This window comes from Sorangium sp. So ce834 (genome assembly GCF_051521425.1).
Taxonomy (GTDB): Bacteria; Myxococcota_A; Polyangia; order Polyangiales; family Polyangiaceae; genus Sorangium; species Sorangium cellulosum_D.
This window is the reverse complement of record NZ_CP150351.1, coordinates 10070271-10127091: the sequence shown is the minus strand read 5'-3', so window position 1 is coordinate 10127091 and position 56821 is coordinate 10070271. Positions and strand designations below refer to the sequence as shown.

At 73.4% G+C, this 56821-nt stretch carries 49 protein-coding genes (2 of these 49 only partly in view); 28 read left to right on the top strand and 21 right to left on the bottom strand.

Annotated features, from left to right (window positions below):
• Nucleotides 1-342, top strand: partial view of a type I restriction endonuclease gene (locus WMF20_RS37285; protein ID WP_437606536.1) — the end only. The gene continues 891 nt to the left of window position 1, outside the view; the window shows 342 of its 1233 coding nt (coding positions 892-1233); the start codon falls outside the window, past its left edge; the stop codon is at nt 340-342.
• 110 nt (nt 343-452) lie between these two features.
• Here WMF20_RS37285 and WMF20_RS37280 read toward each other — a convergent pair whose 3' ends face one another.
• Nucleotides 453-3410 (bottom strand): Hsp70 family protein, encoded by a 2958-nt coding sequence (locus tag WMF20_RS37280; RefSeq protein ID WP_437606535.1) that lies wholly within the window; start codon nt 3408-3410, stop codon nt 453-455.
• A 210-nt stretch (nt 3411-3620) separates the two neighbouring features.
• On the opposite strand from WMF20_RS37280, the gene WMF20_RS37275 reads away from it, so the two are divergent.
• From WMF20_RS37275 to WMF20_RS37265, 3 genes are all read left to right on the top strand, one after another.
• Entirely contained in the window at nt 3621-4133 is a 513-nt protein-coding gene (locus WMF20_RS37275) for an OmpA family protein (RefSeq protein ID WP_020739526.1), read from the top strand.
• Nucleotides 4134-4641: 508 nt separating this feature from the next.
• Nucleotides 4642-5373 (top strand): hypothetical protein, encoded by a 732-nt coding sequence (locus tag WMF20_RS37270; protein WP_437606533.1) that lies wholly within the window; start codon nt 4642-4644, stop codon nt 5371-5373.
• A gap of 376 nt (nt 5374-5749) precedes the next feature.
• Nucleotides 5750-8191 carry a GH36-type glycosyl hydrolase domain-containing protein gene (locus WMF20_RS37265; RefSeq protein ID WP_437606531.1) on the top strand — a complete coding sequence of 814 codons (2442 nt, stop codon included), beginning with the start codon at nt 5750-5752 and terminating at the stop codon, nt 8189-8191.
• Nucleotides 8192-8233: 42 nt separating this feature from the next.
• Here WMF20_RS37265 and WMF20_RS37260 read toward each other — a convergent pair whose 3' ends face one another.
• Nucleotides 8234-9565, bottom strand: a complete 1332-nt coding sequence (locus tag WMF20_RS37260) for an amidohydrolase family protein (RefSeq protein WP_437606529.1) — start codon at nt 9563-9565, stop codon at nt 8234-8236.
• 795 nt (nt 9566-10360) lie between these two features.
• Between WMF20_RS37260 and WMF20_RS37255 the strand changes: the two genes are divergently transcribed.
• Nucleotides 10361-10801, top strand: a complete 441-nt coding sequence (locus WMF20_RS37255) for a hypothetical protein (protein ID WP_437606528.1) — start codon at nt 10361-10363, stop codon at nt 10799-10801.
• Nucleotides 10802-10861: 60 nt separating this feature from the next.
• Here the strand turns inward: WMF20_RS37255 and WMF20_RS37250 are convergent, their stop codons facing one another.
• The 3 genes from WMF20_RS37250 to WMF20_RS37240 all read right to left on the bottom strand — a co-directional run bounded on the left by WMF20_RS37250 (nt 10862) and on the right by WMF20_RS37240 (nt 14153).
• Nucleotides 10862-12739, bottom strand: a complete 1878-nt coding sequence (locus WMF20_RS37250; protein WP_437606527.1) for an Hsp70 family protein — start codon at nt 12737-12739, stop codon at nt 10862-10864.
• Nucleotides 12736-13371, bottom strand: coding sequence for a DUF2760 domain-containing protein (locus WMF20_RS37245; RefSeq protein ID WP_437606526.1), 636 nt, complete (start codon nt 13369-13371; stop codon nt 12736-12738). The genes WMF20_RS37250 and WMF20_RS37245 overlap by 4 nt, the downstream gene beginning before the upstream one ends.
• Before the next feature lie 137 nt (nt 13372-13508).
• Nucleotides 13509-14153, bottom strand: a complete 645-nt coding sequence (locus WMF20_RS37240; protein WP_437606525.1) for a hypothetical protein — start codon at nt 14151-14153, stop codon at nt 13509-13511.
• Nucleotides 14154-14499: 346 nt separating this feature from the next.
• On the opposite strand from WMF20_RS37240, the gene WMF20_RS37235 reads away from it, so the two are divergent.
• From WMF20_RS37235 to WMF20_RS37225, 3 genes are all read left to right on the top strand, one after another.
• Nucleotides 14500-14712, top strand: coding sequence for a twin-arginine translocase TatA/TatE family subunit (locus WMF20_RS37235; RefSeq protein WP_129578729.1), 213 nt, complete (start codon nt 14500-14502; stop codon nt 14710-14712).
• A gap of 86 nt (nt 14713-14798) precedes the next feature.
• Nucleotides 14799-17948 (top strand): MXAN_5808 family serine peptidase, encoded by a 3150-nt coding sequence (locus WMF20_RS37230; RefSeq protein WP_437606523.1) that lies wholly within the window; start codon nt 14799-14801, stop codon nt 17946-17948.
• Between the two features lie 82 nt (nt 17949-18030).
• On the top strand, nt 18031-18573 hold the full coding sequence (locus WMF20_RS37225) for a TerB family tellurite resistance protein (protein WP_437606522.1): 543 nt from the start codon (nt 18031-18033) through the stop codon (nt 18571-18573).
• Between the two features lie 46 nt (nt 18574-18619).
• Here the strand turns inward: WMF20_RS37225 and WMF20_RS37220 are convergent, their stop codons facing one another.
• A complete protein-coding gene (locus WMF20_RS37220) occupies nt 18620-18913 on the bottom strand; it encodes a hypothetical protein (protein ID WP_129578726.1) in 294 nt (97 codons plus the stop codon).
• Nucleotides 18914-18995: 82 nt separating this feature from the next.
• Here WMF20_RS37220 and WMF20_RS37215 point away from each other — a divergent pair, with 82 nt between their 5' ends.
• Nucleotides 18996-19958 (top strand): uroporphyrinogen-III synthase, encoded by a 963-nt coding sequence (locus tag WMF20_RS37215; protein WP_437606520.1) that lies wholly within the window; start codon nt 18996-18998, stop codon nt 19956-19958.
• Here the strand turns inward: WMF20_RS37215 and WMF20_RS37210 are convergent.
• Nucleotides 19946-20764, bottom strand: coding sequence for a hypothetical protein (locus WMF20_RS37210; RefSeq protein ID WP_237244420.1), 819 nt, complete (start codon nt 20762-20764; stop codon nt 19946-19948). The two genes, WMF20_RS37215 and WMF20_RS37210, sit on opposite strands and share 13 nt — an antisense overlap.
• A 111-nt stretch (nt 20765-20875) precedes the next feature.
• Nucleotides 20876-23626, bottom strand: a complete 2751-nt coding sequence (locus WMF20_RS37205; RefSeq protein WP_129578723.1) for a tetratricopeptide repeat protein — start codon at nt 23624-23626, stop codon at nt 20876-20878.
• A gap of 564 nt (nt 23627-24190) precedes the next feature.
• Here WMF20_RS37205 and WMF20_RS37200 point away from each other — a divergent pair.
• The 3 genes from WMF20_RS37200 to pdxA all read left to right on the top strand — a co-directional run bounded on the left by WMF20_RS37200 (nt 24191) and on the right by pdxA (nt 27795).
• A complete protein-coding gene (locus tag WMF20_RS37200) occupies nt 24191-25636 on the top strand; it encodes a TldD/PmbA family protein (RefSeq protein WP_129578722.1) in 1446 nt (481 codons plus the stop codon).
• A gap of 111 nt (nt 25637-25747) precedes the next feature.
• Nucleotides 25748-26692, top strand: a complete 945-nt coding sequence (locus WMF20_RS37195; RefSeq protein WP_437606519.1) for a winged helix-turn-helix domain-containing protein — start codon at nt 25748-25750, stop codon at nt 26690-26692.
• A complete protein-coding gene (gene pdxA, locus WMF20_RS37190) occupies nt 26689-27795 on the top strand; it encodes a 4-hydroxythreonine-4-phosphate dehydrogenase PdxA (RefSeq protein ID WP_129578721.1) in 1107 nt (368 codons plus the stop codon). Before WMF20_RS37195 ends, pdxA begins: the two co-directional genes overlap by 4 nt.
• A 110-nt stretch (nt 27796-27905) precedes the next feature.
• Here the strand turns inward: pdxA and WMF20_RS37185 are convergent, their stop codons facing one another.
• From WMF20_RS37185 to WMF20_RS37170, 4 genes are all read right to left on the bottom strand, one after another.
• Nucleotides 27906-28892: a ketopantoate reductase family protein gene (locus tag WMF20_RS37185; RefSeq protein ID WP_437606518.1), complete on the bottom strand. Its 987-nt coding sequence runs from the start codon at nt 28890-28892 to the stop codon at nt 27906-27908.
• Nucleotides 28893-28964: 72 nt separating this feature from the next.
• Nucleotides 28965-29414: a D-aminoacyl-tRNA deacylase gene (gene dtd, locus WMF20_RS37180; RefSeq protein ID WP_437606517.1), complete on the bottom strand. Its 450-nt coding sequence runs from the start codon at nt 29412-29414 to the stop codon at nt 28965-28967.
• A 2-nt stretch (nt 29415-29416) separates the two neighbouring features.
• On the bottom strand, nt 29417-29887 hold the full coding sequence (locus tag WMF20_RS37175) for a hypothetical protein (RefSeq protein WP_129578719.1): 471 nt from the start codon (nt 29885-29887) through the stop codon (nt 29417-29419).
• A complete protein-coding gene (locus WMF20_RS37170) occupies nt 29884-30633 on the bottom strand; it encodes a hypothetical protein (RefSeq protein WP_437606516.1) in 750 nt (249 codons plus the stop codon). The genes WMF20_RS37175 and WMF20_RS37170 overlap by 4 nt, the downstream gene beginning before the upstream one ends.
• A 781-nt stretch (nt 30634-31414) precedes the next feature.
• On the opposite strand from WMF20_RS37170, the gene WMF20_RS37165 reads away from it, so the two are divergent.
• Nucleotides 31415-32944: a YcbK family protein gene (locus WMF20_RS37165; protein WP_437606515.1), complete on the top strand. Its 1530-nt coding sequence runs from the start codon at nt 31415-31417 to the stop codon at nt 32942-32944.
• Nucleotides 32945-32956: 12 nt separating this feature from the next.
• The gene (locus WMF20_RS37160) at nt 32957-33505 is read left to right on the top strand and encodes an NUDIX hydrolase (RefSeq protein ID WP_437606514.1); all 549 of its coding nucleotides are present in this window, start codon (nt 32957-32959) and stop codon (nt 33503-33505) included.
• 397 nt (nt 33506-33902) lie between these two features.
• On the opposite strand, the gene WMF20_RS37155 is transcribed toward WMF20_RS37160, so the two are convergent.
• Both WMF20_RS37155 and WMF20_RS37150 read right to left on the bottom strand, forming a co-directional pair.
• Nucleotides 33903-34091, bottom strand: coding sequence for a hypothetical protein (locus WMF20_RS37155; protein ID WP_437606512.1), 189 nt, complete (start codon nt 34089-34091; stop codon nt 33903-33905).
• A gap of 23 nt (nt 34092-34114) precedes the next feature.
• Complete coding sequence (locus tag WMF20_RS37150; RefSeq protein ID WP_437606511.1) at nt 34115-34285, bottom strand: hypothetical protein; 171 nt, start codon at nt 34283-34285, stop codon at nt 34115-34117.
• A gap of 327 nt (nt 34286-34612) precedes the next feature.
• Between WMF20_RS37150 and WMF20_RS37145 the strand changes: the two genes are divergently transcribed.
• From WMF20_RS37145 to WMF20_RS37125, 5 genes are all read left to right on the top strand, one after another.
• Nucleotides 34613-35245, top strand: coding sequence for a pentapeptide repeat-containing protein (locus tag WMF20_RS37145; protein ID WP_437606509.1), 633 nt, complete (start codon nt 34613-34615; stop codon nt 35243-35245).
• A gap of 371 nt (nt 35246-35616) precedes the next feature.
• The gene (locus tag WMF20_RS37140) at nt 35617-36024 is read left to right on the top strand and encodes a hypothetical protein (RefSeq protein ID WP_437606508.1); all 408 of its coding nucleotides are present in this window, start codon (nt 35617-35619) and stop codon (nt 36022-36024) included.
• 108 nt (nt 36025-36132) lie between these two features.
• Nucleotides 36133-36510, top strand: coding sequence for a hypothetical protein (locus tag WMF20_RS37135; protein ID WP_437606507.1), 378 nt, complete (start codon nt 36133-36135; stop codon nt 36508-36510).
• Complete coding sequence (locus tag WMF20_RS37130; RefSeq protein ID WP_437606506.1) at nt 36422-37291, top strand: Smr/MutS family protein; 870 nt, start codon at nt 36422-36424, stop codon at nt 37289-37291. Before WMF20_RS37135 ends, WMF20_RS37130 begins: the two co-directional genes overlap by 89 nt.
• Nucleotides 37288-38130 (top strand): hypothetical protein, encoded by an 843-nt coding sequence (locus WMF20_RS37125; RefSeq protein ID WP_437606504.1) that lies wholly within the window; start codon nt 37288-37290, stop codon nt 38128-38130. The genes WMF20_RS37130 and WMF20_RS37125 overlap by 4 nt, the downstream gene beginning before the upstream one ends.
• Nucleotides 38131-38158: 28 nt before the next feature.
• Here the strand turns inward: WMF20_RS37125 and WMF20_RS37120 are convergent, their stop codons facing one another.
• Nucleotides 38159-38989, bottom strand: a complete 831-nt coding sequence (locus WMF20_RS37120; protein WP_437606503.1) for a hypothetical protein — start codon at nt 38987-38989, stop codon at nt 38159-38161.
• A gap of 25 nt (nt 38990-39014) precedes the next feature.
• Nucleotides 39015-40031 (bottom strand): isocitrate/isopropylmalate dehydrogenase family protein, encoded by a 1017-nt coding sequence (locus WMF20_RS37115; protein ID WP_129578710.1) that lies wholly within the window; start codon nt 40029-40031, stop codon nt 39015-39017.
• Nucleotides 40032-40311: 280 nt separating this feature from the next.
• On the opposite strand from WMF20_RS37115, the gene WMF20_RS37110 reads away from it, so the two are divergent.
• Nucleotides 40312-41193 (top strand): OmpA/MotB family protein, encoded by an 882-nt coding sequence (locus WMF20_RS37110; RefSeq protein WP_129578709.1) that lies wholly within the window; start codon nt 40312-40314, stop codon nt 41191-41193.
• Nucleotides 41194-41278: 85 nt separating this feature from the next.
• Here the strand turns inward: WMF20_RS37110 and WMF20_RS37105 are convergent, their stop codons facing one another.
• Nucleotides 41279-42118, bottom strand: a complete 840-nt coding sequence (locus WMF20_RS37105; protein ID WP_129581825.1) for an AraC family transcriptional regulator — start codon at nt 42116-42118, stop codon at nt 41279-41281.
• Nucleotides 42119-42209: 91 nt separating this feature from the next.
• Between WMF20_RS37105 and WMF20_RS37100 the strand changes: the two genes are divergently transcribed.
• Nucleotides 42210-42992 (top strand): class I SAM-dependent methyltransferase, encoded by a 783-nt coding sequence (locus tag WMF20_RS37100; protein ID WP_129578708.1) that lies wholly within the window; start codon nt 42210-42212, stop codon nt 42990-42992.
• A 59-nt stretch (nt 42993-43051) separates the two neighbouring features.
• On the opposite strand, the gene WMF20_RS37095 is transcribed toward WMF20_RS37100, so the two are convergent.
• The gene (locus WMF20_RS37095) at nt 43052-44887 is read right to left on the bottom strand and encodes a hypothetical protein (protein ID WP_437606502.1); all 1836 of its coding nucleotides are present in this window, start codon (nt 44885-44887) and stop codon (nt 43052-43054) included.
• A 324-nt stretch (nt 44888-45211) separates the two neighbouring features.
• The gene (locus WMF20_RS37090) at nt 45212-47770 is read right to left on the bottom strand and encodes an alpha/beta fold hydrolase (protein ID WP_437606501.1); all 2559 of its coding nucleotides are present in this window, start codon (nt 47768-47770) and stop codon (nt 45212-45214) included.
• 284 nt (nt 47771-48054) lie between these two features.
• On the opposite strand from WMF20_RS37090, the gene WMF20_RS37085 reads away from it, so the two are divergent.
• A complete protein-coding gene (locus WMF20_RS37085; protein WP_129578705.1) occupies nt 48055-48387 on the top strand; it encodes a transcriptional regulator in 333 nt (110 codons plus the stop codon).
• Between the two features lie 16 nt (nt 48388-48403).
• On the opposite strand, the gene WMF20_RS37080 is transcribed toward WMF20_RS37085, so the two are convergent.
• Complete coding sequence (locus WMF20_RS37080; RefSeq protein ID WP_437606500.1) at nt 48404-49234, bottom strand: tetratricopeptide repeat protein; 831 nt, start codon at nt 49232-49234, stop codon at nt 48404-48406.
• Between the two features lie 324 nt (nt 49235-49558).
• On the opposite strand from WMF20_RS37080, the gene WMF20_RS37075 reads away from it, so the two are divergent.
• The 6 genes from WMF20_RS37075 to WMF20_RS37050 all read left to right on the top strand — a co-directional run bounded on the left by WMF20_RS37075 (nt 49559) and on the right by WMF20_RS37050 (nt 56379).
• Nucleotides 49559-50170, top strand: a complete 612-nt coding sequence (locus WMF20_RS37075) for a hypothetical protein (RefSeq protein WP_437606498.1) — start codon at nt 49559-49561, stop codon at nt 50168-50170.
• Nucleotides 50171-50520: 350 nt separating this feature from the next.
• Complete coding sequence (thrS, locus tag WMF20_RS37070; protein ID WP_437606497.1) at nt 50521-51720, top strand: threonine--tRNA ligase; 1200 nt, start codon at nt 50521-50523, stop codon at nt 51718-51720.
• A 120-nt stretch (nt 51721-51840) separates the two neighbouring features.
• Complete coding sequence (locus tag WMF20_RS37065; protein ID WP_437606496.1) at nt 51841-53247, top strand: cytochrome P450; 1407 nt, start codon at nt 51841-51843, stop codon at nt 53245-53247.
• Between the two features lie 18 nt (nt 53248-53265).
• The gene (locus WMF20_RS37060) at nt 53266-53739 is read left to right on the top strand and encodes a MarR family winged helix-turn-helix transcriptional regulator (protein ID WP_129578701.1); all 474 of its coding nucleotides are present in this window, start codon (nt 53266-53268) and stop codon (nt 53737-53739) included.
• Between the two features lie 356 nt (nt 53740-54095).
• Nucleotides 54096-55427 carry an aminotransferase family protein gene (locus tag WMF20_RS37055; RefSeq protein ID WP_129578700.1) on the top strand — a complete coding sequence of 444 codons (1332 nt, stop codon included), beginning with the start codon at nt 54096-54098 and terminating at the stop codon, nt 55425-55427.
• A gap of 124 nt (nt 55428-55551) precedes the next feature.
• The gene (locus tag WMF20_RS37050; RefSeq protein WP_437606495.1) at nt 55552-56379 is read left to right on the top strand and encodes a Uma2 family endonuclease; all 828 of its coding nucleotides are present in this window, start codon (nt 55552-55554) and stop codon (nt 56377-56379) included.
• A gap of 12 nt (nt 56380-56391) precedes the next feature.
• On the opposite strand, the gene WMF20_RS37045 is transcribed toward WMF20_RS37050, so the two are convergent.
• On the bottom strand, nt 56392-56821 hold the end of the coding sequence (locus tag WMF20_RS37045; RefSeq protein WP_437606494.1) for an RNA polymerase sigma factor. Its footprint extends 866 nt past the window's final position; 430 of the gene's 1296 nt are visible here — the last part of the coding sequence; the start codon falls outside the window, past its right edge; the stop codon is at nt 56392-56394.

Here is a 56821-nt window from a genome sequence, read left to right as displayed (position 1 = left end):
GACAAACCTCAGGTCCAGTACCTCGACTCAGTGAACTACTTCGGCCTGAACATCGGTAACCGAAAGAAGTGGTTCATGCGCCTCTTCTTCGACGGGCGTCGCAAGGCGGTGGTGACGCGCCTCGCCGTCGAGCGCGCCTCGCCGCTCGTCCCCGGCTTCGAGATCGAGCCTGCCCCCGAGAACGTCGGCAAGAGCCGTGTGTACATCTCGGGCCTGAAGGACCTCGAGCGCCTCCGGCCGCTCGTGCTCCTCGCCTACGAGGAAGAGATCAGACGCGCCGAGGCGAGCGGCGGCGATGACGATGACGCGCCGGCGCCCGCGGCCGAGGCGCTCCGGCACTGAGCCCGTACCTTCGCAGGTCGCGTTAATGCCTCTCCGCGCAGTCGCGGGCTCCCGCCGGAGCCGCGCCGCTGCGCAGGCCCGCCGCGCGACGGCACTGCTCCGGGGAAAACCTACTCCCCCACGAGCCGCAGCCCCACCGGCAGCCCCTCTCCGAAGAACGCCGCGCGCTCGGCCTCCTCGACGGCCACCACTTCGCGCACGGCCCTCACCCACGCCTCGGGCGCGCCCGCCTTCACGAGCCGCCGCTCCACCTCGCCGCGGATCCGGTCCGACACGTCGCGCGCCCGGTCGCCGGTCCGGCGCGCGAGCTGCACCGCGGCCGGCGCGGCCGACGGCAGCTCCTGCCACTTCTCGCGCAGCAGGTGATCGAGCCACCGCTCGGCCGCCGCCGGCGACACCACGTGGTGCACGCTCGCGTAGGCCGGCACCCGCGCCCCGATGCGGCCGATCGCCGCCCAGAGCCGCGCGTCGCGATCGGTCCAGGTGCGCTCCAGGATCCAGGCGCCGAACTCGCTCCGCCGGCCGGCCGGCACGCGCTCGAGCGACGCGCAGAGCTCGAGCAGATCGTCGAGCGCCTCCGGCTTCACCCCCTTCGGCTTCTTCAGCCGCTGCTCGGCCGGCGCCAGGAACGGATCCGCGAGATCCCGGATCGCGACCTGCACCGGCTCGTCGAGGCCGCCCGAGATGCGGCGCCACGCGATCCAGAACTGCTGCCACGAGCGCGCCTCCTGCGGGAACGCGAGCCGCTCGGCGAAGAGCGGCGCGATCGCGGCGACCCGCGCCGGATCGCCCGCGTCGCCGAAGCCGGGGCGCAGGCAGTAGCCGGCGAGCGACCAGAACAGGCGCTCGTGATCGGCCGAGCGCCGCCGCGAGCGCGCGCTCGGGGCGAGCGTGTCGAACAGCGCCCGCGCCGTCTCCGTCGTCCAGGTGGCGCGCTCCCCGAGCACGCGCTCGAGCTCGCGGACGAGGTTCTTCACCTCCCGCGGCGCGACGTCGGGCCGCCCCTTGCCGAACACCCGCTCGATCGCCTCCCGCGCCTCGTCGAGGCGCCTCCCGCCCGGCGCCGCCCCCGCGGGAGCCCTCGCCTGCGCCCGCTCCGGCAGGCCGCCGTGCGCCCCCTCCGGCGGGCCGCCCGGCGCGCCCCCCTCCGCCGCCGCGGCGCGCGCGCCGCGGCCGTCCTCGCGCAGCTGGAACGCCAGCCGGAAGCGGCGCGGCGCCGGGACCCCCACCTCGACGCAGGCGAGGTCCAGGGTGCCGATCGCGGTGAGCTCCCCCTCGATCTGGACGCGCACCTCCGCCTGCTTGCCAGCCGCGGCGCGCGCCGCGTCCCCGGCGTCGAACGCCACGGCGACCGGCGGCAGGGCCTCGAACCGGTCGTCCTCGAGCGGGACGAGGTCGCCGGCGCGATCGGCGCGCGCGTCGTCCGACGCGAACAGGTCGAACCGGACCGGGCGGCCCACGACGAGCGCGAACGTCCGCCCGGCCGCCGCGTGCACGCTGCCCTCCTTCGCGCCGCGCGGCACCACGCACACCGCGGGCCGCGGCCCGCCGCCGGCGGGCGGCTCCAGGCCGACGTAGTAGCCGCGCGCCGCGCCGCCCTCGATGCGCACGCCGCGGCCGGCGAGCGCGAGGCCGTAGGCGACCGCGCCCCGCGCCACCGCGAGATCGGGATCGGCGTGCGGGAGCACGTCGAGCCGCGGCCCCCCCCACGGCCCCCCCCAGCGCTCGATGACCTGCGCGAGGCGCTCCGCGACGCGGCGCGCGCGGAAGACGCCGCCGTTCAGGAGCAGCGCGGTCGGCCCTCGCGCCTCGGGGGCGTGGCGCGCGAAGAACCAGGCCACGTGCCGGGTGATCGCCACGTCGCGCTCGTAGGGCAGGCCGAACGCGACGAGCCCGCTCCGGCCGCGCTGCGGCCGGGCGTCGCGCGGCGCCTCCGGGAAGAAGCCGTCGAGCACGATCGCCTCGACCTCCTCGCGGCGGAGGCGCGTCGTCAGCGCGCCGCCCACGAGCCGCGCGCCGTGCGAGAGCACGGTGACCGGCGCCTCGTCCGGCGGGGCGGGCGCGATGCCGCCGGCCGGAACGTTGCCACCGGCCGAGGCGCCTCCGCCGGTCGAGGCGCCGCCGCCGGCCGATGCGCCGCCGCCGAGCAGGCGCTCCTTGGCGGTGCGGCAGGCGAGCACGAGCTGCCCGAACCGCGCCGGGTCGAGCTTCTCGCCCGTGCCGCCGACGAGGCGCGGCTCGCAGAGGTGGGCGAGCGCGAGGTCCATGTTGTCGCCGCCGAGCAGGAGGTGGTGGCCGACGGCGACGCGCGAGACCTCGACCGGGCGGCCCTCCGCGGCGCCGGCGCCGCGGGCGACCCGGATGAGCGACAGATCGGTGGTGCCGCCGCCGACGTCGCAGACGAGGACCGTCGCGTCGCCGCCCGAGCGGGCGAGCAGCGCGTCGAGGCCCTCCGCGCCGGCGAGCCGCATGAAGTCGTAGAACGCGGCCTGCGGCTCCTCGAGGAGCCGCGCCGAGAGGCCGGCGCGGCGGGCCGCCTCGACGGTGAGCTCGCGCGCGACCTGATCGAACGAGGCCGGCACCGTGAGCACGACCTCCTGCGCCGCGAGCGGGCGATCCGGGAAGGCGTCGTCCCAGGTGCGGCGCACGTGGGCGAGGATGCGGGCGCTCGCGTCGAGCGGCGAGGCGCGCGGCAGGGAGGCCGCGTCCTCGGCCGCGCCCCAGGGCAGGACGGGCGCCGTCCGGTCGACGGCGGGGTGGCAGAGCCAGCTCTTCGCCGAGGCGATGAGCCGGCCGGGGACCTCGCCGCCGCGCCGGCGGGCGTGCTCGCCGATGGCGAAGGGCGCGTCGCCGAACGGGTCGGCCGGCGCCTCGCCGGGGAGGGGCGCGTAGAGCAGGGAGGGCAGCAGCGGGCGCGCCTCGACCTCGGTGGCGGTCACGAGCTGCGGGATGGGGAAGACGCGGATCGCGCCGGGCCCGGCGTCGCGCTCGGCCCAGGCCACGACGGTGTGGGTGGTGCCGAGGTCGATTCCGACGATCAGGCTCGGGGTCTTCGCGGGGGCGGACATGCGTGCGCGCAGCAACGATACTGGATCGCCGCGGCGCCTTCCGCAGCTCCGGCGCGCGTCCCCGCTGACGCGCGCCCGGGGGCAGGCGCGCGCCCGGGGCGCGGCCGCCCGCCGGCGGGCGGCGCCGGCGCTTGTTCCGGGCGAGGCCGGCGCTTGTTCTGGCCGTCGCCGGCGCTTCTTCCGGGCGATGCCCCGTGCTAGAGGCGCGAAATGCGAGCGAACCGAGCGATCTGGCTGGTGGTCATGGGTGTCCTTGCGGCGGGGTGCGGGTCGGCGAACGCCGAGATGTCGCTGGCGGCGAGCGCGACGCCGCCCCCACCTCCGCCTCCGCCGGCGCCGGTCCAGCCGGCGGCGCCTGCCGAGGCGGTCATCGAGGGGGATCGCATCAAGATCGCCCGGCCCATCTTCTACGACCTCGACAAGGACGAGATCCGGCCCGAGTCGTTCTCGGTCCTCGACGCGGTGGCGAACATCCTGAGGACGCACCCGGAGATCACCGCGCTGACGGTCGAGGGGCACACGGACAACCAGGGGACGGTGGAGCACAACATCAAGCTGTCCGAGCGCCGCGCGAACGCCGTGGTCCGCTACCTGGTCCAGCGCGGCGTCGCGACGCCGATGACGGCGCCGGGGTACGGCGCCGCCGCGCCGGTCTGCTTCACGAACGACGAGGGCTGCCGCGCCATGAACCGGCGCGTGGAGTTCCGTATCAAGACGAAGTGACCTCCGATCCACACCGTCGCTCACGCCTCCTGGCCGAGGCCCCCGTGCGCCTCGACAACAGGCCAGGTTAACCCGGGTCCTCCCTCGAAATCGACTGCTTTCCGCCGCCTCGCGCCGGGATTGCGAGGCTCGCCACGTTCGCCACGTCTGCCACGTTCGCCATGTTCGCCGCGCGTGCCGCCTGGTCGCGCCGGCCATGTAGGTTGCGTCGGTCGCTGCGGTCGCGTCGGTTGCGTCGGTTGCGTCGGTCGCCTTGGCCCCTCGGCCGAGCGGCGCGATGCGATGTCCTGTCGCCCCGTGAGGCGCACGGCGCGCGAGGGCGCCTGTCTCTCTGTGCGCCTGTGGGACAAGCGACTCCCAAAATCACTCGTGCTGCAAGTTTTTATTGAACGATGTGTCGCGATCGTGGTTAATACATCACGGGAATACGCGCGCTGAGTGCGACGCGCCGGTCCGAACAACTCATTGCATTGCGTGGTGGGTCATGGCGAGCATTCGTCGTCGTCCTGTGGGGATCGCTTGTCTCGTCCTTTCGTGTCTCGCGTGGCTCTCGCCGCGCGCTGCGGCTGCGCACCGCGTCGATCATCTCGATTGGGCGGAGCGCCTCGTCGACAACATCGATCCTGAGGACAACGAGTACAGCTCGACTCCTAGCTTCATCACCTGGGCAGGCGTCGCCGGCGCGCGGCGCTATACGAACCGGACCCAGTGCGCCACCTTCCTGACGCAGCTGCTGAAGCGGAGCTACGGCTGGACCGAGTCGTCGTTCGACGGCTGGCTGGGCAGCCGGAGCCCGAGCGCGGCCACCTATCACGACGCCATCGTCGAAGAGAACGGGTTCGACAGGATCCGCGACCTCCGGGACGCGCGCGCCGGCGACGTCATGGCCATCCGCTATCCCGAGAGCGAATCGGCGACGGGGCACGTCGCGATCCTCCGCCGGGCGCCGAGGGTGAGGCTCCCGGCGAGCCCGCTCGTCGCGGGCACGTTCCAGTACGAGGTGAGCGTGGTCGACTCGACGAACTTCCAACACGGCTCGTCCGACTCCAGGTACTCCTCGGGCGGCCGCTGGGCCTCCGGCGCAGGCTACGGCGTGATGCGCCTCTACACGAACGTGGCTGGCACCGTCGTCGGGCACACCTGGAGCACGGCCGCCGTCACGGCCTACTATCCGGCGGCGGTGCGCCAGGTGGCCATTGGCAGGCTGGTGCTCCCCGACGGGGGCCCGGCCGGACGATGACTGATTGTCCGGGCCAGCAGGCGCCTGGCGCCCGCCTCCTGATCCCCTCGAGAAGCGCTATGTAAAATTCTCTTCACGCTGTAATCTGGGGTTGTCTGCCGCACACGCGCGGTGCGCCGGAGCGCGCCGGAGCGCCGCGTTCCCGCCGGAAAACTGCCCCCGGACGCTCCCGCAGGCCCCGTTGACAACCGGAGCCGCTGGGGTCTAGAGTGGCGGCCCTCTGAGCTTGCTCGGAGGCCCCAAGCCCAACAATCATCGGCTTAACCAACCCGGGGGCAGCTCTGCCGCCGGGTTTTTTTCTGTCGCTGATGGGGAAGAAGCCCTCCGCTTTCGACCCAGCTTTCGACTCCACCGAATCCACGGAGACCGCGCGTCCATGAGCAATCAGTACGGCCACTTCGACGACGAGAGCCGCGAGTACGTCATCACCCGGCCCGACACGCCGCTGCCCTGGCTCAACTACCTGGGCTCGGACGAGATGTTCGGCCTCTGCACCAACACCGCGGGCGGCTACACGTTCTGGAAGGACGCCAAGCTGCGCCGGCTCACCCGGTATCGTTACAACAACGTACCCATGGATATCGGCGGGCGCTACCTCTACGTGAACGACGGCGGGGTGGTGTGGAACCCGATGTGGAAGCCGCTCAAGACGGCCCTCGATCGCTACGAGTGCCGCCACGGCCTGGGGTACACGAAGATCACGGGCGAGAAGAACGGCGTCGAGGTGGAGGTCCTCTTCTTCATCGTCCCCGGCGAGAACGTCGAGATCTGGCGCACCCGGGTCACCAACAAGAGCGGCTCGAAGAAGGACATCCAGCTCTTCTCCTTCCAGGAGTTCTGCTTCTTCGAGGCGCTCAACGACATGACGAACTACCAGCGCACCTACTCCATCGGCGAGGTGGAGATCGAGGGGAGCGCCATTTACCACAAGACCGAGTACCGCGAGCGCCGCTCGCATTACTCGCTCTTCGCCTGCACGCGGGCCATCGACGGGTTCGACACGAGCCGCGACGCGTTCTGCGGCAGCGTCCACAACGGCCTGCACGAGGCCCAGGTCCCGCTCCGGGGCAAGGCCACGAACTCGAAGGCGTTCGGCTGGAACCCGATCGGCAGCCACCAGGTGAGCCTCTCGCTCGCCCCCGGCGCGAGCGAGACCCTGAGCTTCGTGCTCTCGTACGTGGACCAGGGGGATCTGCCCAAGTTCAAGGCGCCCTTCGTCATCAACAAGCAGAAGGGCAAGGAGATCCTGGCCAAGTACTCGGCGCCCGGCGTCGTGGACGGGGCGTTCGCTCAGCTGAAGGAGGACTGGGCGGGGCTGCTCTCGAACTTCCAGGCCGACTGCCCGGACGAGCACGCGCGACGCATGCTCAACACCTGGAACCAGTACCAGTGCATGGCGACCTTCAACCTCTCGCGGTCGGCCAGCATGTACGAGACGGGCATCGGCCGGGGCATGGGCTTCCGCGACTCGAACCAGGATCTCCTGGGCTTCGTGCACCTCATCCCCGAGCGCGCCCGCCAGCGCATCCTCGACATCGCCGCCACGCAGCTGAGCGACGGCACCTGCTACCACCAGTACCAGCCGCTGACGAAGAAGGGGAACGCCGACATCGGCGGCGACTTCTACGACGATCACCTGTGGCTCATCCTCTCCACGTGCGCGTACATCAAGGAGACCGGCGACAGGGGCATCCTCAAGGCGGCGGTGGGCTACGCCGACAAGCCGGGCTCCAAGGAGGACCTCCTGCACCACCTGGAGACGTCCATCGCGTACACGATGAAGAAGCGCGGCCCGCACGGCCTGCCGCTGATCGGCCACGCGGACTGGAACGACTGCCTCAACCTGAACTGCTTCAGCACCGAGCCCAACGAGAGCTTCCAGACCGCGGGCGACGTGAAGGACTCGAAGGCCGAGTCGGTGATGATCGCCGGCCTCTTCCTCTACGCCAGCCGCGAGATGGCCGCCCTGTACGACTGGATGGGCCAGAAGTCCGACGCGGAGCGCATGCGCGGGCACTACGCGGAGATGCTGGCCGTGGTCGAGAAGGAGGCCTGGGACGGCGAGTGGTATCGCCGCGCCTACGACGCGGAGAGCCGGCCGGTCGGGAGCAAGGAGAACGAGGAGGGCAAGATCTTCATCGAGAGCCAGGGCTGGTGCGTGCTGGGCGGCGCCGGCGCGGACAACGGCCGCGCCAGGCAGGCGATGGAGAGCGTGCACAAGCACCTCTACACGAAGAACGGCATCGTGCTGCAGCAGCCCGCGTACTCGACCTACCACCTCGAGCTCGGGGAGGTCACCTCGTACCCGCCGGGCGTGAAGGAGAACGCCGGCATCTTCTGCCACAACAACACCTGGATCCACCTGGGCTGGTGTCTCCTGGGCGAGGGGGAGCGCGCGCTGGAGTACTATCTCTCCATCTGTCCTTCGGCCAAGGAGAGCCAGATCGAGACCTACCGGGCCGAGCCCTACGTCTATGCGCAGATGATCGCGGGCAAGGACGCCCCGGTCTTCGGTGAAGCGAAGAACGCCTGGCTCACCGGCACCGCGGCCTGGACCTTCGTGTCCGTCAGCCAGGGGATCCTCGGCGTGCAGCCCCAGTACGACGGGCTGAAGCTGGATCCCTGCGTGCCCAAGGCCTGGAAGAGCTTCTCCATCTCCCGCCGCTTCCGCGGCGCCACCTACGAGATCAGCGTCAAGAACTCGGGGGTGTGCAAGGGCGTGAAGAAGCTGACCGTCGACGGCAAGACGGTCGCGGGCAACGTCATCCCGCTGGCCCAGGCCGGGGCGACGGTGCGCGTCGAGGTCGAGATGGGCTGACGTTTACCGTCGGCGTACAACCGGAGACGAGCTTGGGGGGGGTCAATCGCCCTGAGGTGAAGCGACCCACCTCCCGTTCAACATGACCCGATTCACGCGGCGCATCGCCCGGATGTCCGCGAGCGGGTCGCCCTCGATCAGGACGAGGTCGGCGAGCTTGCCCGGCTCGACGCTGCCGAGCCGATCGTCGATGCGGAGATATCTGGCGCCCTCCAGCGTGGCGGCGACGAGGACCTCCATGGGCGATAGGCCGCTCTCGACGAGCAGCTCCATCTCGCGCTGATAAGCCCACCCGCGCGCGGCGCCCGGCACCGCGCCGTGGGAGCCGACGGCCACCCGCACGCCGGCGCGGCGCGCGGCGGCGGTGAGCCTCATCATGTTCTCGAAGCCGCGCACCTCGGCCTCGGTCACGCCCTCGCAGCCAGCGCGGCGCTCGAAGATGGCGAGCGTGGGGGTGACGAAGGTGCCGCGCGCCGCGAGCAGCCGGAGCAGCTGGGCGGTCCGGGGCGCCTTGAGCGAGATGCCGCGGAAGATCTCGTAACGACCGGGGAAGCGCGCCTCGTTGTCGGCGATCACCGATTGCCGGTAACGCTCCGCCTCGCGCGGCGGCACGAGCGCCGTCCCCAGCGAGGTGATGTGCTCGATGCCGTCCAGCCCCGCGCGGGCCGCCGCCGCCGCGTCCACCGTCTCCAGGTGCGCGACGGCGACCACGCCGCGGGCGTGCGCGGCCTGCGCGATGGCCTCGACGAGCCCGAGCGGCAACCGGAAATAGACCTTGATCCCCGACGCGCCGCGCTCGACCAGCTGCTCGACCGCCCAGCGCGCCTCCGCCGCGTCGCGCACCAGCATCGCGCTCTGCGGGTAGGCGGGGTACGGCGCGTCGAGCATCGGGCCCGTCAAGAAGAGCCGCGGCGCCGGGCCGCGCCGGCGCGCGGCGTCGTACGCCTCGATCCAGTTCCCCGGCTCGCGCAGCGAGGTGACGCCGCGCTGGAGGACGAGGCCGGGCAGCCCGTCGTCGCCGCCGAGGTGGAAATGCACGTCGATGAGGCCAGGCAGGACCCAGAGCCCCGCGCCGCGGACGAGCTCCGCGCCGGCCGGGACGTCCGTGGCGGCGCGCGCGCCCGCGGCCACGATGCGGTCGCCGCGGATCACGACGACGGCGTCCCGCACGGGCGGCCCCCCGCGACCGTCCACGAGCGTGGCCCCGACGATCGCGACGGAATGCGCGGCGTCCGGCCGCGCGGGGGGGTTGAGCTCCCGCGCGGGCGGGAGCTTCGGCGGACCTTCCGGCGAGGGCCACTGCACGGGCGCGCTCGCGCAGGCGCACAGGCCCGCGAGCGTCGCCAACAGACACACGCGCAACCGAAAGCTCATCGTGCCCTCCCCCGTGTCCCCCGATCGCGACGGGCCGCGCGCGTCGCCGGAGCCCCGCGACGCGCGTGGAGCCGTATCGCTCTCGCCCAGCGCGCGCGCCCGCGGGCGAGGCCGGATGCTGCGATCGTGCGCGATCGCGCACGCCGCACCGCTGATCATAGCATCTCCGGCCCGCGGGGCCGCGATCACGAGCGCTTTCCAACTTCCACCTTCAACTCGAAGGCGCGCTCCCGTCGACGTCCGCCTCCATCTCCAGATTCGCTCGTTGCATCGAGTCGCGGCCACGCCGCGGGCGCCGCCGGCGCGTGCGCCTGTCCGGGCTCCGGCGCGCCGCGTTTCGTGGAGCACAGGGAGGCTCCGAACTCGCGACTTGCTGGATTCGGCGCGGCGCCCGAACCCTTTGCAGGTGCGCAGCGCGCGTGAGCGCAGGCGCCGGGGTCGCGGTAATGGGCGCTCGCCGAAGGTTGGCGACTTCGGTGTTGCGATGGCACGGCGCCGACGTCAGGCGATTCCCGAGCCGTGCAGGCGCCGCCGGGCTCGTCCGAGGGGCTCATGCCATGGTGTTTGGGTCGCGCCGGAGCGGCCGAAGCGCGGGCAGTCGATTCGGCGGGCCGCATCGAGATAGTTGAGCGTCTCAGCCGGGGTGGAGTAGTGTGCCACCGCTGGCGCGCGGGATAGGCCGCGACCGGCGGGTCCCGTTGGGACCGGCTGACGAAGCGACTCTTGACGACAGGCGCTCATTCAAGCGCGCTGGAGGACATCATGCGTAATATCAATCTTATCAGCGTTGGCTCGATGGCTCTCATCCTTGGCGCGGCCGCGTTCTCCGCGGGGTGCGGGGACGACTCCGAAGGGGGCGGCGGGACCACCGCGAGCAGCACGAGCGCCACGTCCGGCACGACCGGCACGGGCGGCGCGGGCGGCGAGGGCGGCAGCAACGAGGGCGGCAGCAACGAGGGCGGGGCCGGCACCGAGTGCGTGACCTGCTCGGCGCCCCTGCTCACCGAGGCCAACCCGGACGACCTGTGCGAGGCCTCGGTGGAGAAGTACGACGCCATCACGACGTGCATCTGTACGGCGTGCGGCGCGGCCGAGGGGGATCCCTGCTACGACTCCTGTACCGGCGAGGCGGTGCCGAGCGAGGAGTGCACGACCTGCGGCAGCGCGGCGGCCCTCACCCCGGACGGCGCCTGCAAGGCCGAGGGCGACGCGTGCGTCGCCGACACGGGCGAGTGAGCCTCGCGCCTTGAGGTCCGCGGAGCCGGTCCGAGCCCCGGCTCGGCTCCGCGCCGGCCGTCACGCCTCGGCGCGCACCGACAGCTCGATCCGCCAGCGCTCGTTCGGCTTCTGCGCCTCGCGCGGGATCGCCTCGAGGAGCAGCGTCCCCACCTCCGTGACCGAGGCGCGCAGCTGCACCGGCACCATGTCGCCCTCGCGGCGGCCCTCGGCGGGCAGGGTGACCTCGATCGGGGAGAGCTCCTCGAGCTCGCCGGGCTTCCAGTGCTCGAGCTCGGTCCCCGCCTGGTCGTCCCGGCGCACCGACGAGCTGAAGAAGCGGAAGCGCACCGGCTCGCCGACCACCACGCCGAACTCCTGCGGCGGCAGCGTCGCCTCGGTGCCCTCCTCCATGCCGAACGGCGCCAGGCAGAGCGCCGTGATCGGCGGCTCCAGGCCGGGCACCGCGGGCACCGCGCCCTCGATGCCCACGTAGTAGGCCCGCGCCGTCCCGCCGCGGATCCTGAGCCCCCGGCCGCGCCGCGCGAGCCCGTAGGCGGTGGCGCCGCGCGCGACCGCGAGATCCAGGTCCTCGGTCGGGAGCACCCGCGGCGGGGGCGCGCCGTCCCCCTCGAGCCAGGCGCCGAGCGTCGCGAGCAGCCGCTCGCGCAGCGCCGCGCTCTTCATGACGCCCCCGTTGAACAGCACCGCCGTCGGGTGCAGGAGCAGCGGCGCGCGGCCGGCCTCGGCGGCCTCCGCGCCCTTCGGGACGAAGCCCTCGAGCTTGGCCGTCGCGCCGGCCTGCCGCCCCAGGAACGCGGCGAGGTGGCGGGTGATCGCCGGGTCCTGCGCGTACGGCAGGCCGAGCTGCGTCAGGCCGGCGCGCGCGCGCGTCGCCGGGCGGGCGGAGGACGGGACCTCCGGGAAGAACCCGTCCACGAGCGTCCGCGTGATCTCGTCGCGCGTGAGCGCCGTCCGGATCGACGCCCCGAGCAGCTTCGAGCCGCGGCCGGCGATCACGATCGGCGCCTCGGTCATCGTCGGATCGCCGAGCAGCCGCTCTTTCGCGACGCGCGCCGCGTGGGTGAGCGACGTCATCTGCCAGCGGTCGAGCTCCTTGCCCTCGTCCGCCAGCTTGGCCTTCACGACGTGCGCGAGCGCGAGGTCCATGTTGTCGCCGCCGAGCAGGATGTGGTCGCCGACCGCCACGCGGACGAGCTCGAGCGAGCCGTCGCGCGGGACCGCGGCGATCGCGGAGAAGTCGGTGGTGCCGCCGCCGACGTCGACCACGAGCAGCACGTCGCCCGGCTGGAGGTGCTTGCGCCACGCCTCGCCGGCCGCGTCGATCCAGGCGTACACGGCCGCCTGCGGCTCCTCGAGCAGCGTGAGGTCCTCGAACCCCGCGGCGCTCGCCGCCTCGACGGTGAGGTCGCGCGCGGCGGCGTCGAACGACGCGGGCACGGTGATCACGATCTCCTGCTTCGCCAGGGCGAGCTCGGGGTCGTCCTTCGCGAACAGGTGGTCCCACGCCTCGGTGAGGTGCTCGAGGTACCGCCACGACGCCTCGACCGGCGAGATCTTCTCGATGTCCTCGGGCGCGCCGATCGGCAGCGTCGGCCCGCGCCGGTCGATGCCCGGGTGGCACAGCCAGCTCTTCGCGCTGGAGATGAGGCGCGCCGGCGCGTCGGCCCCGCGGGCGCGGGCGTGCTCGCCGACCGCGAAGCGCCGCTCGGCGTCCCACGGCAGCAGCTGGACGCCCTCGCTCTCGTGGGGGATGTACATGAAGGAGGGCAGGAGCGGCCGCGCCTCGAGCGTGCCCTGCGCGACGAGCTGCGGGACGGCCAGCACCTCGGGCGACGGCGTGAGCCGCGGGTCGGCGCCGTCCTCGGGGAGGCGCGCGTAGGCGAGCGCGCAGTGGGTGGTGCCCAGATCGATGCCGATGATGTAACGCGCGCTCACAGCTCGACCTCCGCGGGGGCGATGACGCTGGCGTCGTGGCCGGCGACCGGCGTGGGCAGCGAGAGCTCGTCGGCGCGCCAGCCCCGGTGGCGCAGCACCCCTCGGTACGGCGCGCTCCCGGACACGTTGCCGATGAGCTTGACCTCGGACGGGTTGTAGCCGGCCTCCAGCGTCACCTTCGCCCCCTCCTCCTCGCGCCGCACGGGCGCGAGCTTCGCGTGGCTGCGCAGCGCCTTGCGGCAGCCCTCATGGACCATCCTCGCCGCCACGCCGACGTCCGCGTCGCCGAAGGAGGCGATGTCCTGCTCGAGGAAGTCGACCAGCCGGCCTTCGCGCTGCAGCAGCGAGAGCAGCTGGAGCGCCGAGCTCACGCCGGGCGCGGCAGCGGGCGCAGGGGCCGCCGCGGGCGCAGGCGCCCTCTCCGCGGCTTCGGCGGCGGGCGGCGCTCCGTCGGCTCGAGCTCGCTCCAGCTCGTGCGGCTCGGCGCGCTCGGCCGGCGGCAGGGCGGCGGCCGAGCGCGCCTGCCAGGCCCGCGCGGCGAACTGTGGATCGAACAGCACGCGGAAGAAGCATGCGAAGGCGAACCAGAGCCGCGTGGACCAGGGGAGCGGGGGATCGTGGAGATCGGCCACGGCGAGAGCCTAACGCCGAGCGTCGCGTTGGGTACAGAGACCGGCGCGCCGGGCAGGGGGGCGAAGGGCCGGGATCGCCGTCCGGCCCGGCGCTGCCCCGGTCAGAAGGACCGCCGTCCGGCCCGGCGCCGCCCCGGTCAGAAGGACGCCCGGAGGACGGGAACGCGGAGCTCGTGCCCCTGGGCCACGCCGAACTTGAACATCTCGTCCTGCGAGTACAGCGGCCTGAGCGAGAGCGCCGGCATGCCAAGCGCGACCCGGCGCGGCGTGACGTCGACGAGGCCGAGCCGGGGCTCTTCCCAGCGGGTGCCCCGGAGGAGCGGCGCCGCGTCCGTCGTGATCTGGACGTTGACGCCCGGCTGGGGAGGCTCGGCGGCCGGCTCGTTGCGGATCGGCTCGCTCTGGTCGCCCGCCGGGGGCTTGTACGCGGTGGCGTTGAGCGTGACGACGAGGGTCGGGATGACGAGCGCCATGCCGCCGGCGAGCATGTAGAGCGGCACCTCCGCGGGCGGCTCCGAGGCCTCGATGAAGTAGCCGGCGACGCCGCCCCCCACCGCGCCGAGCCCGCCGAAGACGAGGTACGGCCAGGCGCGCTCGACCCCGACGGCCCCCATGGTCAGCATCACGACCTCGCCGCCGAGCAGCGCGCCGCCGACGATCCCCTTGCCGTCGACGCTCACCCGGTCGCTCGTCTCCTGGGCGCTCGCGCGCTCGGGAGCGCCGGCGAGCACCGCCGCCGCCACCGACGCTCCTGCCAGACACTGCGCTGCCTTTCGATTCATGCGGTTGATCGGCATCGTGTTTTCCCCGTCTCGATGGTCGCGGGGCCCGCGAGGGCGCCCGCGCTGGACCGCCGCCGGCCGCGCGTCGCGCTCGCGTCCGCTCCGGCCGGCTGGCCGGCGGCCCCGCTGGGCCGTCGCGCCGTTCTCGATTTGTGAACCGCTGGCGGAGCGAGTGCGCGCGCGTCCTGTCTCCGCCAGCGAAGCCGGTTGGGCGAGCCTAGCACGGGTTTCGAGGCACCGAACCGCTGCATTGCCCGTGCGGAGGATGGGTGGTATGGGTCCACCCGTGTCGGGCGGTGGCCCGCCACCTGTCGCCGCGCGCGGCAGCCTTCGAGGGAAGATCGCTATGGGCCGCATCGGACCGCTGGAAATCGCCCTTCTCATCGGGCTCGCCCTGCTCCTCTTCGGTGCCGGGAGGATCGCTGACATCGGCAAGGGGATCGGCGAGGGCATCCGGAACTTCAAGAAGGGCATCCGCGACGACGAGGAGGAGGACGCCGCCAAGCAGCTCCCCGCGAAGCCCGACGTGAAGGAAGAGGACACCCACAAGCCCGTGTAGCGCCCGCGCCGGATCGCGGCGCTCGAGGCCTGCACGGTACGAGGTCGGTCGACGCTCGCTGGCGCGCGTCTATACTCGATCGCCGTATGCCCCACCGACTCCTGGAGCGCATCGTCAAGGCGCTCGTTGTCTCCGCCGCGTTCCCGCTGGCAGCGTACTTCGTTCTTCAGTTCGGCCCCGGGGGGCTCTGGCGTGGGTTCGAGCCGGCGCTCGCGGTCACCGGGCAGGTGGCCAAGGCGCCGTACGACCTCACCCGCCTCGAGGCCGTGAACGAGACGCTCAAGATGATCCGGGACAAGTACGTCGAGCCGGATCGCGTCAAGCCGAAGGAGATGCTGCTGTCGGCGCTGAACGCCGTGCAGCGCGACGTCGCGCAGGTGATCGTCCTCAACGAGGATCCCAACGAGGTCACCGTCCGCGTCGAGACCAGCGAGAAGAAGTTCCGGATCGACAACATCCAGGGCCCCTGGGACGTCTCCGCGCGCCTCCGTGAGGTCTTCGCCTTCCTGCAGAAGAACCTCCGCGGCACGGAGGTCGATCTGCGCGACGTCGAGTACGCCGCGTGCAACGGCATGCTGCACACGCTCGACCCGCACTCGTCGTTCCTGAGCCCCGAGGCGTACAAGGAGATGAACCTCTCCACGTCGGGCGCGTTCGGCGGGCTCGGCGTCGTGATCTCGATCCGCGACCAGATGCTCACCGTCCTGAACCCGATGCCCGACACGCCCGCGGGCCGGGCGGGCCTCAAGCGGCTCGATCGGATCGTGAAGATCAACAACGAGTCGACGCTCAACATGCCGCTCGACGACGCCGTGCGGCGGCTCCGCGGCGATCCCGGCACCGCGGTCACCGTGTGGGTGACCCGCGACGGCGAGGGCGGGTGGCAGGGCCCGAAGGCGTTCGAGCTGACCCGCGAGGTGATCAAGGTCCGGTCCGTCGAGTCGCGCGCGCTGGACGGCGGCATCGCCTACGTCCGGCTCAAGACGTTCCAGGCGACGTCGACCGCTGAGCTCGACGCGGCGCTCGACGGGCTGCGCGCCAAGGGCCAGCTGAAGGGGCTCGTGCTCGACCTGCGCGGCAACCCGGGCGGCCTGCTCGATCAGGCCGCGCGCATCGCCGACAAGTTCCTCGCCGACGGCGTCATCGTCTCGACGGTCGGCGCCTCCGAGGGGCGCGAGGAGAAGCGCGCCAAGGGCCCCGGCACCGAGCCGCCGTACCCGATCGTGGTGCTCGTGAGCGGCAACAGCGCGAGCGCGAGCGAGATCGTGGCGGGCGCGCTGAAGAACAACGATCGCGCCGTCATCGTGGGCTCGCAGACGTTCGGCAAGGGCAGCGTGCAGCTCGTCTTCCCCGACGTCACGGCGGAGAAGGCGGCCCTCAAGCTGACGATCGCGCAGTACCTGACGCCGGGCGACATCTCGATCCAGGGCGTCGGCGTCACGCCGGACATCGAGCTCGATCCGATGACGGTCGACGAGCTCGAGATGGATCTCACCGTGCAGAAGGACGGGATCCGGGAGCGCGACCTCTCGGCGCACCTCTCGAACGCGCGGGCGGCGGCGGCGGGCAAGCCGGTCGAGGTGGTCCGCTACCAGCTCACGAGCGCCGAGCGCGAGGCGATGCGCGATCGCGGGGGCGACATCGACGAGGACTTCGCCCTCGACTTCCCCATCCGCTTCGCGCGGGAGCTCGCCGTGCGCATGCCGCCGAGCACCCCGCGGCTCCAGCAGCTCCGCGCCGTGCACGACCACATCGAGCAGGTCGGCAAGGAGGAGCTCGGCAAGGTCGCGGCCGAGCTGGCGAAGCTCGGCGTCGACTGGTCCGACGCGCCCGAGAGCGCGAACGCGGCGGCGGCCAAGTCCGAGCTCGACGTGAAGGTCGAGACCGATCGCCCGAACGCCGAGGTGGTCGCTGGCCAGCCGATGGAGCTCCGGGTCACGGTCAAGAACAACGGCAAGCAGCCGGTCTACCGCCTCCGCGGGACGACGGAGAGCGACAACCTGTACTTCGACAGCAAGGAGCTCATCTTCGGCAAGATCGGCCCCGGCCAGACGAAGACGGCGAAGGCGCCGCTCGGCTGGTGCGAGGTCGAGGGGCGGAAGGTCGGCTCGACGAAGCCGCGGAAGGCGAACGAGAAGCGCATCTGCAAGATCCCGATGGACGCCCTCTCGCGGAGCGACGGGCTCAAGGTGAAGTTCGAGGTCGCCGGCGCGCCGGAGCCGCCCGCCGTCGAGATCCGGCCCACGGTGCGCGCGCTCGACCGGCCGCTCTTCCAGTACGCCTACCAGATCGTCGACGACCGCGAGGGCAACGGCGACGGGCTCATCCAGAAGGGCGAGCGGGTCAGCATGTACCTGACCGTCAAGAACGTCGGCAAGGGGCCGTCGTACGAGACGCAGGCGAACATCGCGAACCTCTCCGGCGAAGGGCTCATGCTGCACGCGGGGCGCTTCGACGTCTCGAACATCAAGCCGGGCGACGTGCGCAAGGTGGTCTTCAGCTTCGACGTCGAGCCGCAGCTGTCCGAGCCCGAGGCGACCCTCTCGCTCTCGGTGGGCGATCGCGATCTCCGCGAGTTTGCCAGCGAGAAGGTGAAGATCCCGATCTCGCCGCGCGTGCAGCTCACGGGCGGCGGCTCCACCGTGAAGGCCGGCGCGCAGGGGGCGACGCTGCTCCCGTCGCCGGAGGCGAGCGCGCGCGGCTTCGGTCGGCTCCCGGCGGGCGCCGTGATCAAGGTGCTCGGCGAGGCGCCCGGCGGGTTCCTCAAGGTCGATCTCGGCGCGGGCCGCTTCGCGTTCGTCGCGGCGCGGGAGGTGGGTCCCGGCGGCGGACCGGCGCCCGCGGCGGTCGCGTTCGAGGACGTCTACTCGCACGCGCCGCCGACGCTCGACATCGCCGCGGCGGCGCTGGCGACGACCACCGACACCGTGAAGATCACCGGGACGGCCGCGGACAGCGAGCGGCTCCTCGACACCTTCATCTTCGTCGGGTCGCGGAAGCTCTACTACAAGTCGAACCGCGACGGCGCCGACCCGAAGAAGGCCGACTTCTCGTTCGAGGCGCCGCTCCGGCCGGGGGTGAACGTCATCACCGTGGTCGCGCGCGAGACGCCCGACACCACCACGCGGCGCACGCTCGTGGTGCGCAAGGACGGGCCCGACGGCTCGATCTTGAAGACCCCGAAGTCCGACAACCCGGTGGACGACTGGATTGCGGACCGCGGGGGTGAGGACTAAGGCGCCTGGCATGGATGACGGTCGTCGACGGCGGTGCGCCGCCGGGCTGCCCTGCCCGGCGAGGATCTGGTAGCCTCATCCCGTGGGACTCCTCGCCTGGCTGGGCCTGAAGCAGGGGGGCTCGTTCCCGAACCTCGACGCCCTCCTGAAGGAGCTCCGCGCGGCGCTCCCGGACGACGAGGCGGTGGTCCTCCGCTACATCGCGACCGTCATCGTCCTGCTCGGCAAGGTCGCCTGCGTCGACGGCCGGTTCTCCGACAAGGAAGACGAGCTGCTCCGCGAGCTGCTCACGCACGTCGACGGCCTCGCGCCGAGCGGGGTCGACGCGGTGTTCAACGCCCTTCAGGGCAAGCTGCCCGCGCTCCAGGAGGGCGAGGTCGACCGCTGCTACCGCGAGCTCAAGGCGCTCTGCAACGCGAGCGAGCGGGTGGAGGTCGTGCGCCTCCTGATCCGGCTCGCGGCGGCGGACGGCGCCCCCACGCCGGCCGAGCGGGCCGAGATCGAGAGCATCGCCGAGGAGCTCGGCGTCTCGCTCACCGACATCGAGCCGGACCTCTCCGTGCAGGCCGGCGCCCCGGCCCCGCCGGACGATCGCGGCGAGCCCGGCGGCGGCATCTCAGCGTGAGCGACGGCGCCGCCCGCCTGAGCAGCGGCGCCGCCGGGCGGAGCGGTCAGTCGCGCGCGTCTCGCTGCTCGGCGCTCGCGTCAGGGCTCGACGCGCGGCTCGCGCGGCGCTGCTTCAGCGCCGTCAGCGTCACGAAGAGGACGAACAGGACGGCCCCGAGCACCGCCACGAGCGTGCCGAAGTTGAAGAGGTAGTGCGCGCCCTGCGCGCCGCCCACCCCCATCAGAAAGATGCCGAGCAGCGCGATGCCCGCGCCGATGACGGGATCGGGGCCGACGTCGTTCTCCGAAGTCGCACGCGAGAGCCCGCTCCCCTGGACCCCGCCAGCCTCGTTGCTCATCGGATGGCTCACAGGAGGGAGCTTAGCAAACTGGTCAACCGCCCGAAACCCGCCTGCGCTGGACCCGGGCTATGCTGCGCGGGTGAGCACGCCCACGCACCCCCTGAACGACCGTCCCTCCCGTCCCGCGTCGCCTGACTTCGCTGGGCGCCGCGTCATCACCTTCGAGAGCCGCCGCGCCCCCGAGATGGCCTCGTTGATCCAGCGGTACGGCGGTGTACCCGTCACGGCGCCGACGCTCCGCGAGGTGCCCATCGAGCGGAACGAGCGCGCGCTCGACTTCGCGCGGCGCCTCGCGGGCGCCGAGCTCGACCTCGTGATCCTGATGACCGGCGTCGGGGCCCGCGCGCTCGTGGCCGAGGCGGCGCCCGCGCTCGAGCCGGGCCACGGCGGCGACGGCGCGCCCGGCGACGCAGGCGCCCAGGGCATATCCCTCCTGGCCGCGGCGCTCTCGTCGGTGCAGCTCGTCGTGCGCGGCCCCAAGCCGGCCGCGGCGCTGCGAGAGATCGGCGTGACCCGCTTCGTCACCGTCCCGGAGCCGAACACCTGGCGAGAGATCATCGAGGTCGTCCGCGGGCTCGGCGACCTGAGCGGAAAGCGCATCGCCGTGCAGGAGCACGGCGCGCCGAGCCACGAGCTCTACGCCGGGCTCGAGGCGGCCGGCGCCCGCGTCACCCCGGTGCCGGTGTACCGCTGGGCGCTCCCGGAGGACACCTCGGCGCTCCGGCAGGCGCTCCGCCTCCTGGCCGACGGCGGCGCGGCGATCACGCTCTTCACGAGCCGCGCGCAGGTCGAGCACGCGCTCCTCGTGGCGGCCGAGGAGGGGCTCGTCGACCGGCTGCGCGCCGGGCTCGCGCGGGGCATGGTGGCGTCGATCGGGCCGGTCTGCACGGAGGCGCTGCGCGCCGAGGGGATCGAGCCCGACGTCGAGCCCGAGCACCCGAAGATGGGCCACCTGGTCCGCGCGGCGGCCGTGCGCTCGGGCGAGGTCCTCGCCCGCAAGGAGAGCCAGGGCGACGCGCCCCCGCCGGCTCAGTCTTCGTAGTCGTCGCCCTCGCCGTCGTCCTCGGACCGCGCCACCGTCGCCGGCCGCGGCGCGAGGCCGGGCGCCGCGCCGGCGGCCGCCACGGGCGCGCTCGGGCGCGCGTCCGCGTGGCCCCGGTCGATCAGCTCGGCGCGGTAGAGCACGCGCCCGTCCTCGGCGGTGATCTCGCCGCCCACGTCGCCCCAGGCGAAGTCGTCGCTCTGGAGCGTGCGCATCGTCGCCTTCGTCCTGCCGATGCGCACGCGGAAGCTCGTCTTCTGGCACGCGATGGCGCCGCCGCCGACCTCGACGTTCACCGCCTCGGTGCCGAGCACCTCCTCGTTCTCGTCGGCGGCGAGCGCGGTCTTGGCCATCATCGCGTCGTACGCCGCGAGGGTCGCGGGCCGCTCGGCGCCGCCGTCGATCCACGCCGCGCCGAGGATCTCGCCGCGCCGGCTCGGCGCGTCGCTCATCCGGACGCGCAGCGCCTCGGTCTCCTTGCCGTCTTCGAGGGTCACGTCGACCACGAGGACGTCCCCCTCGCGCGCGACCACCCGCTGCGTGAGGAGCAGCGGCGCCTTCCTGAAGCTGCCCGAGAACCGGTAGGCCACGTAGTCGCCGGGCGCGCGCGCGGGCGGCGCCTCCTCCGCGGCCGGGGCGCTCGCGTCGGCCTCGCCCTTCGCGCGCTCCGGGGCCTCGCGCTCTGCCTGGGCCGCTGCCTTGGCGGCGTCCTGGGGGCGGCCAGCTCGAGCGTTCGTTCCGATCCCGGCGCCGCAGCCGGCGGCCAGGAGCGAGGTGAGGGCGGCGAAGAGCAGCGGTCGGTTCATGCACCTCCGGTACATGAGGGCGCCGGCCAGGGCCCAATTTCTGGCGTTCCGTGGGCGCGCCGGGCCCCGCGGCGCCTTGCGCACGAAGCTCAGGCCGCGCTCAGGCCGCGCTCAGGGCAGCTTGCCGCTCGGGAGCATGTCGTCGAAGGCGGCGTCGAACTCGTCCGCGATCATCTCGGCGCCGACCGCGCGCGCGGCCGGCTTCGGGACGTCGATGCGGCGCAGCCGCTCCGCGACGCTGCCGCGCGGATCGCTGTAGCTCGGGCTCATCCGGGCGACGCGCTGGAAGTAGTAGAGCGCCTGCTCGGGGACGCCGCGCATCTCGTAGGCGTTCGCGATCTCGTACGTCAGCGCGAGCTCCTGCTCCACCGTCTTGTGCGAGGCGTGCAGCCCCCGGATGAGCGCGTCGATCCCCGCCTCGATGTTGCCCATCTGGAGGTGGGTGACGCCGATCATCGACTGGCAGACGCACTCTCGCCCGGGGTCGCGGGCGGCGAGCTCGAACTCGGCGACGGCGTCCGCGTAGAGGCCCATCTCCTTGTACGCGACCCCGAGATCGTAGTGCGTCGACGCGTCGGACTCGGAGATCTGCGCGGCGACGCCGGCCTTGAACTGCTCGAAGACGCTCTCGACGCTGATCTGCCGGGGATCGTCCTGGACGCCCGTCACCGAGCCCGGCGCGACCTCGAGCTCGTCGATCATCTTGAGCGACTCGGCGATGTCGAACGCGCGGTCCTCGTCCGGCCGCTCGCTGCCGCGCGGGACGGCCCGCGTGCCGCTCTCGTTGTCGGTCGCCGCGCGCGCCCCGTGCGTCTGCGACGCGAGCTCGGTGACCTCGCGCAGCCGCTCCATCAAGAGCGGGTGGTTCGGCAGCCGCGCGAGCTGCTCCTCGAGGATGTTGCGCGCCTCCTCGAACATCCCGTGCTGCGCGAAGAACTCGACCTCCTCGAGCGCGTCCTCGTCGAGCGCGTCCGCGCGCCGCCCCGACCCCGGCGGCACGGACCGCCCCGACCCCGGCCGGACCGACGCCGGCCGGGGCGGCGCCGGGCTGTACAGGGCCGGCGGCGGGGCGAGCACCGGGGGCGGCGGCATCGACGAGGGCGCGGGCGGCGCCTGCGACGCGGCGACCGCCAGCGGGTGCGCCGGCGACCGGCTCGGGTTGACCGACGCCGTCTCCTCCTCGTCGTCGATCTCCTCCAGCTCCTCGAGCGGCTCGACGTCCTCGACCTCCTCGACGTCGTCGATCGGGAAGCTCGGCAGCGGCGGCTCGTTCGCGAACGGATCGTCGAGGTGCGTGACGAGCTCGGGCCGCCTGGGGAGCGCCTCGACGACGCCGTCCTCGTCGAGCGTGTAGGCGGGCAGCGGCGCGTCGGGGTCGTAGAGGTCCTGGCTCGGCACCTCGGACGCGTACGCGTCGTTGGCCGTCGGCGAGACCTCCGGCCCGGTGTGCTCCTCGTCGGAGAGCTCGTCCTCCTGCGGCACGGCGTAGCCGAGGAGGTTGAGCATCTCGGTCGCCTGGGGGTGGCCGGGCTCGAGGAGCAGCACCTCGTCGAGGAGCCGCGCGGCGTCGTCGACGGCGCCCTCGCCGGACAGCTGCTGCGCGAACGCGAGCATCTGCTCGATCGCGCCGTCCTGGTCGCCCGCCTCGATGAGGATGTCGCAGAGCTTCTCGCGGAGCTCGCGCGCGGCCGGCAGCCGGGCGACGCCGCCCTTCAGGAGGGCGACCGCCTTGTCGTACTGGCGTTCGCGCCGGAGGCTCTCGGCGTGCGCGACGAGCTGCCGCGGGCTCGTGACCGGGGCCGTCGACGGCTGCGCCGCGCGCAGCGGGATCGGCGCCGCGGACGAGGGCTCGACGTCCTCGACCTCAAGCTCCTCGGCCTCGTCGTCCTCGTCGAGCTCGACGTCGATCGACGCGCGCGTGCCCCGCGAGGAGGGCACGAGCTGCGCGGCCAGCTGGCGCACGCCCTCGTCGTTCGGGGCGCGCGCGACCAGGGCGGAGACGAGGGCGGCGAACTGGTCGACCCGCCCCGCCTCCTTGGCGATGCGCGCCGACTCCTTCTGCACCTCGATCGCCTTGGCCGGCTGCCCGAGCAGGTCGAAGGCCCGGGCGAGGAGCGCGAGCGTCTCCAGGTCCCGCGGGTTCTCCTTGAACGCGATCTGCAGCTTGGTGAGGGCCGACATCCCGTCGCTCGGGTCGCCGCGATCGAGGTAGATCTCGGCGGCCATGCGGGCGAAGCGGGCGTCCGGGCGGTGCTGCAGCAGGCGCTCGACCACCTTGAGCGCGTCGTCGCGCCGGCCGAGCTTGAGCAGCAGCTCGGCCGCCGTCCCGAAGCGCTGGATCGCGCCGTCGTAGTCGCGGACGCGGATCAGCGCCTCGGCGAGGCGGAGGTAGGCGAGCGGGTTGTTCGGGTCGAGGTCGACGACCCGCTTGAAGATGTCGATCGCGTCGCGGTCGCGCCCCGCGCGGAGGAGGCGCGTCGCGACCTCGTCGTAGGCGGCGAGCGCGTCGCTCGTGAGCCCGAGCTGCGTGTAGATCTCGGCGAGGCGCGGGACGATGTGGCCGAAGCGGTCCTCGTACTGCGGGACGTGCTTGTGGATGATCTCGCGGATCTGCTTGTAAACGGCGATCGCCTTGAGCGCGAAGCCCTGGAGCGAGTAGAACTGGCCGACGCGCTCGTAGGTGGTGATCGCCTCGACGTACTCCTCCGTCTTCAGGTAGAGGTCGCCGATCTTGAGCAGCGTCCGGACGTCCTTCGGATCCTCCGCGACCAGCTTCTGGTACTCGGCGATAGCCTTGTCGTAGCGCTTCCGCTCGACAAGCTTCTGCGCGGTCTGGAGTACCTTGTCGCGATCGACCGCCACGGCGATGGGAATCTCCTACTGAGGACAGCGAGGCGTCGCTCGGGCGCCCCGCCGGGAGCCCTCGCTTCGCCATCTAAAAACACCTAGCCAATCCCGCTACCACGTACAAGCACACGGCTTCGGAAGTTCCGAAGCTACCGCCAAGGTGCTTGTTTGCAGCGTGCGCTCTTCGCAAACCCGCGCGGGGCGAGCCCCGCGCGGGGCGCAAAGCCACGCGGGGCGAGCCCGCGCGGGGGGCAAACCCGCGCGGGATGCGGCGACCGCCTGACGCGGTGGCCGCGAGCCCCCGCCCCGGTCGGACGCTGGGCGGTCCGGTCGAGGCGCGTCGACGAGCGCGCCCTACATCGTGACGTCGTAGGAGCGCGCCGAGCGGCCGGGGATTCGCGAAGATCGCGGAGAAGGCGGCAAACGCCGCCGTCGACGCGAGGACGGCTCAAACCATAGCAGTCGAGCGGCCTTCTTGCACATTTCTGCATACATCTCCGCAGCCCTGCGGCCGGGCAGGGCGCGCGGAGCGCTGCCGCGTCTCGACCGCCCCGGCGAATGGACCTAGAGTTGGGCACCATGTCGCGCAGCCAGGCCTACCGCGCCCCGTTCGCTCCTGGAGAGGAAAATGCCGTCGACGCCGCGCTTTGCGAGCGGCTCCTGTCGGTCGCCCTGTCGAAGGGGGGCGATTACGCCGACCTCTTCTTCGAGTACCGGGCGGGGGGCGGGTTCACCTTCGACGAGGGCATCCTCAAGGCGGCGTCGCGCGGGGTGTCGATGGGGGTCGGCGTCCGCGTCCAGCGGGGCGACGCGACCGGGTACGCCTACACCGAGGACCTCACGTGGGACGCGATGCGGCGCGCGGCCGAGACGGCGGCGCAGATCGCGACCGGCTCCGGCGGGACGGAGAGGATCGAGCTCCGGCGGCGCGAGCTGCCGAGCCGCTACGAGCTGCCCAGCATCTCGCTCGACGCCCCAGGGCTCGCGAAGCGCGCCCTGCTCGAGCGCGCGAGCGCCGCGGCGCTCGCCTACGACCCCAGCATCATCAAGGCGGAGGCCAGCTTCGTCGAGGAGGTGCGCGAGGTGCTCGTGGCCACGAGCGACGGGCGGATGGCGCACGACGTCCAGCCGCTCATCCGTATCGGCGTGCGGGCGATCGCCGAGCGCGACGGCAAGCGCCAGGAGGGCTCGAGCGGCGGCGGCGGGCGCATGACGACGGCCTACTTCGAGGACAGGTCGCCGGAGTGGCACGCCAAGGAGGCGGCGCGGCAGGCGGTCGCGATGCTCGACGCGCGCGAGGCGCCCGCCGGCGAGATGAACGTCGTTCTCGCCCCGGGCGACAGCGGCATCCTGCTCCACGAGGCCGTCGGGCACGGGCTCGAGGCGGACTTCAACCGCAAGGGGACCAGCAACTACGCGGGGCGGGTCGGCAAGGACGTCGCGAGCCCCCTCTGCACGGTGGTCGACGACGCGACCCTCCTCCAGTCGCGCGGCACGATCAACGTCGACGACGAGGGCAACGAGCCCGAGCGCAGCACGCTCATCGAGAACGGCAAGCTCGTCGGGTACATGCACGACCGGCTCTCGGCCCGGCACTACGGCCTCACGCCGACCGGCAACGGACGGCGCGAGAGCTTCGCCTCCGCGCCCATGCCCCGGATGACGAACACCATCCTGCTCGCCGGCCCCCACGATCCCGAGGAGATCATGAAGTCCGTGAAGCGGGGCGTCTTCGCGAAGAAGTTCGGCGGCGGCCAGGTCGACATCTCGAACGGCGACTTCGTCTTCTCGCTCACCGAGAGCTACCTCATCGAGGATGGAAAGCTGACCGCGCCGCTGAAGGGCGTGAACCTCATCGGCAACGGCCCCGAGGTGCTCCGGCGCGTCACCATGCTCGGCCACGACGTCGCCACTTCCGACGGCATCTGGACGTGCGGCAAGGACGGACAGAGCGTTCCGGTGGGTGTTGGTTGCCCCACAATCAAGATCGATCGGATCACGGTCGGCGGGACGCGGATCGGCTGATTTTTTTTTGAGGCTGGAGCCCCGGGGGAAAGGTAAGCCCCGCTGCAGCATGGGGGTGTTTAGCGCGGTGCGTCTTGCCGGCCCGCCGTGACACCCGTATACGGGGCGGACATGGCGCGTCGTTCGTTCATAGCCATCGTCGGACACGGACCTGACCTGGAGCGGGAGGAGGGCGCTGCATCGGTCTTGCGCTCGCTGGGCGCTGACGTTCGAACCCTGGATCTCTGGGATGATCCACCGCGGCTCTTCCACGACGACGAGAGCAAGGCGCGGGCGATCGTCGTCGAGGCGCTCGATCGGCCGGACCTGGCGGCGGCGGCGCTGCGCGCGCTGCGCCGCGAGCCCCGCCTCGAGGAGGTCGGCGCGCTGGTCGCGGTGAGCGTCGCGCAGATCGCGCGGATCGAGCCGTCCAGCGGCTTCGACGACTTCCTGCTCGTGCCGTACGTGCCGGCCGAGCTCTACGCGCGCGTGCGCCTCGTCGAGTGGCGCCGCAGCGAGTTCGCGACCGAGGAGCGGGTGAAGGTGGGCGCGATCGTCATCGACCGCGCGGCCCACGACGTGTCGGTCGGCGGCATGCACGTGCCGCTCACCGCGAAGGAGTTCGCGCTGCTCTCGTACGTGTGCGAACGCCGCGGGAAGGTTGTGTCGCGGACAGAGCTGCTCCGGCGCGTCTGGGGCAGCCAGTACGAGGGCGGCGCGCGGACCGTCGACATCCACGTGCGGCGCCTGCGGGCGAAGCTCGGCGCGGCGCTGCCGCTGGTCACGCTGCGCGGGGCCGGCTACCGGCTCGAGTCGCCGCTGCCCGGCTCCGGGGGGCCCGAGGGCGGCGACGCGGCGCGGACGGCGCCGCGCGGCGCCGCCGGTGCGGAGGCTCACGGCGCGGAGCGCGGGGAGCCGCGCGACGAGGACGAGGACGAGGAGGAGGACGACGAGGGCGACGAGGGCGACGAGGACGAGGACGAGGACGACGACGAGGCCGCGCGCGCGGAGCGGCGGTCGGCGTCGTCGGCGCACGATGCCGGCACGCCCGGCCGCGAGCGGCGCGTCACGCGATGACGTCGCCCGACCGCCGCGGTGCTGCCCGGACGACGGCCGCCAAGGGGCGCAGCGGCGCGGGGCGTGGCGGCCGCTCGCGCGGCGCCGCGGCGCCGATCGTCGCGATCAGCGTCGGCTGCCCCAGCGGCGTGGGCCCCGAGGTGGCCGTGGCCGGCGCGGCGTCCGTCGAGGGCGTGCGCTGCGTGCTCGTCGGCGACGAGGCGATCCTGCGGCGGGCCGCGCGGCTCGTCCGGGTCGCGGCCCGCCGGCTCGTCGTCGTCGACGGGCGCGCCGCGATCGAGCAGCTCGCGCCGGGCGCGATCGGCGTCTGGGCCGGCAGCGCGCGGCTCTCGCGGCCGAGCGCCTTCGGCCGGCCCGAGGCCGAGGACGGCGCGGCGCAGCTCGCGTGGATCGATCAGGCGACGGACCTGGTCCGCGACGGCGTCGCGGCGGCGCTGGTCACGGGGCCCGCGTCGAAGCACGCGATCGCGACGAGCGGCGCGCCGGGCTCCGCGGACTTCCTCGGGCACACCGAGCACCTCGGCCGGCGGCTCCGCGCGCGCGAGGTCACGATGGCCTTCGCCTCGGGCAAGCTCGTGACCGCCCTCGTGACGACCCACGTGCCGCTGCGCGAGGTGCCCGAGGCGGTGAGCCCGCGCGAGGTGGCGCGCGCCTCGGTGTGGCTCGCGCGGCTGCTCGCCGATCTCGGCCGCGAGAGGCCGCGCGTGGCCGTCGCCGCGCTGAACCCGCACGCCGGCGAGGGCGGGCTCCTCGGCGACGAGGAGCAGCTGCGGATCGCGCCGGGCATCCGCCTCGCGGCGCGGCGGCTCGCGCGCTCGGGAGCGGCGGCGGAGCTGAGCGGGCCCGTCGGCGCGGAGACGGCGTTCCGGCTGGCGGCGCGGGGCGCGCTCGACGGGGTCGTCGCGATGTACCACGACCAGGCGACGATCCCGAGCAAGCTCCTCGGCTTCGGCGAGGCGGTGAACGTCACGCTCGGCCTGCCGATCGTGCGCACGAGCGTCGATCACGGGACCGCGTACGATCTCGCGGGCACGGGCCGGGCCGACCCGCGCGGCATGCGCGAGGCGATCGCGCTCGCGGCGCAGCTCGCGGCCGCGCGCTGACGGGCGTCGAGCGCGAGCCGACGCGCGCCGAGCGCGAGCCGACGCGCGCCGGGCGCGAGCCGACGCGCGCCGAGCGCGAGCCGGCGCGCGCCGGCGTCTCCTCGCGCCGCTCAGCGCGCGCCGGTGCGGTCCTCGAGCAGGCCCATCAGCCGCTCGAGCGCCGGCAGGCTCACGCCGTGCTCGCGCCCCATCGCGAGCACGGCGGCGCCCATCGCGAGGTGCTGCGCGTGGAGCTTCGGGCCGAAGTGCGCGTCGAGGAACCGCAGCGCCTCGGGGGCCACGAGGCGCGCGAGCGCGACGCCGGGTCTCAGCGTGAACGGTCCGATGGCCCTCGTCAGCAGCTTCGTCCAGGGCGCGACCGTGCCGACGCGGTCCGCGAGCGCCACGCACTCCCGGGTGGCCGCGAGCGCGGTGCCGAGCACGCCCTCGTCCTCGAGGAGGGCGCTCGTGCCGCCGCCCGCGTCGATGGCGGCGATCAGCGGGAAGAACGCGGTCGTGGTGGCGGCGTTCTGCGCGCCGACGTCCGGATCGAGCCGCGCCGGGAGATCCGCGCTCGTGAGGCGGCGCGCGAGCTCCTCGAGCAGCGGCCGCTCCGCGGGGGCGCCCCCCTCGTCGTCGATGAGCGTCGACGCGAACCCGACGATCCAGTAGCGGACGACGCCGCGCTCATCGAGGTAGCCCGAGACGCTCGGCATCGCGGGGGTGATGCGGCGCCGGGCGGCCTCCTCGAGGCCCGCGCGCTGCGGCGGCAGGAGCGGCGTGAGCACGACGACGGGGACCGAAGGTCCGCGGAGCAGGAGATCCGCGACCGTCCTGCCATCCGCGGGGCGCGGCGCCGCGCCGCCGGGGCCGGGGGCGAGCTGATCGAAGCGCACCGTGACGAGCACGACCTCCGCGTCGGCCGGGATGTCGGCCGCGAGCCGCGGGCGCTCGAGCGTGTCGCGGCGATCGGCGCTGTTCACCTGCTCGATGACGAACGGCCGCGCGTCGGCGACGCGCTCGGGCCGGACCACGAACGTGACCTCGTCTCCCTGGGCCGCGAGGCGCACGCCGTAGACTCGCCCGAGCGCCCCCGCGCCCACGATGCTGATCCGCATGGCGCCCCACGTAGCCCGCGCGACGCCGGGAGGGAAGGGGCGGCGGCCGCTCCTGGCGAGCGGCGGACGGCGTCAGAACGTCCGCTTCGAATCGATGAGGATGGTGACCGGCCCGTCGTTCTCGACGAACACGCGCATGTCGGCGCGGAAGCGGCCCGTGGCCACCTCGAGGCCGCGCGCCCGCAGGGCGGCGACGAAGCGCTCGCACAGCGCCTCGGCGCGCGCGGGCTCCATGGCGCCGTCGAAGCTCGGCCTGAGGCCGCGCCGGACGTCGCCGAAGAGCGTGAACTGGCTGATCGCGAGCACGCCGCCGCGCACGTCCGCGAGCGCGCGCGACATCTTGCCGGCCTCGTCGCTGAACACCCGGAGCCCCGCGACCTTGTTCGCGACGTGGTCGGCGTCGGCCTCGTCGTCGTCCTTCGCGGCGCCGACGAAGGCCACGAGGCCGCGCTCGATCGCGCCGACCACCTGGCCGTCGACCTCGACCCGCGCGGCGAGCGCTCGCTGCACGACCGCGCGCATCGCTAGCGCTGCGCAGCGCGCGCGGCGGGGGCCGGGGCGGGCTCGGCCCCGCTGCCCGCGCTCAGCCCGAGCTCGCGCATCAGCTTCGCCGTGAGCTTGAAGTAGGAGCTGCGATCGTACGGCTGGTTCAGGATGTGGAAGTCCTTGCGCACGAGGCCCACGCAGCCGAAACAGTAGGTGCAGCCGGTGCAGTCGACCGAGCGCACGAGGTACGACGACTGCGTGCACCGCTCGGACGCGACGCAGTGGCTGCAGGCGATGAGATCGCGGCAGCCGCGGCAGTGCGTGCTGTCCGAGCAGCGCTGGGAGTCGACGCAGTAGTGGCACCGCTGGAGCGCCTTCGAGTTGCGGCAGAACGTGCAGTCGACGCAGCGCTCGCACGCGACGCACGCGACGCACCGCTCGTTGCCCGTGCCCGTCTCGAACGCCTGGATCAGCTTGCGGAGCTCGGCCTCGAATTCCGCGCGCGTCATTCCGCCTCGACGCTCGCTTCGGAGAGGCCGCCGTCGCCGCGCTGGGCGGCGCCGTCCGCCGCCGCGCCGGGCAGCGCGGCCTCGCGGGTCGACGGCCGCGCGTGGGAGCCCGGCTCGGCCGAGGGGGCGCCCGGGGCCTCGGGCCTGCCGCTCACCTGGCGGCGCAGGCGCTCGGCGGCCTCGCGCGTCGCCGGCTCCTCCGCGAACTCCTCGATGCGCCGGAGCCGCGACTCGAGCACGGCGCGGCGCTTCGGCAGCTCGGCGACGAGGATGCCCGAGAGCTCGTCGATCGCCTCCTGGATGCGCTGCTCGTCGCTGTGCTCGAGCAGCTGGAGGTACACGTCCTGCTCTGCGGGGAAGGTGTGGCCGGCGCGGAGGAACTCGTTCGCGGCCTTGGAGATGTTGGGCCGGCCCGACGCGCAGAGCAGCTTCGACAGGAGCCGCTGGCGCTCGACAGCCTTCGGGTCGCTCTGCGGAGGCGGCGCGAGGACGATGCGCCCCGGCGCCTTGGAGGCGGCGTCGCGCCCGGACTTGGCGCGCCCGCCCTTGCCATCCTCGGCTTCGGGCTCCTTGCGCGGGGAGAAGAGCGCCTCGAGCGCGGCGCGGTGTTGCTTCGCCGCCCGCCGGTCCTCGCCGCTCTGTGTTGGGCGCGGCAGCCCCGCGCTGTTGGGCTGGCCACGGCCATAGGCGGTGTGGAGCTCGGGATTGTGCCAGACCTTGGTTGCGTCTCTACGAATTCGCCGCATGTCGTGCCCCTGCTGACCTCGGAGCGATCATGGACGCGCCACCGGGTTCGGCTTCCGCATCCCGCGTGTGGCGCCCCGCTTGCATCGATGGTGTGGTGAATGAGGCTGGTGCGTGGTTGGCCGGGCGCTTCCCCCGCGATCTCGCGATGGCCCGGACGATGTTGCACCTGGGGCGCGATGCCTGCCTCCGGGCTGATCGCGCTGGTCGCGCCGATCGTGAAGGCAGGGTCCCGCCGCAGTGCGTAGCGCGCCGGGCGATACCCGGCCGCGGTACCGCGTGGTGAGGGGTTGTGCCCCCATGCACCCCGGAACCGCGCTCACGACCCGACCGCAGTCGCGAGGCAGCTGGTTCCTACCACAGCCTTTGGTCAGCGCCGCAGAAAATTGGGCTGCCCTCCGCACTTCATGACATTCGTGTCCTCAGAGCGCTCGGTCTTCCGAGCTTCCGAGCTTCGGAGCTTCCGAGCTCTCGGTCTTCGGAGCTTCCGAGCGTCCACGAGGGGCGTCTCGGAGACGCAGTTTCGACGCGGATGACCTCGTTCCAGGTCGATTCAAGAAGCGGACCGCCGACGGCCTTTCCAACCCCACATCCTGCGGACGGGCGGGGACGCCGTGTCCGGGAGATCCGATCCGTGGTGGATGCCACTCGCACCCGACCCGACTGGAGCTTTCCATGATCAGCCTTCGATCCGTGAGCAGTGCAGGCGCGGCGCCGCGGGACGCGGGGGGGGCTGTGCGCAGCGCGGAGCCGCGAGCGCGCCTCGTTCGTGCTCGCGCTGCCGTGCTGGCGGTCCTGGTGAGCATGGCGGTGTCGGCCGTCCCGGCGGGGTCTGCGCGCGGGGAGGCGCTGCCCAGGGCGCACGCCGCTGCGAAGGCCGAGGAGAAGGCTGGCAAGCGGGACCGTCGCGGGGACCGCGGCGATCGTGCGCCGGGCTCTACCGCGTCTCCGCCGGGCGCGGAGCACGGGCAGCGGACGGAGACGCGGGAGAAGCCGCGCCATGGCCGCGGGAAGACCGCGTCCGCGGCGATCGGCGCGACCGGTGACGGGGCGACGAGCGGCGCCGGCGGTCGGAAGGCTCGCGGCCGCGCGCAGCCGTCGCAGGCGGCCGAGAGCGCGGGCGCGAAGGGTGGGGGCGCGGCCAAGGTGGCCGGGGGGAAGAAGAAGGAGAAGCGGCGGGCGGCGCGGACGGTCGAGAGCAAGCGGCGCGGGGCGAAGAGCGGGCCCGACAGGGAGGCTCCTCCGAAGCCGTGCCATGGGCCGGTGCTCTCGATGGATCGGAGCGGGATCGAGCCGGATCGCCTCGAGCTCGTCGACTGCAAGGGCAGGCCGCGCGAGGAGGCGCGGCGCGCCCTCTCCTTGCTCGCGCGCCCGTGGGGCACGCCGCGGCCGATCCTGGACGGCGAGCGCGCGGCTGCGCCGAAGGCGGAGGCGGCGAGCCGCAAGCGGCCGTCGGCGGGCGACAAGCGGGGAGCCGCTTCCGGCAAGGCGAGCGGCGCGAGCGGGGTGCACGCCGGGGAGGTCGCGCCCGGCGTGCGGCTGCTCGATCCCGGGCTGCTGACGCGCATCGACGCGCTCGCGCGGCGGTATCCGGGCCGGCTCGTGTCGCTCGTGAGCGGGTACCGGCCGCAGAGCCAGGGCAGCCTGCACCAGACGGGGCGGGCGCTCGATCTGCGCATCGCGGGGGTGCGCAACGACGAGCTCGCGGCGGCGTGCCGCCGGCTGGCGGACACGGGCTGCGGGTACTATCCGAACAGCTCGTTCGTGCACGTCGACGTGCGCGCGCCGGGGACGGGGACCGTGTCCTGGATCGACGCGTCCGGGCCCGGCGAGGTGCCCCGCTACGTCGCCGCGTGGCCGCCGCCGCAGGACGAGGCGCGGTCGGCGACGGAGGTGGTGTCCAGCGACGACGCGGAGGAGGTGCTCCGGCGGGAGCGCCGCGAGAAGCCGGCGATCGTGGCGGAGAAGGCGGCGAGCGCCGCGCCGGCGGCGGTGGCGAGCGCGGTGCTGGAGAAGGCGGCGAGCGCGGTATCGGAGAAGGCGGCGGGCGGCGCGGCGGAGAAGGCGGCGAGCGCGGTGTCGGAGAAGGCGGCGGGCGCGGTGTCGGAGAAGGCGGCGGGCGGCGCGGCGGAGAAGGCGGCGGGCGGCGCGGCGGAGAAGGCGGCGGGCGCTGGGACGGAGAAGGCGGCGGGCGCTGGCTCGGAGAAGGCGGCGGAGAAGTCGACGAGCGCCGGGCCAGAGAAGACGGCGGGCGCTGGGACGGAGAAGGCGGCGGGCGGCGCGCCGGAGAAGGCGGCGGGCGGCGCGCTGTAGTAGGGAGGCGCGATGGGCATCACCATCCCTCGCCGGCACGCCTCGGCGGTCGCCGGTACGTTCGGTCCGCTGGCGGTACATCGCCATGAGGTCGTGGCCGCGGGCGCGTCTTATCCCGTCTTCACGCTGGAGCTCGCCGACTGGATCTCGGTGGCGGCGATCACCGATGCTGGGGAGTTCGTCCTGGTGCGGCAGCACCGGCACGGCGTCGACGCGGTGACCGTCGAGACGGCCGGCGGCATCGTCGATCCCGGGGAGGAGCCGGCGGCCGCGGCCCCGCGCGAGCTCCTGGAAGAGACGGGATATGCCGCGGGATCGATCGAGTCGCTCGGGTGGGTGCACCCGAATCCGGCGCTCCAGGCGAATCGCTGCTCCCTCTACCTGGCGCGCGGCGCGCGCAGGGTCGGCGAGCCCGAGGGCGACGAGCACGAGAGCACCGAGCCGGTCGTGATGAGCGCCGACGAGGTGACGGCAGCGATGCAGGACGGCCGGATCAGCCACGTGATCGCGGTGGTCACCCTGCTGCGGGCGCTCGCCGTCGCGACCTCGGCCCCGCGCTGACCGCGGCGCCTGCAAGGCGGTCAGCCGGTGCCGCTCGGCGGCGGTGGGAAGCGCTCCCGAGGCCCGCGAATCGAATCTTCAGGGGAGCGGAACGGGATCGGCGCTCTTCGGAACGAGATCTCGGGTCGCGGCTGCAGAAAAATGGCTCTGGTCCACGGGATCGGAGGTCTTGAGGACGCGCGGCGAGGTCGAGGCACACCTCGAGACCCCGCGCGCGGTGCTCGAGAGCCAGGATTTCATTCTCGAGAGCCGAAATTCCGTTCGTGAGACCCCCCTCGTCAGACCTCGAGACCCCCTCGTCAGACCTCGAGACCCCTCTCGTCAGACCTCGAGACCCCCTCGTCAGACCTCGAGACCCCCTCGTCAGACCTCGAGACCTCTCATTCCTCGATCGGCGTCACCAGGCCGCGCCGGACGCGCGCTTGCCCGCCGAGGATGATCCCACGCCGACCGAGGTGTGCAGCGCGAAGGTGCCGGTCGCGCTGCCGTCGGGGCTCCGGTTCGCCGACACGCCATCCGTGCCCGACAGCGCGCTCGTGTAGGTGAAGCAATCCTTCGTGACGCCGCCGCTGTCTCTCAGGCACACCTGCTCGCTGCCGTTGCCGAGGCTCAGCGTGCCCGTCGAGCACGCGAGGGCGTTCGTGAGCTCTTGTAGAGGATGCCGACCTTATGCTCCGTCGCGCTGTAGGAGCCCGAGTCGCCCGTCACCACCGCGTCGTTGGCCAGGAACCCGGAGTAGCCGGGCAGCTGCGCCTTATCGTTGAATCGGGCGGTGCTCACGATCTCCGCGACGCCCGAGATGTATCGGCGCCGCTGATGACGTCGCGGGCGTCCTGGAGCTGCAGGGGCTCGTTCGTGGGTCCGTTCGCCGTGTCGCCGAACCATTCGATGTTCCAAGACGCGATGTCGAGCGTGGTCGCCGTACCCTCGGCCGGCCCGTGACCGCCTCGTCGGATGTGCCTATCGACTCGCCTCCGCGGGCACCATCGAAGCCGGAGCCGCGGCGCATGCGCGGCGGAGCTGGATGCCGCGGATAGCGCGTTGCCTTGGGTAGAGGCCGGTTTCTATTGACAACGAATCGGTACACGGTACCATCGCCGGCTATACATGGCCCGCGTATTCAGTACGGAGAATACGGATCCGTTCGAAGGGAAGGACTCGTTCGACGGTGAGACGTTCGACGGGCTCACGCTGGAACGAGCGGACCTGAGCGATCGCGAGTTCTGCAATTGTGTGTTCCGGCGCTCGAAGCTCAGCGAGAGCCGCTGGATGCGCACTCGGCTCGAGGGGTGCGTGTTCGAGAGATGCGATTTGACCCAAGCCAATACCAATATGCTCTCGCTGCGCGGCGTGTCGTTCAGCTCCTGCAAGCTGATGGGCATCGACTGGACGAACATCGCGAAATTCCCCGACGTGTCGTTCGAGGACTGCGACATGCGGTACAACGTCATGGATTCGCTGGCGCTGCGCAAGACGCGCTTCGAGCGGTGCTCGATCACCGAGTCGGTGATCGCTGCGACGGACCTCGCCGGAGCCGTGTTCGAGGAGTGCCGCTTCATGGGGACACGCTTCGAGGACTGCGATCTTCGAAACGCTCAGTTCCCTCGGTCCCATGATCTGTTCGTCGATCCGGCGAAGAACAACGTGAAGGGCGCCCGCGTTCCGCTCGAGACGGTGATGCTCCTCGCGGCCTCCTTCGGTATGCACGTGCTCGGCTTCACGGAAAAGGACAGCGGATGACGGCCCGGGTTAAGCGGCGCCTGCGCCGCGCCTCAAACCTCCGTGCGTCAATCTCGATGGAGGCGACGTCGGCAGCATCGTCGATGACCTGTCGGGCGCCCTCGTGACCCCCTGAGCCGCGCGCCGCGCCCCGACCCCGGTACGGGCAGCGCCCGCGCCGGCGTCGGGCGCTGCCCGCTGTCCACGCCTTGCACACGAGACGCCCCGCCGGACGGGCGCGCAGCTGCAGAGCCGAGGCTCTCGGGAATTCACACCTCGGCGCGCGGCACCCGGCGATCCGCCGCGAACGGGCCTCGCGCTTGCATCGTCGTGGACGCAGCTTGCATGGGACGACACCCGGCAAGCCGCTCGGATCGTGAAAGGAGTCGGCGATGAAGCTGGTGAAAGCGCTCGGCGCGCTGGCGCTGTCCGGGATCGCGCTCGGCGCCGCGCAGCTCGCGGCAGCGGAGGACACGGTACCCGTCCAGGAGCTCGTGATCGTGGAGGAGACGGCGAGCCCGACGCTCGCCGACGCCCGGATCCCCCCGGAGGATATCCCCTATCACGGGGACTTCCGGCCCTATGGGCTCTTCAGGCCGTACAGGCCCATCCACCCTTACAGGCCCTTCCGGCCGTATGGGCACTTCGTGCCGCAGAGGCCGTTCCGGCCCTTCGAGCCGTTCCGGCCCTTCGAGCCGTTCCATCCCTATGACGGCCGGCTCCGTGACCACGGGCGATCCGAGGCGACGCCGGCAGGGAACTACCCCATGCCCGCCGTGAGCCTCCAGGACCATCGCTGACGCCGCTGACGGCGCGTCTCCCCGGCATCGCCCGCCCCGAAGGAGCGCGGCGGCGCGCCGGGAGCGGGCCGGGCGGCGGCTCCGCTCCGATGAAGTATCCTGCGCCCGATGCCCTCTCCCGATGCAACCAGGCCCGGCGCCCGGCAAGCCACCCCCACGCCCGCCGAGCTCTTCCATCGCATCTTCGAGCTGCTCGCGGCCATGGAGGAGGCGCAGCGGGGCAAGGTCATCGAGCTCGCGCGCCGCCTCATCCCCACGCTCACGGCCGAGGACATCCGCAACCCGCACGACTTCCCCGGCCTCGACGACCCCGACTGGCACTTCGAGGACGGGCAGCTCGCCGGCATCGAAGCCGTTCGGTTTGCGCTCCGCGGTCTCGCGCGCGATGTTCTGGGGGATGGCGAAGGGCGCGAAGCGCGAGAGAGACCCGAGAGCGACGGCCAGCCCGGCGCGGGCGGCGAAGGCGGCGGCACACAAGGCGAATGAGGCGTTTTACCAGCCGTTCTCCACGCTCCGGCAGCTGAGGAAGCCGAAGCCCAAGCCGGCCGCGACGCCCGAAGCGAAGGCCAAGGGCGCGGCGGCCCCCGAAGCGAAGGCCAAGCCGGCCGCGGCGCCCGAGGCGAAGGCGAAGGCGAAGGCGGCCGCGGCGCCCGAAGCGAAGGCCAAGGCGAAGGCGGCCGCCGGCGCGGCGGCGCAGGCAGGCGTCGAGCCGGCGCCGCGGCCCGTCGACCCCGAGACGTTCGCCATCTACATGGCAGGCGTCCGCGTGCTCGAGGACCGCGTGAACCGGATCCCGGTCACCGCGAGCCGCGTCGAGCGCGCCGCGCTGCCGACGATCGCGTCCGATCCGGACGAGGAGGCGCGCTCGCGCATGCGCTCGCTCGTCATCGAGGGCATCAAGTTCGAGACCACGGACGACAGCGAGCGCATCGAGGGCAGGCGCCTCGACGTCGATCCGCGCGAGCTCCGGCGGCTCCGGCGCGCCCGCTACGCCGTCGACGGCACCCTCGACCTGCACGGCCTGAGGCTCGAGGCGGCCCGCGAGGCCGTCGAGGCCTTCATCTGCAAGCGCCAGCGCGACGGCGATCGCGTCGTCGCCATCGTCCACGGCAAGGGCAACCACTCGCCCGGCGGCCATGCCGTGCTCCGCGGCGAGATCGCCGCCTGGCTCAGCCACGGCCGCGTCGCCCGCCACGTCGCCGCGTTCGCGACGGCCCCGGACGCCGAGGGAGGCGCCGGCGCCGTGCTCGTGCTGCTCGCGCGATGAGGCCGAAGGCGCGCGCCGAGCCTGCCGAGACGCCGGGCCACGCGCGGCGGCCGGACGCGCGCGCCACGCGCGGCGGCCTGCTGTCGGCCGCGCGCGCCACGCGCGGCGGCCTGCTGCCGGCCGCGCGCGCCACGCGCGGCGGCCTGCTGTCGGCCGCGCGGGCGGCGCTCGGCGGCCTGCTGCCGGCCGCGCGGGCGGCGCGCCGCGGCCTGCTGCCGGCCGCTGCGCTGCTCGCCCTGCTGCCCGCGTGCGCGCCGGCCCCGGCCGCGCCGCCCGCGCCGCCGCCGAGGCCCGCGCCGCCCCCGCCCCCGTCGACGCTCGGCGGCGGCGAGCTCGGCGAGTACCGCTCGGATCGCTTCGATCTCGTGCTCCCGTTGCCCGACGCGCGCGGCTTCCGCGTCGAGGACGGCGAAGGCCCCTGGCTCGTCGCGACGCACGCCGCGTCGTCGACGTCGCTGCTCGTCCGCACCTGGCGCGAGGACGGCCGCGCGAGCCGCGCCGCGTGCGAGGCGCGCGCGCGGCTCTGGCGCGACCTGCCGCGCCCCGACCAGAGCCTCACCGCCGTGGAGCGCCGGATCGACGTGCCCGAGGGCTTCGACACCGTCGTGGCGATCGGCGTCGCCGATACCCCGCCCGGCGCGCCGATCGACGGCTTCGCGGTCGCCTTCGGCGGCTCCGGCCGGCGCTGCTTCGCCTTCGTCGCCGAGACGCGCGCCGCGGGGCCCTCCGCCGAGCGGCTCGTCGCCGAGCGGCTCGCCGCGATGGTCGAGCTCTCCCTCGGCGGCCTCCGCCTCGTGCGCGAGACCACGCCCGCCGTGCCGCGCGAGCCGCCGCCCTGAGCGCGCGCCGCCGCCCCGAGCCCGTGGCTCAGCGGTAGACGCCGCCCCGCGCGCGGGCCTCGAGCGCCGCGGCGAGCTCCTCCTCGCCGATCGACCAAGCCTCGGCCGACAGCTCGCGCGCCTCGGCGGGCTTGAGCGCCTCGAGCGCCTGCGGCGCGAAGCGCAGCCGCGACAGGGACAGGAGGCGCTCCAGCGCCTCGGACGTCACGCCGCTCTGGAGCTCGCTCCGCCACGCGCGCTCGATCGCCTCGATCCGCGCGGGGCTCTTCCACGCGTCGGCGAGCACCACGCGGCCGAGCCGCGCGTCGATGGCGTCGATCCCGGTGGGCAGCGCGACGATCGCCTGCTGCGCCGCGCGCGCCGGGTCGCCCAGGCCGAGGGAGAGCAGCGCCCGCGCCGCGTCGAGCAGCCGCACCTCGTCGGGCCGGAGCGCGGCCCGATCGACGTGCGGGAGCCGCTCCAGCGCGATCGCGTAGCGCTCGCGGCGCGCGGCGTCGATCACGGCGGCCAGCGCGCAGAGGACCCTCGCCGTCGGCGGCGCGAACCACGGATCCGCGCGCTCGCTCGGCCGCTGCGCGGGGTCCTCGAGATCGAGGGCGGCGGCGCGCCACACCGACGCGCGCGCGGCGAGGACGGCGCGCGTGGCCTGCACCGCGAGCAGGAAGAGCGCCACCGCGGGGAGCAGGCCCTTCGCGCCCCAGCGCCCGCCGAGGAGGCAGCTCGCACCGACGAGGAGCGAGAGCACGAGGACGAGCGTCCGCCGACGCCGCGCGGGGTCGCCCGCCGGGCCGGCGGCCCCGTCCGTCACGCCGACGATCTCGGCGCACCGCTCGAGCAGCCACGTCCAGGCAGATCCCACGTCCGCGGGATCAGGATGCCCGCCGCTACGCCTCCGCGCGAGGCTTTTCGATCTCCGCGCAGAGCGCGCGGGTGAAGTCGTCGGTGCTCGCGGTGCCGCCGAGGTCGCGGGTGCGCACCTGGCCGGCGCGGTAGACGGCGGTGAGCGCCCGCTCGATCCGGTCGGCCGCCTCGTGCTCGCCGAGGTGCCGCAGCATCATCACGGCGCTCTGCACGAGCGCCGTCGGGTTCGCGTAGCCCTTGCCCGCGATGTCCGGCGCCGACCCGTGCACCGCCTCGAAGACCGCGGCCTCGTCGCCGATGTTCGCGCCGGGCACGATCCCGAGGCCGCCGACCAGGCCGGCGCCGAGATCCGAGAGGATGTCGCCGTACAGGTTCTCCGTCACGAGCACACCGAGCTTGTTCGGCTCGCGGACCATCGTCATGGCCGCCGCGTCCACGATCATCTCGCCGAGCTGGACCTCGGGGTGCCCGACGGCGACGCGCCGCGCGCAGTCGAGCGCCAGGCCGTCGGAGAGCTTCATGATGTTCGCCTTGTGGACGATGGTCACCTTGCTCCGGCCGTGCTGCTTCGCGTACCGGAACGCGAACTCGGCGATGCGCGTCGAGCTGCGCTCGGTCGTGAGCTTGATGCTCTGGGCCACGCCGGGCAGGATCATGAGCTCGAGCCCGGCGTAGAGCCCCTCGGTGTTCTCGCGCACGATGACCATGTCGACGTCGAACCGAGGCTCGACGCCCGGCAGGCTGCGGATCGGCCGCACGTTGGCGTAGAGGTCGAGCGTCTGCCGGAGCGTCACGTTGACCGACCGGAACCCGCCGCCGATCGGCGTGGTCACCGGGCCCTTGAGGGCGATCCGGTTCTTCCGCACGGCGTCGATGACGGGGAGGGGGAGCGGCGAGCCCGTCAGCTTCGCCACCTCGATGCCCGCGTGGTGGATCTCCCAGTCGACGGCGACGCCGGCGGCGGAGACCACGTCCTGAGTCGCCTTCACGACCTCCGGGCCGATGCCGTCGCCGGGGATCAACGTGATGCGATAGGCCATGGGACGTCCCATTAGCAGGTGTGCTGGCGGGAACAATGGGCAAGCGAGCCCGAGCGTACGGCGGGGGACGCGCGCTCGCCTGCCGGCGCGCGCCGCGCGGGGCCGGGGAGACGCGCGGGGCGACCGGGGGAGGTGGTGCGATGCGCCTTTTACAACCGCGGCCGACCTCGCTAGGGTAGGCCCCCGCACGGCCTGACGGGCCGCTGTCACCCGGAACCGGGCGCGGGCCGGGCCATCCGCCCCCGCCCATGTTCACCAACTAGAGTGAAGGAGCGTGCTCATGCACCCTCGTGTCTTGAAAGGTCGCAGCCTTGCTTTCGCGGCCTTCCTGCCTGCCGTGATCGCGTCGTTCTCGCTGGGGTGCGGTTACTCCGAGGAGGAGTGGAAGGCCCAGCTCGACAAGTACAGCCGCCTTCAGAGCCAGCAACAGAGCACGGAGCAGCGCCTCGCCGAGACCCAGAAGGCGCTCGAGGTGGAGCAGGCGAAGGTCGCGGAGCTGACGAGGCAGCTCGAGGCGGCCGGCGTCGACATCAGCAAGCTGAACGAGAACCTCCAGGCGACGAGCACGCAGGTGTCGCAGCTGAGCTCGACGCTCGAGGAGCGCGAGAAGGCGCTCGCCGAGTTCAAGGCCCGCGCCCGCCAGCTGGAGCAGATCAAGGCGCGCTTCGAGACGCTCCGGAAGAAGCTGGACGAGCTCACGAAGCTCGGCCTCGCGGTGAACATCCGGAACAACCGGATGGTCATCTCGCTGCCGGGGGACGTCCTCTTCGACTCCGGGCGCGAGACGCTGAAGAAGGAGGGCAAGGAGATCCTCCTCAAGGTGGCGACGGTCGTCCGGAACGACCCGTCGCTGCTCAACCGCTACTACCAGGTCGCCGGCCACACCGACAACAGGCCGCTCGCGGGCGGTCAGTTCCGCGACAACTGGGGCCTGTCGCTGATGCGCGCGCGCGAGGTGCTGCTGTACCTGGTCAGCCCGGCCGACATGAAGGGCGGCGGGGGCGCGCTCCCGGTCGCGAAATGGAGCGCCGCGGGCTTCGCGGACACCGACCCGGTCGCGACGAACGACACGGACGAGGGGCGGCAGAAGAACCGCCGGTGCGACCTCATCGTGGTGCCGAGCGTCGAGGAGATGCTCGACCTCAAGGCGATCACGCAGTAGCGCGGGATCGCGCGGCGCGCGCCGCGGGAGCGGCGCGCGCGGCCGCGGTCCGGATCCACGCTCGTCGGGCGCTCGTTCTGCGCCGTCAGGTCGGCTCGGGCCAGCTGCTGTGGCCATCGCCGCCCGGCCAGGGCGGCGCGGTCCTGCGGAACTCGCTCGGCGTCTGGCCGGTCACGGCGCGGAACGCGGCGGCGAACGCGCCGAGGCTCTGGAAGCCGACGTCGACCGCGACCTGCGTGACGCTGGCGCTCGGGCCGGAGAGCAGGTCGAGCGCCCGGAGCACGCGCGCGCGCGTGACGAAGGCGCGCCACGTGACGCCGGTCTCCTCGCGGAACCGCCGCCGCAGGGTGCGCTCGGTCGCCCCGGCGAACGCCGCGGCCCGCGCGAGATCCGCGCCCGCGACGTCGCCGAGCGCGCACGCGATCGCCCGCTGCACCGGCGGCGTCCTGCCGCGGGGCAGCCGGTACGTGGCGCCGCGATCGAGGAGCGGCGCGATGAGATCCGCCATCGCCGCGAAGAAGGTGTCGGCCGCGGCGTCGTCCGGGCGCCGCGCGACCGGCCAGCGGCGCGCGTAGATCACCATCTCGCGCAGGAGCGCGGGCACCTCGAAGACCCTCACGGCCGTGAGGGGGGAGGGGAACGCCGCGGGCTCGAAGTAGATCGAGACGATCGACGCGTCGCGGCGGGTGGTCGCGTGCGGCTCGCCCGCGGGGATGAGCGCGGCGCGCTGCGGGGGGAGCAGGAAGGACGCGTCCTCGACGTCGAGGCGCGCCGTGCCGGCCAGGGGGCAGAGCAGCTGGTGCCGCGCGTGCGTGTGCCAGGCGTAGGTGGCGCCCGGCAGCTCGTCTTCATAGGAGAACGCGCGCGCGGGGACCTGGTCGAGCCCGAGCCTGGCGAGGTGCTCGGCGGTCTCCGTGGGGGTCATGACGCGGGTTTGCACGGCGTGGCCTCTCGGCGACGATCTTTGTCCTGTCGCCGGCAGCCGTAAAGACCGAGGTGGTCCACCTTCGAGCCCCATGAGCCAAGCCGATCCCACGACGCATGATGCGCTGATACAGGAACAGTTCACGAGGCAGGCGAGGCCGTTCGCCGAGGTCGAGGCCCACTCGGCCGAATCCGCCATGGCGCTGCTGCTCGACGCGCTCGCGCCGGCGCCGGGCGACGCGGCCCTCGACGTCGCCTGCGGGCCGGGCATCGTCGCCTGCGCGCTCGCGCCGCGCGTGGCGAGCGTGCGGGGGCTCGACATCGTCCCGGCGATGCTGGACGAGGCGCGGAAGCGACAGGCGAGCCTCGGCCTCTCCAACGTCACCTGGGAGCTCGGCGACGCGAGCCGGCTGCCCTATCCGGACGAGAGCTTTCGCATCGTCACGACCCGCTACAGCTTCCATCACCTGCTGGATCCGCTCGTGACGCTGCGCGAGATGGCCCGCGTGTGCCAGAGGGCCGGGCGGGTCGCCGTGATCGACGTGGCGCCCGCCGAGGACAAGCGGGACGCGTACGACGCCGCCGAGAAGATCCGCGATCCGTCGCACGCGCGGGCGCACACCGAGCGCGAGCTCGGCGCCCTGTTCGATGCGGCGGGGCTCGAGATCGAGACGACCGCGCGGTACAGGCTCGAGGTGGAGCTCGAGGCCACGCTCCGGGCCTCCTTCCCGGAGCCCGGCGGGGCGGATCGGCTCCGGGCCCTCTACCGCGCCGACGTCGGCGTCGACGCGCTCGGCGTCGGCGCGGCGCTCCGGGGGGACGAGGTGTGCTTCGCGTATCCGATCGTCATCCTGGTGGGGCGCAAGCGCGGCTGAGCCGAGCGGCGCCCTCGGCCGGGCGCAACGACGGCGTCGAGGCGCCGGGGCGCGGGAGCTCAGGGGGGCGGCGCGGCCGGGCAGGAGGGGTCGGTCGTCGCCTCGACGTCGTCGACGTGCAGCGTCTCCTGGCCGAGCGGCTCGTCGCAGACGCCGCTGGCTCCCAGCTTGAAGGAGAGGTGCTGGGGCCTGCCCGCCGTGCGCGGATCCAGGCAGATCGTCCGCTGCTTCCAGCGCTCGCTGGCAGGGAGGGCGGCGCCCGGGGTCGAGGAGGCGGTCGCCGCGCGGAGGCCGCTCGTGCGGTACCAGAACTTCAGCGCCGGGCCGGCCGTCCCCTCGGGCGCGGGCACCGTGAACACGGTGGAGGCCGAGGGCTCCCGGCACGGCTTCTTCACGGACAGCGAGAGCGAGACCTCGCCGGAGTGCGCGGCGGAGGCGTCGACGGCGAGCCTGGCGCTGCCGCGCGCGGGATCGTCCGCGTTCAGGACCCACGCCGGCGAGAGGCTCGCGCCGGCGCCGGCGTTCTCGAAGCCGGGGTCGAACAGCGGCGCGTCCCCGGGGCACCGATCGTCGGAGACGAAGGCGAGATCATCCACCGCGAAGTCGCGTTGGTTCTCGTCCGTGCACGGCTGGCTGTTCCGGTTCCGGTAGGCGAAGGCGAGCCTGTGCGCCATGCCGAGCGCCCACCGGGGTAAACAGACGTGCGAGACCTGCGCCTCGCCCGTGCCCGTCAGCGCCGTCAGCTGGTGCGTGCTCAGCGTGACGTTGACGACCGCGCCCGGGCTGCCCTGGCTCCAGATGCGGAGCGCCGGGTTCGGCAGCGCGGGGGAGGGCAACGGCGCCGAGACCGTGCCCTCGAGCGAGGGATACTGGCAGAAATGCGTGGTGCCGAGATGCCCGCCCTTGCCGCCGCCCAGGCCCAGGCCGCTCTTGACATCGGAGACGCCGTTCTCCGGCTTCGCCGTCCAGCCCGCGTCGCCTGCCTCGAAGTCGCCGTTCAGCACCTGGCCCGGCAGGGGACAGGCGCTCATCTCGTCCGGTCGAATCGCGACGTCATCGAACGCCAGGATGTAGCCCTGTCCGGCCTCCTGGTCGCACTGTGGAGATCTCCGGGAGGGCCCGAGGAGCAGCTCGATCTGCCCGCCATAGGCGCGCTCGCCCAGGCAGACGCGCTGCGGGGCAAAGGACGAAGAGGGCATGAGATCGAGGTTCGTGAAACCGCCGTTGATGCGGACCCCGACGCCCGGGGGACCGATGCAGCCCAGGCCGGCGTCGCAGGCGACGTGCGCGGCGAACGTGAGGAGCAGCGGCTCGGCGCACGCGAGGTCCGGCATCGTGAGCTGCTGAGAGAAGCCCGCCATCTGGCACACCGCGTCCCGGCCGATGACCCCGGCCCCGGGGTTGCCGTTGCCCTCGGCCTCGGGGTGGACGAGCGCGGCGCCCGTGGCGCTCCAGGCGTCCGCGCTCTGGAACGAGGGATCCTGCGGGCCCCCCTGCCAGACGCACTCGCCGTCGACGATGGCGTATCCGTCGGTGCAGCCGCAGCCCGAGATGCATACGCCGTCCGCGCAGCGGAGCTCGCCGTCGCACTGGCCGAGAGTCCCGCACGGACAGCCCTCCTCTCCGGGAGGACAGGCCCCGCCGCCCGCCTCCCCGCCGGCGCCGCCCGCGCCCTCGGCGGCGCCGGCAGCGCCGCCCGCGCCGTCGCCCGCGCCCCCGGCGCCGCCGCCGCCCGCGCTCCCGGTGCCGCTCTCGCCGCCCTCGCCGTCCTCGCCGCCCGCATCCGCCGCGCTCGACGCTGCGGCGGGAGCGCCCTGCTCCGTCCCGGAGCAAGCGCTCGCGAGCGCGCCGATCAAGGCGCAGCCACAGGTGAGCGCGCGTGTCCACATATCCATCAATTCAAGTTAGCGGTCGAATCATGCACCGGCAAGGCGGATACCGCATTTGGACAACAAGATAGATAGATGGATAAGGAGATCTCTCAAGTGCTATCGGGCAAAACCGGAGATGGCGACGCCGCGCGCTGAATTCGAGCGCTTCTGCGCGACGAACGAATGCGCTCGAATACCCATTGAGCGAGCGCGAGCGCCGGTCCGGCGGCGCTTCGCGCGAGCGGCGACCTCCCCACATGAGCTCCGCAGCGCGAGCCGGACAGGCGCCGTCGCGGCGCCGTCGGACGTTCAGCGACTCACGACGTGCTCGGGGCAGCGCGTCACGCGTCACTTGCCGGAAGCGGCGCCGGAGGTATCGAGCGCCGCGGGCGGCGCGAAGCTCGAGACGGTGCTCCCCCCGGCGGCCTCTGCGTCGAGGAAGGCCCGCAGCGCGGCGAGCAGCGGCCGCGACGCGCCGACGAAGGGCAGGTGATCGTCGCCCGGCAGCTCGACATAGCGCGCGCCGCGGATGCGGCCGGCCAGGTCGCGCCCGGCCGCCGCGGGGACGGCCCGATCGCCGGCCCGGTGCAGCACCAGCGACGGGGCGCTCACCAGGCCCAGCGTGGACCGGATGTCGGCCGCCGCGTGCGCCCGGAGCATGCGCGCCGCCCCGCTCGGGCTCGCGCCGTGGCGCAGGTACGCGGCCCAGGAGCGCCGGAACGCGGCGTCGTCCGCGGCCGAGGGGGCGAGGCGATCGAGGAAGAGCGGCTCGCCCCAGCCGCTCCGCAGCGCGCGCTCGGCCTCCTCGGCGTCCTCGCCGCTGAGCCCGAAGAGGCACCCGGGCCAGGCCGCCATCTGCGCCGCGCTCCCGAGCGCGATCAGCGCGCGCGCCCGCGCCGGGTGCGCCGCCGCGAGCAGCGCGCACGGCGCGAAGCCGCCCCCCACGCCGAGGAGCGCCGCCCGCTCCACGCCGGCCGCGTCCAGAACGGCGAGCAGATCCTCGGCCTGCTGCTCGGCGGGCGCGCCGGCGCCCTCGCGCTCGCTCATGCCGGTGCCGCGCTGATCGAGCACGACGAGCCGCGTCCGCGCGCCGAGCTCGGCGAAGAACCGGGACATGAGCGGGTCCTCCCACGCGGCCTCCACGTGCGTCACCCACCCCTGGACGAGCACCAGATCGAGCGGCCCGTCGCCCGCGGCCCTGTAGGCCAGGCTCGCGTCCGCGCTCGTGGCGAACCGGGTCTCCGCCGCGAGCAGCGGCGCCGGCGTCCGCGCCGAGGAGACCGCCGTCCCCCGCGCGGCCTCGAGCCCGCGCCGCATCGCCTCGGCGACCTGCGCGTACGCGCCCGCCCACGCCCGCGCGGTGGCGGGCGACCACGCGTCGCCCTCCAGCTCCTCGAGCGCCTCGAGCAGCGCCCGGCCCACGGCGTCGAAGTGCTCGGGCAGCGTGGCGTAGGCCGCGTGGCGGCGCCCGAGCGCCTCGAGCATCTCGACCAGCTTGTCCGGCGCGCGCAGGTTGTCGATCACGAGCTGCAGCGCCGCGGCGAGCTTGAGCCGCTGCTCGCGCATGTCCGGCGGGAACAGCGCCCGGAGCGCCGGCTCCCGATCGAAGAGCCGCTCGTAGAAGCGCGAGACGAGCTCCTCGGCGCGCGGCGCGAGGCGCGCGAAGGAGGCGCCCACGACGTCCGCGTCCGTCTCCGGCGACCCCGCGGACGCGGGCCCGGAGCGCACGATCTGGAACGCGCGGCAGAGCGCCTCGGTCTCCTCGAGCGCGGCCTGCACCTCCTCGGCCGACGCGAAGCGCGCCGCGGGATCGCGCAGGACGCAGCGGTCGATGACCTCCGCGAGCATCTCCGGGACGTCGGGGCAGAGCGAGCGGAGCGGCGGGAGCGCGCGCGCCGTCACCCAGCTGGCGATGGCGTGCAGGTCGAGCCCGGCGTGGGGCAGCCGGCCCACGCACAGCTCGTAGAGGACCAGCCCGAGCGCGTAGACGTCGGACTGGAGCGTGCCGGCGGTCCCGGTCCAGAGCTCCGGCGCGAGGTAGAGCGGCGTGCCCATCATCGTGCCGCCATGGGTCAGGCCGGCGGCCTCGAGCGCGGGGGCCGCGTCGGCCTCCATGAGGATCGCGGTCGTCGCCGCCGACACGTCCGAGAGCGTCCGGCGCGCGGGCGCGCCGGGGGGCCTCGACGAGACGCGCCGGCCCGCGTCGCGGCCGGCGGGCCGGTCGACGAGCTTGGCGAGCCCGAAGTCGAGCAGCTTCACCTCGCCGTTCGCGTCGAGCATCACGTTCGCCGGCTTGATGTCGCGGTGCAGGACGCCCCGCCGGTGCGCCGCGGCGAGCCCGCGCGCGAGGCCGAGCGCGATGCGCAGCGCGGCCTGCCACGGGACCGGCTTCGGGAGCAGCTCGAGCGGCTCGCCCTCGACGAACTCGTAGGCGATGTAGGGCCGCCCGCGCACCTCGCCGATCCGGAAGACGGCGACGACGTTGGGGTGCTGGAGGCGCGCGATCGCGCGGGCCTCGACGCGCAGCCGCTCGATGGTCCTCGGATCGGGGTTGTCCGCGGCGACGAACTTGAGCGCGACGGGTCGGTCGAGGACCTCGTCGTGGGCGAGGTACACCTGCCCCATGCCCCCGCGGCCGAGCGACCTGACCACGCGGTAATCGTCGAAGGTGGAGGGCGGCGCCCACGGCTCCGAGGACGACGGCGGCGGCTCGGCCTCGCCGGAGCGGCGCTCCGTCGAGGGGAGCAGGAGCGGCGCGCCCACGTCGCTCTCGCTCGCGCGCGCCGAGATCGCGGCGCGGCAGTCGGCGCAGCCGTCGACGTGCGCGCGCAGGGTCGCCGTGGCCTCGTGCGGGAGGCGGCCCTCGAGCCAGGCGGCCAGGGCGTCTTCGGACGGGCACGGGATCATGCGCTGCGGTTCTCCGGAGCGGCATTCTCCGTGCGAGGAGTGTTCCGCGCAATGGCGGCGGGGGCTCTGCCGCGCCGCGCTGCGCCGGTGCCGTCGTGAGACGGTGCCCGTCTGTCCCGGCCGCGCCGCGTCGACGCGCGGCGCGGGCCCCGCCGAGGAGCGCGCTCGAGGCGCGCGCGGGGCACATCGCCGGCGGCGGACCGGCAAAGGAGCGCTCGCGGCGCGCGCGGGGCATATCGCCGGCTGTGGACCGGCGCAGCCGCGGTGTCACGATCTGGAATTCTATGAGCAAGTCGAAGCCACCGCCGAGCCCAGCGCCCCGGTCGGAGACGGTGCGGCAGACGCTCCTGGAGGAGCTGCGCAGGGGCGCCGCGACCGCGTGGGAGCTCTCCGGGCGCCTCGGGCTGCGCGAGCGCGACGTGACGCCGCACCTCGAGCACCTCGCGCGCTCGCTGCGCGCCCGCGGCGAGCGGCTCTCGATCGCGCCGGCGCGCTGCCTGCGCTGCGGCTACGCGTTCGACGAGCGGCGCTCGCTGGCGAAGCCGAGCCGCTGCCCGGCGTGCCGCGGGGAGCGCATCGAGGCGCCGCGGTTCCGCGTCGACGCGGGCGAAGGGTGACCCTCCCCGCGGCCGCTCACAGCGTCGGCCGATCGAGCTCGCGCTCCGCGGCCTCGTCGATCGTCGCCTCCGGCGAGCCCGCGGGCGCGGGGCCGAGCTGCACGATGGCGCGCAGCGCCTCCATCGCCTCCTCGACGGCGCCCTCGCGGCCGAGCCCCCGCAGGCTCCACGCCTTCACGTAGAGCGCGCGCTTTCGCAGCGCCGCGCCCGCGGGGCCGCGGAGCGCCGCGTCGCAGGCGCTCACGGCCTCGTCGAGGCGCCCCGCCGCGAACGCGAGGTTGGCCAGCGCGAGGTGGGCCTCGGGCGCCTCGCGCGACGCCGGGTGCTCGAGGGCGAGCTGGCGCAGCCGCGCCTCGGCGCCGCGCAGGTCCCCGCTGTCCTGGAGCGCCTGCGCGAGCCTGAGGAGCGCCGAGGGCCGCTGCGCCGCCGCGCGCAGCGCCGGCGCGTCGACGAGCGCGGCGTAGGCCGCGACGGTCCTCGAGAGCACCCGCGCGGCCTCCGCCTCGAGCGCCGCCCGCCGGGCCTCGGCGCGCTCGCCCGCGGCGCCGGCCTCCGCGGCCTCGTCGAGCACGAAGAGCTGCACGCCGATCGCGCGGCGGCGGCTCGCCAGCGACTCCGCCTCACGGAAGAGCCGTTCCGCCGCCGCGCCCGCGTCTGCGTGGCCGGGGCGCGCCGGAGCCGCCGCGCCCGCGTCTGCGTGGCCGGCGCGCGCCGGCGCTCCCCCCGCGATGCACCCCGCCGAGGCGAGGGCGAGGGCCGCGAGGGCGGCGAGCCGCCGCGCCGCCGCCCTGCGCGGCTCCGTGAAGCTCCCGGCGGCCCCCGCTGCGCTCTCCAGCACCCGTGACACTCCCTCTCCTCCGTGGACCCGCCTGCAGCAGAGGACGCGAAACGCCGCGCCCCTCGCGAGCCGAACGGCGCGGGAAGATAGCGGCGGACGCCCCCGCGACCAGGCCAATCGGCGGCGAGCGCGCCGATTCTCGCCCTGCTGCCGCGCGGAGATCTGGGCCTTTCGAGCGCCGTGCGCGGCGGACCACACGCGGCGCGCCGGGCGGAGCGAGGCGCCGCCGCGCGCTCCGCCTCGGCCCATCCATTGCGTCTCGGCCTTCATCTTCCCCGTCCGCGCCGTCGCTTCACACCGGGCGGGGAACGCACCGAGATGGAGAGTCACGACATGGCGACAAAGGTGAACTGCCTCCCGTTCACGATGCCCTCGATGCCGCGCCTCGGGCTCGACGACCTCGAGGACCGCTTCAGGCGCCTCTCGCTCCTCATGTACGACACGGGCGCTCCGCTCGCGACGCTGGAGAAGGAGGTTTATCCCTACCTCGCCCCTGGCATCGAGTTCGTCAATCCGTGGCGGCGCGTGCGCGGCGTCGAGACGTACCAGGTCGACCTCTCCGGGGCGCGCGGCGGCCCCCGCTTCGACCTCGACGTCTCGCAGCTGAGCGTCCGGCTCTGCGCGCCGCGCGACGCGGGCCGCGCCGTCGTCGACGGCACCCTCTACCTGAGGCTGTTCCCGCGCTGCGCGTACCCGATGCGGGTGATCCTGACGTACGAGTTCGACCTGATCGATGGAGGCGAGAGCTTCAGGATCACGCGTCACGAGGAGATCTGGCGCGTCGGGGACATCCTGCGGAAGCTTCCATTCATCGGCCGCTCCTACGACGTCTTCCGGTCCTGCTCGGGTTACGTCTTCACCGGGGCGGTGCTCCTCTCCCGCGCCCTCGCCGGCCGGCCGGCCGGCCCCGCGGCCGCGCGGGCCGCGCCCGCGCCCTCGCGCTGAGCGGCCCGGGCGGCGAGCGGGCGATCCTCTCCACGCTCCCCGAAGCATCCCGATGCAATCCCGACGCGACACAGCGCAATGCGCAATGACGGAGCACGGAGCACGGAGCACGGAGCACGAAGGACGCGCGGACGTCCCGCTTGACGAGCCCGGATCGCCGCGATATGACTCCCTTCGTGAGCTCCCGTCTCACCGCGACCACGACGACCACTACCCGCACCGGCGGGATGGTTCTCGTGTGCATGCGATGAGCTGACGATCCACGAGACACCAAGCCCCGCCGGAATCCGGACGGGGCACGTCGCTTTTCAGCGCTCCGTCTGGCCCGGCCACCGCCGACGGAGACTGACATGCTCGACGAAGACGATCATCGCTATCTGGGCCAGCGCCTCGATCTGTTCCACCTCCAGGAGGAGGCGCCTGGCATGGTGTTCTGGCACGCGCGCGGCTTCACGCTTTATCGCCTCCTGGAGGAGGCGGTCCGGCGCCAGATGATGCGCGACAGCTATCGAGAGGTCCGCACGCCGCTGATCCTGCGCCAGGCGATCTGGAAGGCGAGCGGCCACTGGGACAACTTCTCCTCGAACATGTTTCGGCTGTCCGAGAAGGATCACGCCGCCGCCATCAAGCCCGTGAACTGCCCGGGTCACATGCAGATCGTGGCGCGCATGGCGCCGTCGTACCGGGATCTGCCGCTCCGGATCGGCGAGCTCGGCATGGTGCACAGGGACGAGCCGAGCGGCACGCTGCACGGCCTGTTCCGGCTGCGGCAGTTCACTCAGGACGACGGCCACATCTTCTGTGTCGAGGAGCAGGTCGAGGACGAGGTCGTGCGTTTCGCGAGCGCGCTGCGCGACTTCTATGCCGGCTTCGGCTTCCACGACATGGCGGTCGGCTTCTCGACGCGCCCCGCCGAGCGCTACGGGAGCGACGCCGTGTGGGACCGGGCGGAGGCGGCGCTGTCCGCCGCGGCGAGGAGCGCGGGGCTCGAGTACCGCCTCCAGCCCGGGGAGGGGGCCTTCTACGGGCCCAAGCTCGAGTTCGTGCTGCGCGACCGGCTCGGGCGGAGCTGGCAATGCGGGACGATCCAGCTCGATCTCGTGCTGCCGGAGCGCTTCGACATCACCTATGTAGAAGCGTCTGGCGCGCGCCGGCGACCAGCGATCCTCCACCGCGCGCTGTTCGGCAGCGTGGAGCGCTTCCTCGGCATCCTGCTCGAGCATTACCGGGGCGCGCTGCCGCTCTGGCTATCTCCCGAGCAGGTCGTCGTGGTGCCGGTGACAGACGCGCAGCGCGCTTATGCCGACGAGGTCCTCGAGCGCCTCCGCCAGAAGGGGGTGCGCGCGATCCTCGACGCGGGCGACGATACGCTGTCGCGGAAGATCGCCCTCGCGCACGCCGCCTCGATCCCCCTGGTCGCGGTGGTGGGCAAGCGCGAGGCGGAGCGCCGCTCCGTGGCGCTCCGGGAGCGCGAGGGCGGACAGCAGCGCGAGCTCCCGCTCGACGAGGCCGTCGTCGAGGTCGTGCGGCGGTGTGAGCCGCAGGCCTGAGCGCGCGCCGGCGATCTCCCGGAACCAGGCGCCCGCGCGCGTGTCGTACGGATCCCCGGAGCCCTGATCTCCCCGGCCCGGGGATCCGCACGACGACCCTCACCTCACCCACGGAGCAACATGGGATCTCTGCCGCCCGGCCCGAAGTCGTTCAGCCTCGTGGACTATCTCCGCTCTGGGCTCATCTCCTCCGAGCCCGTCTTCAAGCGTTACGCCGCCGAGCACGGCCCGACGTTCCGCGTGAAATCTCCGAACGGGATGCTGACCATCACGGGCGATCCGGAGGCGATCCGCGCGATCTACACGGCCGACCCCGATACGTTCGGGGTCTGGGCCGCCGAGCTGACCGAGCCGGTCTTCGGGACGACCTCTGTGGTCGTGACGACGGGCGCCCGGCACCGGCGCGATCGGAAGCTGCTCGGGCCGCCGTTCAGCGCCGGCGCGATGCGCGGTTATGGCGAAGCGATCGCGGACATCAGCCTGGGCGAGGCGTCGCGGTGGCGCCCGGGGCGCTCGTTCTCGATGGTCGTGGCGACGCAGGCGATCGCGCTCGACGTGATCGTCCGCGTGGTCTTCGGCGTGAGGGGCGAGGAGCGCGTCGGGCGGACCCGCGAGGCCGTGCTCGCGCTCATCGACTCGCTGAGCGCGAGCTTCTTCGTCTTCCCCGCGCTCCGGCGTGAGCTCGGCGGCTTCGGCCCTTATGCGCGCAACCGGCGCGCGGCCAGGGCGCTCGACGCGCTGCTGGTCGAGGAGGTCCAGCGGAGGCGCGCGGCGGGAGACGCCTCGCAGGACATCCTGGGCCTGATGATGAGCGCCCGGCACGACGACGGCGGGGGCATGAGCGACGTCGAGATCGCGGATCAGCTCCGCGCGCTCCTGTTCGCGGGCCACGAGACGACGGCCATGTCGCTCGCGTGGGCGATGTACTGGCTGCACCGCGAGCCCGCCGTGCTCGCGCGCCTCCTCGCCGACATCGACGCGCTCGGCCCGTCGCCCGCGCCGGACGCGCTCGCGTCGCTGCCGTACCTGGAGGCGGTGTGTCTGGAGGCGCTGCGCATCCACCCGCCGGTGGTCGATGTCGGCCGCGTCGCGAACAGGCCTTTCCAGCTCGGGCGCTACACCATCCCGGGCGGCGAGTCCGTCGCCGCCTCACCGCTGCTCCTGCACGGCCGCGAGGATCTCTACCCGTCGCCCGAGCGATTTCGCCCCTCCCGCTTCCTCGAACGGAAGTTCTCTCCGTTCGAGTTCATCGCCTTCGGCGGCGGCGCCCGCCGGTGCCTTGGCGCGGCGTTCGCGATGTACGAGATGAAGGTCGTCCTCGGCACGATCCTCGGGAGATACCGGCTCCGGCTCGAGAGCCAGGCGCCCATCCAGCACGTGCGCCGCGGGCTCACCATGGGGCCGAGCGGGGGCATGGCGATGATCCTGGAGGGCGAGCGGGAGAGGCCCAGCGCGGCCGCCCCCGCCGCGCGCTCCGGCGCGGCGCTGGGGCTCTCGCCGGCGCTCGCGCTTGACAAAGTTAGTTAGGCTCACGAACTATTGAGGGTGACCGACACGCTGACCGTCTTCACCACGCTGCTGCTCGCGCGGATCGCTCGCGTGGATCGCACCGCCTTGCAGCTGATCCAGGGGCGCCTCGCCGAGCGGGGGGTCACGCTCGCGGAGTTCCGCCTGATCGGCGCGCTGCTCGGAGAGCGCGTGGGGCTCACGCAGCGCGAGCTCGCCGAGCGGCTGCAGATCACGGCCGCGTCGCTCTCGGCCCTCGTCGGCCGCCTCGAAAAGAAGGGGCTCGTCGAGCGGACCCCCGACGAGAGCGACGCGCGCGCCTTCCGCGTGCGCTGCACGCCTCAGATCGCGGAGTACGACTGGGTCCAGGACGTGGTGGTCGAGGTGGAGCGCCGCGCGACGCGGGGCATTCCGGCCGCGGAGCTGGAGACCACGAGGCGTGTCCTCGCCGACATGATCGGCAATCTCGAGATCGACGACACGCCCGTTCCACCGATGAGGCGAGAGAAATGAAGCCCTCACGCCTCAGCCACCCGGCGATGAGCGCCGGCCGCCGCACATCTCCGGGAAAGGCGCGGCTCAGAAGGTAAGGTGACGATCTGGGCGCCGGCCCCGGAGGAGAGCCGCGCGATGGAGAGGAGAGCCGACGTGCAGGCGAGACGACAAGGACGGATCACGGACGTCCTTCGTTACGCGATCTCGCGCGGCGCCTCGAGCGCGCTCGTTCGGTCCGGACATCGCGGAGGCGGCGAGGCGCGCCGCGCGGAATCGCGGGGCGCGGGAGCGGGCGAGCGGCGCCGGGAAATTGGCGTGCGAGGAGGTCCGATCACCCACTACGCTGTGCACCTCCTCGAACCGCGAAGGCTACCATGAGCGATGACATCGTTGAGCTGACCACGAAGCACACATACGGCACCTGGCGCGCTCAGCGCGGCTGGAAGCCGATCCACGTCACCCGCGCGGAGGGCTGCGCGTTCTGGGATGCGTCCGGCAAGCGCTACCTGGATCTGTCCTCGCAGCTCATCTGCTCGAACCTCGGGCACCAGAACGAGGCCGTGATCGAGGCGATCTGCGCGCAGGCGAGGCAGCTCGCCTACATCAGCCCGGCGCACACGTGCGAGGTGCGGGTCAGGGCGGCGCAGAAGCTCCTGGAGGTGATGCCGAAGGGGCTCGACAAGTTCTTCTTCGCGACGTCGGGCACGGAGGCGAACGAGGCGGCGTTCAAGATTGCGCGGCTCTACACGGGCAAGCACAAGATCATCGCGCGCTACACGTCGTACCACGGCTCGACGGGGGGCTCGATCGCGGCGACCGGCGACTTCCGCCGCTGGTTCATCGAGCCGGCCGGCAAGATCCCGGGCGTGGTGTTCGGCCCGGAGGTGAACTGCTATCGCTGCCCGCTCGGCCGGAGCTACCCCGAGTGCGGCGTCGCGTGCGCCGACTACCTGGCTTACATGATCGACCACGAGGAGAACGTGGCGGCGGTGCTGGTCGAGCCGATCGTGGGCACGAACGGCGTCCTCATCCCGCCGGCCGAGTACCTGCCGCGGATCGCCGAGGTCGCGCGCAAGCGAGGCGTGCTCCTCATCGCGGACGAGGTGATGAGCGGGTGGGGCAGGACCGGAAAGTGGTTTGCGGTCGATCACTGGGGGGTGGTGCCGGACATCCTGACGACCGCGAAGGGCGTGACGAACGCGGCCGCGCCGCTCGGGGTGGTGGCGACCTCGCGCGCGATCGCGGACTACTTCGACGACAACGTGTTCGCCCACGGCCACACCTACGAGGCCCACCCCCTCACGCTGGCCCCGGTGGTCGCCGCGATCGACGAGTATCGGCGGCTCGACCTCCTGAACCGCGCGACGAAGATGGGAGAGGTCGTGGGCGAGAAGCTCCGCGCCCTCAAGGAGAAGCACCCCTCGGTCGGCGATGTGCGCGGGATCGGCCTGTTCTGGGCGGTGGAGCTCGTGAAGGACCGCGCGACGAAGGAGCCGTTCAACGTGCCGCAGGACAAGGCGGCTCGGCGGCCCCTGGTGGTCGACGCGGTGGTCGCCGAGGCGGCGAAGCGCGGGGTGTCGGTCATGGGGTGGGTGAGCCACCTGCTCGTGGCGCCGCCGCTCATCATCAGCGAGGCGGAGATCGAGGAGGGGATCGCGGCGCTCGACGCGGCGCTCGACATCGCCGATCAGAAGCTCTCGGCCTGAGGCGCCCCGAGGGCCAGGCGGCCCCGCGGGGCGGTCGGGCCGGCGTGGCCTGGGCCGGCGGGGCCCAGGCCGGCGGGGCCGGGGCGGCCGCGGGCCATCGGGCCGGCGTGCTATGCTCGCGGGCATGACCGCACGTAGGAACGGCATCCCGACCCGTCCGCCCCGGAACACGGGGCCGATCGAGCTGCGGGACTTCGGGCCGACCGGCCGCCGGCTGGGGACGGCCGACGACTGCTACGACGGCAGCCCGTGGGAGCTGCACCGCGGGGAGCTGATCGAGCAGATGGGGAGCAAGGATATCCACGGCATCGTGATGGCCCTCCTCGCCGCCCTGTTCCGCACGCACGCGCGCGAGGGGCTCACGGTGATGACCGACGTGTACTGCGACCTCAGCGACCCGGCGGGGCCCTCGCTCCGGGCGCCGGACGTGGTGCTCGTGGGCGATCTCTCGTCGCCGCGGAACGACGCCTACCGCGGCACGCCGGTGCTGGCCGTGGAGATCCGGGGCACCCAGTCGAAGCGCTACCTCGAGGAGAAGGTGAAGCTGTACCTGGAGCACGAGTGGCCCTGGGTCTGGATCGCGCACGCGGAGCGGCGGGAGCTCGAGGTGGTGCGGCCGGGGACGGCGTCGATCACCTACCGGCCGGGCGCCGAGGTGCCGCTCCTGCCGGAGCTGGACAAGCACGGCCTCGGCGCCGTGCCGGTCGCGGCGCTGTTCGAGGAGCGCGAAGCGTCGCGGTTCACGGACGAGTGGGTGCGGGCGCGCGCCCAGTCGCAGGCCCACGCGCGCGCGATACTCGCGGTGCTCTCGGCGCGGGGCCTCGCGGTGCCCGAGGCGGTGCGGGCCCGGGTGCTCGCGTGCGAGGACCCGGCGGCGCTCGGGCGCTGGCTGACCAGCGCGGCGACGGCGGCGAGCGGCGAGGCGTTCGCGGCGGCGGTGGATCGCGGGTGACGCCGGCGGCCGTCACCGGCCCGAGGGGGCCGGCGGCGGCGCCGAGCCGGGCGCGCACCCGGCGGCGCGCCCGAGGAGCAGCTCGCGCTCGCGCGCGTTGCGCGTGAGCGACGCCGCGCGCTCGAACTCGACGCGCGCCTCGTCGAGGCGGCCGAGCTTCGCGAGGAGGTCGCCGCGCACGCTCGGCAAGAGGTGGTAGCTCTCGAGGGCGCGCTCCGAGGTCAGCGCGTCGACCACGGCGAGGCCCGCGGCCGGGCCGAACGCCATCGAGAGCGCGACGGCGCGGTTGAGCTCGACTACGGGCGACGGCGTGACCTGGGCGAGCGCCGCGTAGAGGGCCGCGATGCGCGCCCAGTCGGTCTCCGCCGCAGCGCGCGCCCGCGCGTGGCAGGCGGCGATCGCGGCCTGGAGCGCGTAGGGCCCCCGCGCGCCGCCGAGCTGC

Coding starts and splice junctions, on each gene's coding strand:
- WMF20_RS37255 (WP_437606528.1), top strand. CDS start 10,361: ATGGCTCTCATCCTTGGCGCGGCCGCGTTCTCCGCGGGGTGCGGGGAC.
- WMF20_RS37110 (WP_129578709.1), top strand. CDS start 40,312: ATGCACCCTCGTGTCTTGAAAGGTCGCAGCCTTGCTTTCGCGGCCTTC.
- WMF20_RS37145 (WP_437606509.1), top strand. CDS start 34,613: ATGGCCCGCGTATTCAGTACGGAGAATACGGATCCGTTCGAAGGGAAG.
- WMF20_RS37200 (WP_129578722.1), top strand. CDS start 24,191: ATGTCGCGCAGCCAGGCCTACCGCGCCCCGTTCGCTCCTGGAGAGGAA.
- WMF20_RS37275 (WP_020739526.1), top strand. CDS start 3,621: ATGCGAGCGAACCGAGCGATCTGGCTGGTGGTCATGGGTGTCCTTGCG.
- WMF20_RS37175 (WP_129578719.1), bottom strand. CDS start 29,887: ATGACGCGCGCGGAATTCGAGGCCGAGCTCCGCAAGCTGATCCAGGCG.
- WMF20_RS37105 (WP_129581825.1), bottom strand. CDS start 42,118: ATGACCCCCACGGAGACCGCCGAGCACCTCGCCAGGCTCGGGCTCGAC.
- WMF20_RS37170 (WP_437606516.1), bottom strand. CDS start 30,633: ATGCGGCGAATTCGTAGAGACGCAACCAAGGTCTGGCACAATCCCGAG.
- WMF20_RS37195 (WP_437606519.1), top strand. CDS start 25,748: ATGGCGCGTCGTTCGTTCATAGCCATCGTCGGACACGGACCTGACCTG.
- WMF20_RS37240 (WP_437606525.1), bottom strand. CDS start 14,153: ATGAATCGAAAGGCAGCGCAGTGTCTGGCAGGAGCGTCGGTGGCGGCG.
- WMF20_RS37050 (WP_437606495.1), top strand. CDS start 55,552: ATGACCGCACGTAGGAACGGCATCCCGACCCGTCCGCCCCGGAACACG.
- WMF20_RS37090 (WP_437606501.1), bottom strand. CDS start 47,770: ATGATCCCGTGCCCGTCCGAAGACGCCCTGGCCGCCTGGCTCGAGGGC.
- WMF20_RS37085 (WP_129578705.1), top strand. CDS start 48,055: ATGAGCAAGTCGAAGCCACCGCCGAGCCCAGCGCCCCGGTCGGAGACG.
- WMF20_RS37230 (WP_437606523.1), top strand. CDS start 14,799: ATGCCCCACCGACTCCTGGAGCGCATCGTCAAGGCGCTCGTTGTCTCC.
- WMF20_RS37075 (WP_437606498.1), top strand. CDS start 49,559: ATGGCGACAAAGGTGAACTGCCTCCCGTTCACGATGCCCTCGATGCCG.
- WMF20_RS37220 (WP_129578726.1), bottom strand. CDS start 18,913: ATGAGCAACGAGGCTGGCGGGGTCCAGGGGAGCGGGCTCTCGCGTGCG.
- WMF20_RS37055 (WP_129578700.1), top strand. CDS start 54,096: ATGAGCGATGACATCGTTGAGCTGACCACGAAGCACACATACGGCACC.
- dtd (WP_437606517.1), bottom strand. CDS start 29,414: ATGCGCGCGGTCGTGCAGCGAGCGCTCGCCGCGCGGGTCGAGGTCGAC.
- WMF20_RS37100 (WP_129578708.1), top strand. CDS start 42,210: ATGAGCCAAGCCGATCCCACGACGCATGATGCGCTGATACAGGAACAG.
- WMF20_RS37185 (WP_437606518.1), bottom strand. CDS start 28,892: ATGCGGATCAGCATCGTGGGCGCGGGGGCGCTCGGGCGAGTCTACGGC.
- WMF20_RS37280 (WP_437606535.1), bottom strand. CDS start 3,410: ATGTCCGCCCCCGCGAAGACCCCGAGCCTGATCGTCGGAATCGACCTC.
- WMF20_RS37235 (WP_129578729.1), top strand. CDS start 14,500: ATGGGCCGCATCGGACCGCTGGAAATCGCCCTTCTCATCGGGCTCGCC.
- WMF20_RS37095 (WP_437606502.1), bottom strand. CDS start 44,887: ATGGATATGTGGACACGCGCGCTCACCTGTGGCTGCGCCTTGATCGGC.
- WMF20_RS37130 (WP_437606506.1), top strand. CDS start 36,422: ATGGCGAAGGGCGCGAAGCGCGAGAGAGACCCGAGAGCGACGGCCAGC.
- thrS (WP_437606497.1), top strand. CDS start 50,521: ATGCTCGACGAAGACGATCATCGCTATCTGGGCCAGCGCCTCGATCTG.
- WMF20_RS37135 (WP_437606507.1), top strand. CDS start 36,133: ATGCCCTCTCCCGATGCAACCAGGCCCGGCGCCCGGCAAGCCACCCCC.
- WMF20_RS37140 (WP_437606508.1), top strand. CDS start 35,617: ATGAAGCTGGTGAAAGCGCTCGGCGCGCTGGCGCTGTCCGGGATCGCG.
- WMF20_RS37125 (WP_437606504.1), top strand. CDS start 37,288: ATGAGGCCGAAGGCGCGCGCCGAGCCTGCCGAGACGCCGGGCCACGCG.
- pdxA (WP_129578721.1), top strand. CDS start 26,689: ATGACGTCGCCCGACCGCCGCGGTGCTGCCCGGACGACGGCCGCCAAG.
- WMF20_RS37065 (WP_437606496.1), top strand. CDS start 51,841: ATGGGATCTCTGCCGCCCGGCCCGAAGTCGTTCAGCCTCGTGGACTAT.
- WMF20_RS37115 (WP_129578710.1), bottom strand. CDS start 40,031: ATGGCCTATCGCATCACGTTGATCCCCGGCGACGGCATCGGCCCGGAG.
- WMF20_RS37210 (WP_237244420.1), bottom strand. CDS start 20,764: ATGAACCGACCGCTGCTCTTCGCCGCCCTCACCTCGCTCCTGGCCGCC.
- WMF20_RS37260 (WP_437606529.1), bottom strand. CDS start 9,565: ATGAGCTTTCGGTTGCGCGTGTGTCTGTTGGCGACGCTCGCGGGCCTG.
- WMF20_RS37160 (WP_437606514.1), top strand. CDS start 32,957: ATGGGCATCACCATCCCTCGCCGGCACGCCTCGGCGGTCGCCGGTACG.
- WMF20_RS37265 (WP_437606531.1), top strand. CDS start 5,750: ATGAGCAATCAGTACGGCCACTTCGACGACGAGAGCCGCGAGTACGTC.